Source organism: Streptomyces sp. NPDC059957 (assembly GCF_042730015.1).
Taxonomy (GTDB): Bacteria; Actinomycetota; Actinomycetes; order Streptomycetales; family Streptomycetaceae; genus Streptomyces.
The window spans coordinates 16,802-71,732 of record NZ_JBHWMB010000040.1 but is presented as its reverse complement, the minus strand read 5'-3'; the positions used below and the strand labels follow the sequence as shown (position 1 = coordinate 71,732).

The 54,931-nt window shown below is 71.9% G+C and carries 54 protein-coding genes and 1 pseudogene (1 of these 55 only partly in view); 27 read left to right on the top strand and 28 right to left on the bottom strand.

The genetic code is table 11. The annotated features are described in order from the left end of the window. A protein-coding gene (locus ACFWBW_RS25465; RefSeq protein ID WP_385376517.1) for a D-alanyl-D-alanine carboxypeptidase family protein crosses the window boundary here: on the bottom strand, positions 1 to 487 show its 5' portion. 443 nt of this gene lie to the left of the window's left edge; the window shows 487 of its 930 coding nt (coding positions 1-487); its start codon is at positions 485 to 487; its stop codon lies beyond the left edge, outside the window. A gap of 97 nt (positions 488 to 584) precedes the next feature. Next, positions 585 to 1,808, bottom strand: coding sequence for an acetyl-CoA acetyltransferase (locus ACFWBW_RS25460; protein ID WP_385376514.1), 1,224 nt, complete (start codon positions 1,806 to 1,808; stop codon positions 585 to 587). A gap of 162 nt (positions 1,809 to 1,970) precedes the next feature. Between ACFWBW_RS25460 and ACFWBW_RS25455 the strand changes: the two genes are divergently transcribed. Next, on the top strand, positions 1,971 to 3,212 hold the full coding sequence (locus ACFWBW_RS25455; RefSeq protein ID WP_385376511.1) for an acyl-CoA dehydrogenase family protein: 1,242 nt from the start codon (positions 1,971 to 1,973) through the stop codon (positions 3,210 to 3,212). After that, positions 3,212 to 3,685, top strand: a complete 474-nt coding sequence (locus ACFWBW_RS25450) for a nitroreductase family deazaflavin-dependent oxidoreductase (RefSeq protein ID WP_327253356.1) — start codon at positions 3,212 to 3,214, stop codon at positions 3,683 to 3,685. The genes ACFWBW_RS25455 and ACFWBW_RS25450 overlap by 1 nt, the downstream gene beginning before the upstream one ends. Before the next feature lie 102 nt (positions 3,686 to 3,787). On the opposite strand, the gene ACFWBW_RS25445 is transcribed toward ACFWBW_RS25450, so the two are convergent. After that, positions 3,788 to 4,435 carry a TetR family transcriptional regulator gene (locus tag ACFWBW_RS25445; protein ID WP_385376508.1) on the bottom strand — a complete coding sequence of 216 codons (648 nt, stop codon included), beginning with the start codon at positions 4,433 to 4,435 and terminating at the stop codon, positions 3,788 to 3,790. A 301-nt stretch (positions 4,436 to 4,736) separates the two neighbouring features. Between ACFWBW_RS25445 and ACFWBW_RS25440 the strand changes: the two genes are divergently transcribed. Beyond that, positions 4,737 to 5,537, top strand: coding sequence for a VOC family protein (locus ACFWBW_RS25440; protein ID WP_385376505.1), 801 nt, complete (start codon positions 4,737 to 4,739; stop codon positions 5,535 to 5,537). A gap of 62 nt (positions 5,538 to 5,599) precedes the next feature. On the opposite strand, the gene ACFWBW_RS25435 is transcribed toward ACFWBW_RS25440, so the two are convergent. Then, on the bottom strand, positions 5,600 to 7,258 hold the full coding sequence (locus tag ACFWBW_RS25435; RefSeq protein ID WP_385376503.1) for a hypothetical protein: 1,659 nt from the start codon (positions 7,256 to 7,258) through the stop codon (positions 5,600 to 5,602). Between the two features lie 321 nt (positions 7,259 to 7,579). On the opposite strand from ACFWBW_RS25435, the gene ACFWBW_RS25430 reads away from it, so the two are divergent. Beyond that, a complete protein-coding gene (locus tag ACFWBW_RS25430) occupies positions 7,580 to 10,042 on the top strand; it encodes a PQQ-binding-like beta-propeller repeat protein (protein ID WP_385376500.1) in 2,463 nt (820 codons plus the stop codon). 113 nt (positions 10,043 to 10,155) lie between these two features. Further along, a complete protein-coding gene (locus tag ACFWBW_RS25425; RefSeq protein ID WP_385376497.1) occupies positions 10,156 to 10,650 on the top strand; it encodes a peptidylprolyl isomerase in 495 nt (164 codons plus the stop codon). Positions 10,651 to 10,758: 108 nt separating this feature from the next. On the opposite strand, the gene ACFWBW_RS25420 is transcribed toward ACFWBW_RS25425, so the two are convergent. Next, a complete protein-coding gene (locus tag ACFWBW_RS25420; protein WP_385376494.1) occupies positions 10,759 to 11,313 on the bottom strand; it encodes a hypothetical protein in 555 nt (184 codons plus the stop codon). A gap of 148 nt (positions 11,314 to 11,461) precedes the next feature. On the opposite strand from ACFWBW_RS25420, the gene ACFWBW_RS25415 reads away from it, so the two are divergent. Then, entirely contained in the window at positions 11,462 to 12,079 is a 618-nt protein-coding gene (locus ACFWBW_RS25415; protein WP_385376492.1) for a hypothetical protein, read from the top strand. Positions 12,080 to 12,127: 48 nt separating this feature from the next. Here the strand turns inward: ACFWBW_RS25415 and ACFWBW_RS25410 are convergent, their stop codons facing one another. The 3 genes from ACFWBW_RS25410 to ACFWBW_RS25400 are packed head-to-tail and all read right to left on the bottom strand — an operon-like array spanning position 12,128 to position 14,593. Further along, entirely contained in the window at positions 12,128 to 12,925 is a 798-nt protein-coding gene (locus ACFWBW_RS25410; RefSeq protein ID WP_385376489.1) for an enoyl-CoA hydratase/isomerase family protein, read from the bottom strand. Next, the gene (locus ACFWBW_RS25405) at positions 12,922 to 13,425 is read right to left on the bottom strand and encodes a Zn-ribbon domain-containing OB-fold protein (protein WP_385376486.1); all 504 of its coding nucleotides are present in this window, start codon (positions 13,423 to 13,425) and stop codon (positions 12,922 to 12,924) included. The genes ACFWBW_RS25410 and ACFWBW_RS25405 overlap by 4 nt, the downstream gene beginning before the upstream one ends. Before the next feature lie 16 nt (positions 13,426 to 13,441). After that, positions 13,442 to 14,593 (bottom strand): lipid-transfer protein, encoded by a 1,152-nt coding sequence (locus tag ACFWBW_RS25400; protein WP_385376483.1) that lies wholly within the window; start codon positions 14,591 to 14,593, stop codon positions 13,442 to 13,444. A gap of 92 nt (positions 14,594 to 14,685) precedes the next feature. Between ACFWBW_RS25400 and ACFWBW_RS25395 the strand changes: the two genes are divergently transcribed. Next, positions 14,686 to 16,524 carry a FadD3 family acyl-CoA ligase gene (locus tag ACFWBW_RS25395; RefSeq protein ID WP_385376480.1) on the top strand — a complete coding sequence of 613 codons (1,839 nt, stop codon included), beginning with the start codon at positions 14,686 to 14,688 and terminating at the stop codon, positions 16,522 to 16,524. 28 nt (positions 16,525 to 16,552) lie between these two features. Here ACFWBW_RS25395 and ACFWBW_RS25390 read toward each other — a convergent pair whose 3' ends face one another. Continuing rightward, on the bottom strand, positions 16,553 to 16,984 hold the full coding sequence (locus ACFWBW_RS25390; protein WP_385376477.1) for a nucleoside deaminase: 432 nt from the start codon (positions 16,982 to 16,984) through the stop codon (positions 16,553 to 16,555). After that, positions 16,981 to 17,880, bottom strand: coding sequence for an LLM class flavin-dependent oxidoreductase (locus ACFWBW_RS25385; RefSeq protein WP_385376474.1), 900 nt, complete (start codon positions 17,878 to 17,880; stop codon positions 16,981 to 16,983). The genes ACFWBW_RS25390 and ACFWBW_RS25385 overlap by 4 nt, the downstream gene beginning before the upstream one ends. A gap of 94 nt (positions 17,881 to 17,974) precedes the next feature. Here ACFWBW_RS25385 and ACFWBW_RS25380 point away from each other — a divergent pair, with 94 nt between their 5' ends. Together ACFWBW_RS25380 and ACFWBW_RS25375 are read left to right on the top strand one after the other, a co-directional pair. After that, positions 17,975 to 18,430: an Lrp/AsnC family transcriptional regulator gene (locus tag ACFWBW_RS25380; protein ID WP_385376471.1), complete on the top strand. Its 456-nt coding sequence runs from the start codon at positions 17,975 to 17,977 to the stop codon at positions 18,428 to 18,430. 152 nt (positions 18,431 to 18,582) lie between these two features. Continuing rightward, a complete protein-coding gene (locus tag ACFWBW_RS25375; RefSeq protein WP_385376468.1) occupies positions 18,583 to 19,104 on the top strand; it encodes a hypothetical protein in 522 nt (173 codons plus the stop codon). 32 nt (positions 19,105 to 19,136) lie between these two features. Here ACFWBW_RS25375 and ACFWBW_RS25370 read toward each other — a convergent pair whose 3' ends face one another. Next, positions 19,137 to 20,015, bottom strand: a complete 879-nt coding sequence (locus ACFWBW_RS25370; protein ID WP_385376465.1) for a helix-turn-helix domain-containing protein — start codon at positions 20,013 to 20,015, stop codon at positions 19,137 to 19,139. Positions 20,016 to 20,433: 418 nt separating this feature from the next. Between ACFWBW_RS25370 and ACFWBW_RS25365 the strand changes: the two genes are divergently transcribed. Continuing rightward, complete coding sequence (locus tag ACFWBW_RS25365; RefSeq protein WP_385376462.1) at positions 20,434 to 20,865, top strand: GNAT family N-acetyltransferase; 432 nt, start codon at positions 20,434 to 20,436, stop codon at positions 20,863 to 20,865. A 15-nt stretch (positions 20,866 to 20,880) separates the two neighbouring features. Here ACFWBW_RS25365 and ACFWBW_RS25360 read toward each other — a convergent pair whose 3' ends face one another. The 3 genes from ACFWBW_RS25360 to ACFWBW_RS25350 form a co-directional block, all read right to left on the bottom strand. Continuing rightward, a complete protein-coding gene (locus tag ACFWBW_RS25360; protein WP_385376459.1) occupies positions 20,881 to 21,348 on the bottom strand; it encodes an NUDIX hydrolase in 468 nt (155 codons plus the stop codon). Further along, on the bottom strand, positions 21,335 to 22,096 hold the full coding sequence (locus ACFWBW_RS25355; protein ID WP_385376456.1) for an XRE family transcriptional regulator: 762 nt from the start codon (positions 22,094 to 22,096) through the stop codon (positions 21,335 to 21,337). Before ACFWBW_RS25355 ends, ACFWBW_RS25360 begins: the two co-directional genes overlap by 14 nt. Positions 22,097 to 22,836: 740 nt before the next feature. After that, a complete protein-coding gene (locus tag ACFWBW_RS25350; RefSeq protein WP_385376541.1) occupies positions 22,837 to 22,965 on the bottom strand; it encodes a hypothetical protein in 129 nt (42 codons plus the stop codon). Between ACFWBW_RS25350 and ACFWBW_RS25345 the strand changes: the two are divergent. Next, positions 22,964 to 23,092: pseudogene (locus tag ACFWBW_RS25345) on the top strand (hypothetical protein); the annotation flags it as partial. The gene ACFWBW_RS25350 and the pseudogene ACFWBW_RS25345 sit on opposite strands and share 2 nt — an antisense overlap. A 525-nt stretch (positions 23,093 to 23,617) precedes the next feature. Here the strand turns inward: ACFWBW_RS25345 and ACFWBW_RS25340 are convergent. Continuing rightward, entirely contained in the window at positions 23,618 to 24,346 is a 729-nt protein-coding gene (locus ACFWBW_RS25340; RefSeq protein ID WP_385376453.1) for a class I SAM-dependent methyltransferase, read from the bottom strand. Positions 24,347 to 24,439: 93 nt separating this feature from the next. Here ACFWBW_RS25340 and ACFWBW_RS25335 point away from each other — a divergent pair, with 93 nt between their 5' ends. Next, on the top strand, positions 24,440 to 24,880 hold the full coding sequence (locus ACFWBW_RS25335; RefSeq protein ID WP_385376538.1) for an IclR family transcriptional regulator C-terminal domain-containing protein: 441 nt from the start codon (positions 24,440 to 24,442) through the stop codon (positions 24,878 to 24,880). A gap of 243 nt (positions 24,881 to 25,123) precedes the next feature. Here the strand turns inward: ACFWBW_RS25335 and ACFWBW_RS25330 are convergent, their stop codons facing one another. Continuing rightward, a complete protein-coding gene (locus ACFWBW_RS25330; protein WP_385376450.1) occupies positions 25,124 to 25,321 on the bottom strand; it encodes a hypothetical protein in 198 nt (65 codons plus the stop codon). Positions 25,322 to 25,507: 186 nt separating this feature from the next. Beyond that, the gene (locus tag ACFWBW_RS25325; protein ID WP_385376447.1) at positions 25,508 to 28,687 is read right to left on the bottom strand and encodes a BTAD domain-containing putative transcriptional regulator; all 3,180 of its coding nucleotides are present in this window, start codon (positions 28,685 to 28,687) and stop codon (positions 25,508 to 25,510) included. 176 nt (positions 28,688 to 28,863) lie between these two features. Between ACFWBW_RS25325 and ACFWBW_RS25320 the strand changes: the two genes are divergently transcribed. The 3 genes from ACFWBW_RS25320 (at position 28,864) to ACFWBW_RS25310 (ending at position 30,892) form a co-directional block, all read left to right on the top strand. Continuing rightward, positions 28,864 to 30,084: an amidohydrolase family protein gene (locus tag ACFWBW_RS25320; protein ID WP_385376446.1), complete on the top strand. Its 1,221-nt coding sequence runs from the start codon at positions 28,864 to 28,866 to the stop codon at positions 30,082 to 30,084. 155 nt (positions 30,085 to 30,239) lie between these two features. Then, entirely contained in the window at positions 30,240 to 30,479 is a 240-nt protein-coding gene (locus ACFWBW_RS25315; protein ID WP_385376443.1) for a type II toxin-antitoxin system VapB family antitoxin, read from the top strand. Continuing rightward, positions 30,476 to 30,892, top strand: coding sequence for a PIN domain nuclease (locus ACFWBW_RS25310; protein WP_385376440.1), 417 nt, complete (start codon positions 30,476 to 30,478; stop codon positions 30,890 to 30,892). The genes ACFWBW_RS25315 and ACFWBW_RS25310 overlap by 4 nt, the downstream gene beginning before the upstream one ends. A 19-nt stretch (positions 30,893 to 30,911) precedes the next feature. Here the strand turns inward: ACFWBW_RS25310 and ACFWBW_RS25305 are convergent, their stop codons facing one another. Further along, positions 30,912 to 31,997 (bottom strand): alpha/beta fold hydrolase, encoded by a 1,086-nt coding sequence (locus ACFWBW_RS25305; protein WP_385376438.1) that lies wholly within the window; start codon positions 31,995 to 31,997, stop codon positions 30,912 to 30,914. A gap of 149 nt (positions 31,998 to 32,146) precedes the next feature. Between ACFWBW_RS25305 and ACFWBW_RS25300 the strand changes: the two genes are divergently transcribed. Further along, the gene (locus tag ACFWBW_RS25300; RefSeq protein ID WP_385376435.1) at positions 32,147 to 33,031 is read left to right on the top strand and encodes a trypsin-like serine peptidase; all 885 of its coding nucleotides are present in this window, start codon (positions 32,147 to 32,149) and stop codon (positions 33,029 to 33,031) included. Here the strand turns inward: ACFWBW_RS25300 and ACFWBW_RS25295 are convergent. Next, positions 33,020 to 33,460: an NUDIX hydrolase gene (locus tag ACFWBW_RS25295; protein ID WP_385376432.1), complete on the bottom strand. Its 441-nt coding sequence runs from the start codon at positions 33,458 to 33,460 to the stop codon at positions 33,020 to 33,022. The two genes, ACFWBW_RS25300 and ACFWBW_RS25295, sit on opposite strands and share 12 nt — an antisense overlap. 181 nt (positions 33,461 to 33,641) lie before the next feature. On the opposite strand from ACFWBW_RS25295, the gene ACFWBW_RS25290 reads away from it, so the two are divergent. Next, a complete protein-coding gene (locus ACFWBW_RS25290; protein WP_385376429.1) occupies positions 33,642 to 33,983 on the top strand; it encodes a hypothetical protein in 342 nt (113 codons plus the stop codon). Positions 33,984 to 34,012: 29 nt separating this feature from the next. On the opposite strand, the gene ACFWBW_RS25285 is transcribed toward ACFWBW_RS25290, so the two are convergent. From ACFWBW_RS25285 to ACFWBW_RS25250, 8 genes are all read right to left on the bottom strand, one after another. Continuing rightward, positions 34,013 to 34,543, bottom strand: coding sequence for a GNAT family N-acetyltransferase (locus ACFWBW_RS25285; protein WP_385376425.1), 531 nt, complete (start codon positions 34,541 to 34,543; stop codon positions 34,013 to 34,015). Between the two features lie 55 nt (positions 34,544 to 34,598). After that, positions 34,599 to 35,300, bottom strand: coding sequence for a DNA alkylation repair protein (locus tag ACFWBW_RS25280; protein ID WP_385376535.1), 702 nt, complete (start codon positions 35,298 to 35,300; stop codon positions 34,599 to 34,601). A gap of 26 nt (positions 35,301 to 35,326) precedes the next feature. Next, a complete protein-coding gene (locus tag ACFWBW_RS25275; protein WP_385376422.1) occupies positions 35,327 to 36,592 on the bottom strand; it encodes an MFS transporter in 1,266 nt (421 codons plus the stop codon). Further along, the gene (locus ACFWBW_RS25270; protein WP_385376419.1) at positions 36,589 to 37,131 is read right to left on the bottom strand and encodes an ArsR/SmtB family transcription factor; all 543 of its coding nucleotides are present in this window, start codon (positions 37,129 to 37,131) and stop codon (positions 36,589 to 36,591) included. Before ACFWBW_RS25270 ends, ACFWBW_RS25275 begins: the two co-directional genes overlap by 4 nt. Positions 37,132 to 37,264: 133 nt before the next feature. Continuing rightward, positions 37,265 to 38,545 (bottom strand): ABC transporter permease, encoded by a 1,281-nt coding sequence (locus ACFWBW_RS25265; protein WP_385376416.1) that lies wholly within the window; start codon positions 38,543 to 38,545, stop codon positions 37,265 to 37,267. After that, positions 38,545 to 39,315, bottom strand: a complete 771-nt coding sequence (locus ACFWBW_RS25260) for an ABC transporter ATP-binding protein (protein ID WP_385376413.1) — start codon at positions 39,313 to 39,315, stop codon at positions 38,545 to 38,547. The genes ACFWBW_RS25265 and ACFWBW_RS25260 overlap by 1 nt, the downstream gene beginning before the upstream one ends. After that, positions 39,312 to 40,526: a peptidoglycan-binding protein gene (locus ACFWBW_RS25255; protein WP_385376410.1), complete on the bottom strand. Its 1,215-nt coding sequence runs from the start codon at positions 40,524 to 40,526 to the stop codon at positions 39,312 to 39,314. Before ACFWBW_RS25255 ends, ACFWBW_RS25260 begins: the two co-directional genes overlap by 4 nt. Beyond that, complete coding sequence (locus ACFWBW_RS25250; protein ID WP_385376408.1) at positions 40,523 to 41,035, bottom strand: hypothetical protein; 513 nt, start codon at positions 41,033 to 41,035, stop codon at positions 40,523 to 40,525. Before ACFWBW_RS25250 ends, ACFWBW_RS25255 begins: the two co-directional genes overlap by 4 nt. Positions 41,036 to 41,125: 90 nt before the next feature. Here ACFWBW_RS25250 and ACFWBW_RS25245 point away from each other — a divergent pair, with 90 nt between their 5' ends. From ACFWBW_RS25245 to ACFWBW_RS25235, 3 genes are read left to right on the top strand one after another with little or no spacing between them, the layout of a single operon-like run. Next, a complete protein-coding gene (locus ACFWBW_RS25245) occupies positions 41,126 to 41,791 on the top strand; it encodes a response regulator transcription factor (protein ID WP_385376405.1) in 666 nt (221 codons plus the stop codon). After that, the gene (locus ACFWBW_RS25240; protein WP_385376402.1) at positions 41,788 to 43,050 is read left to right on the top strand and encodes a sensor histidine kinase; all 1,263 of its coding nucleotides are present in this window, start codon (positions 41,788 to 41,790) and stop codon (positions 43,048 to 43,050) included. Before ACFWBW_RS25245 ends, ACFWBW_RS25240 begins: the two co-directional genes overlap by 4 nt. A 42-nt stretch (positions 43,051 to 43,092) precedes the next feature. Further along, on the top strand, positions 43,093 to 43,983 hold the full coding sequence (locus tag ACFWBW_RS25235) for a hypothetical protein (protein WP_385376399.1): 891 nt from the start codon (positions 43,093 to 43,095) through the stop codon (positions 43,981 to 43,983). Here the strand turns inward: ACFWBW_RS25235 and ACFWBW_RS25230 are convergent. Continuing rightward, positions 43,955 to 44,614, bottom strand: coding sequence for a hypothetical protein (locus ACFWBW_RS25230; RefSeq protein WP_385376397.1), 660 nt, complete (start codon positions 44,612 to 44,614; stop codon positions 43,955 to 43,957). The genes ACFWBW_RS25235 and ACFWBW_RS25230 overlap by 29 nt on opposite strands. Positions 44,615 to 44,788: 174 nt before the next feature. Between ACFWBW_RS25230 and ACFWBW_RS25225 the strand changes: the two genes are divergently transcribed. The 7 genes from ACFWBW_RS25225 (at position 44,789) to ACFWBW_RS25195 (ending at position 54,793) form a co-directional block, all read left to right on the top strand. Beyond that, positions 44,789 to 46,036 carry an FG-GAP-like repeat-containing protein gene (locus ACFWBW_RS25225; RefSeq protein WP_385376394.1) on the top strand — a complete coding sequence of 416 codons (1,248 nt, stop codon included), beginning with the start codon at positions 44,789 to 44,791 and terminating at the stop codon, positions 46,034 to 46,036. A gap of 265 nt (positions 46,037 to 46,301) precedes the next feature. Then, the gene (locus ACFWBW_RS25220; RefSeq protein ID WP_385376391.1) at positions 46,302 to 47,249 is read left to right on the top strand and encodes an LLM class F420-dependent oxidoreductase; all 948 of its coding nucleotides are present in this window, start codon (positions 46,302 to 46,304) and stop codon (positions 47,247 to 47,249) included. Positions 47,250 to 47,273: 24 nt separating this feature from the next. Then, complete coding sequence (locus ACFWBW_RS25215; protein WP_385376389.1) at positions 47,274 to 48,068, top strand: SDR family NAD(P)-dependent oxidoreductase; 795 nt, start codon at positions 47,274 to 47,276, stop codon at positions 48,066 to 48,068. Between the two features lie 115 nt (positions 48,069 to 48,183). Continuing rightward, positions 48,184 to 49,305: an LLM class flavin-dependent oxidoreductase gene (locus ACFWBW_RS25210; protein ID WP_385376386.1), complete on the top strand. Its 1,122-nt coding sequence runs from the start codon at positions 48,184 to 48,186 to the stop codon at positions 49,303 to 49,305. Positions 49,306 to 49,709: 404 nt separating this feature from the next. After that, a complete protein-coding gene (locus ACFWBW_RS25205; RefSeq protein ID WP_385376383.1) occupies positions 49,710 to 51,449 on the top strand; it encodes an amidohydrolase family protein in 1,740 nt (579 codons plus the stop codon). A 92-nt stretch (positions 51,450 to 51,541) separates the two neighbouring features. Continuing rightward, on the top strand, positions 51,542 to 52,984 hold the full coding sequence (locus tag ACFWBW_RS25200; RefSeq protein WP_385376532.1) for an aldehyde dehydrogenase family protein: 1,443 nt from the start codon (positions 51,542 to 51,544) through the stop codon (positions 52,982 to 52,984). A 231-nt stretch (positions 52,985 to 53,215) separates the two neighbouring features. Beyond that, positions 53,216 to 54,793 carry an APC family permease gene (locus tag ACFWBW_RS25195; RefSeq protein ID WP_385376380.1) on the top strand — a complete coding sequence of 526 codons (1,578 nt, stop codon included), beginning with the start codon at positions 53,216 to 53,218 and terminating at the stop codon, positions 54,791 to 54,793. Positions 54,794 to 54,931: the final 138 nt, after the last annotated feature.

The window sequence follows — 54,931 nt, the reverse complement described above, 5'->3', positions numbered from 1 at the left end:
TCTTCGCCTTGGCGTTCATCTTCGCGATGAAGTCCTTGGTGCGGGCCGCCCTGGTCGTGCCCGAGCCGAAGGTGTCGGCGAGCGCGTAGGCGGCGTCGCAGCCCGAGGGCAGCATCATCGCGTACAGCAGCCGGCGGACGGTCGGGGTGGCGCCGGCCTTCAGGTGGGCCGAGCTCCCTCCCTCGTCCCTGACGTAGTCCAGGTACGCCTGCTGGACGGTGACCCGCTTGTCGAGGTTGAGGCCGGGCGTGGTGAGGACGACGTAGGCCGTCATGATCTTCGTGGTGCTGGCGACCTCGCGCTTGGTGTCGCCCAGCTTGCTGGAGAGCGTGGCGCCCGTGGTGCCGTCCATCAGGAAGGCCGAGGCGGCCAGGGTCGGCGGCCCGGATGGTGCGGCCTGGGCCGGTGCGCCGACCGCGATGAGCGCGCCGGTCGCGACGGTGACGGCGAGAGCGGCGCGAGAACGCCGCAGCAGGTTCGATATCAAGTCAGTTCCCCGTGATGGCTGGATTTCCCCGTAAGGGCCGTGGACACCGAGGTGTCCGGCCCCTCCGGGAGCCTACGCAGCCGCACCGACAAGATGATCAGTCCCGTCCGAGAATGAGTGTGCCCGACGAGCAGAACCAGCCGCCCGTGCCCGAGGCGACGGCCACCTGTGGGAGGGTTCCGCCGCGTTTGCGCACCTGGCCCTCGCCCGCCTCGCCGCGGAGTTGGCGTACCGCCTCGACGAGCAGGAACAGGCCGCGCATGCCGGGATGGCAGGCGGAGAGTCCGCCGCCGTCCGTATTGACCGGGAATTCGCCGTCCCGCAGGAGGCGGCCTTTCTCCACGAATGCGCCGCCCTCGCCCTTCGCGCAGAAGCCGAGGTCCTCCAGAGTGACCAGGGTCATATAGGTGAAGGCGTCGTAGATCTCGGCCAGGTCCACATCCGCCGGGGTGAGCCCGGCGCGGGCGAAGGCCTGGCGGCCCGAGACGGCCGCGGGGGAGACGGTGAAGTCCTCCCACTCCGACATCGTGGTGTGCGAGACGGCGGTGCCGGAGCCGAGGATCCACACGGGCTCCTTGGCCGTGTCCGGTACGTAGTCCTCCGCGGCCAGCAGGATGGCGCAGCCGCCGTCCGAGCGGATGCAGCAGTTCAGCTTCGTGAAGGGGTCCGCGATCATCCCGGAGGACAGGACGTCGTCGACCGTGATGGGGTCGCGGAACATCGCGTCCGGGTTGGTGGCGGCGTTCGCCCGTGCCTGCACGGCCACTTCGGCGAGCTGCTCCAGCGTCGTGCCGTACTCGTGCATGTGGCGGCGCGCGGCCATCGCGTACTTGGAGACCAGCGTGTGCCCGTACGGGACCTCGAACTGCAGGGGGCCGCGGGCGCCGAAGGAGAGGTTCGAGGTGCGGCGGCGGGCCTTGATGTCGGCGCGCGCGGTGGAGCCGTAGACGAGGAGGACGGCGTTGGCGTGGCCGGCGGCGATGGCGTCGGCGGCGTGGGCGGCCATGACCTCCCAGGTGGAGCCGCCGACCGAGGTGGAGTCGACCCAGGTGGGGCGCAGGCCCAGGTACTCGGCGACCTCCACGGGCGCCAGGATGCCGAGTCCGGCCGAGGCGAAGCCGTCGATCACCGAGCGGTCCAGGCCGGAGTCGGCCAGGGCCCGGCGGGCGGCCTGCGCGTGCAGGGCGTACGGGGTGGGGCCGTCCACCCGGCCGCAGTCCGAGAGGGCGACGCCGACGACGGCGACCCGGCGGGGCCGGGCCTGAGGGCCGGTGGTGGCCGTGGCGGCGGAGGCGGAGAGGGGTCCAGGCGTGGCAGGCATGGAGCCGACGGTACAACTGACGTACCGTCAGATGCTAGAGGTGCCCCCTTCGGACCCCCGCCTTCGAATCCCCTTCACCCTCTTCGGGAGGTCCGCCCCCTGTGCTTATGGCGCCGCTCGCCCTAACATGACGGCCCGTCAGATACGGGGAGGAGCCCGACGATGGATGCCGCCTTCACCGCGGAGCAGGACGAGATGCGACGTACCCTGCGCGAGATCCTGGGCAAACGCTGCGGCCCGGACGAGGTCAAGGCCGCCGTCCGCACCGCCGCCGGACACGACCGCGAGCTGTGGCAGCAGCTCGCCCGGCAGCTCGGACTGCCGGGCATCGCCGTGGCCGAGGAGTACGGAGGCGTCGGCTGCGCCCCCGCCGACCTGGCCCTGGCCTGCGAGGAGACCGGGCGGGTGCTGCTGCCCTCGCCACTGCTGGCCACCGCCGTGCTCGCCGTGCCGCTGATCACCGCTCTGGGGACCGACGCCCAGCGCTCCACCCTGCTCCCGCCGCTCGCGGCGGGCGGGCTCACCGCCGCGCTCGCCGTACCCGGCCCCGCCCTGGCCACCGCCCTCGCGCTGACCGGGGACAACGCCCCCGGCGACTGGGCCGGCGGCGGCCGGGCCGGCGGGGTGCAGGCCCGCGCCGTGGACGGCGGCTGGCGGCTGTACGGGGAGGTCGCCCAGGTGCTCGACGGGCACAGCGCCTCGCTGCTGCTGGTCGCCGCGCACACGGGAGGCTTCGCCCGCAGCCGCACCCTGCTGTTCCTCGTACGGGAGGACGCGCCCGGCCTCGTACGGGCGCGGCAGACCACCCTGGACGAGACCCGCCCGCAGGGGCGGGTCCAACTCCGCGATGTCGAAGCGGAGTTGCTGGGCGGCGGCGAGGACGTCGACGTGGCCGGAGCCCTCGCCGCCACCGGACGCGGCGCCGCCGCCGTCCTGGCCGCCGAGGCGGTCGGCGCGGCCGGGCAGGCGCTCGCCCGCACCGTGGAGTACGTACAGCAGCGCGAGCAGTTCGGCCGGGCCATCGGCTCGTTCCAGGCGGTCAAGCACCGCCTCGCCGACCTCTACGTACAGGTCCAGGCGGCCCGCTCGGCCGCCTACTACGCCGCCTGGGACCCGCAGCAGGGCGGACTCGCCCTGGCCCAGGCACTGGAAGCGCTGCGGATCACCGCCGGCGAGGCCATCCAGCTGCACGGCGGCATCGGCTTCACCTGGGAGCACGACGCGCACCTCTACTTCAAGCGGGCGGCCGCCGACGAACTGCTCTTCGGCCCCGTCCACCGGCTGCGCGCCCACGCCGCGGAAGCCGCCGGGCTGTTCGCCCCCGCGGCCCCCGCTCCTGCCGCCGCCCCCGTGCACGCACCAGCCCCTGCCCCCGCCCCACGGAACGAGAAGGTGGCCGTCTGATGGCGCCCGGAGTCAAGCTGATGCAGAAGGTCTCCTCGACCATGCTGTTCGCCAAGATCGCACCGCACTTCATCCCCGCCATGGACAAGGCGGTGCACAAGCTGACCCGCGGCAAGGTCATCCTCAGCGCCCAGATGCTCCCCGGCGTGATCCTCACCGCCAAGGGAGCCAAAACCGGCGAACCGCGCACCACCCCGCTCGCGTGCATGCCGGAGCAGGACGGGGCGAGCTGGATCCTGATCGGCTCGAACTTCGGCCGCCCCGGACACCCGGCATGGACCGGGAACCTGCTCAAGAACCCTGACGCCGACGTGAGTTGGAAGGGTCAGGACATCGCCGTACGCGCCCGCCTGCTGGCGGGTGAGGAACGCGCGGCGGCGTGGCAGGCGGTGCTGAAGTTCTGGCCGCCGTACGCGGCGTACCAGGCGCGCATCGAGCGCGAGATCCGGTTGTTCCGCCTGGAGCGTCGCTGATCACGGCAGAAGTCCCGCAAGGGGGTTGAGGCCCTGTAAGGGGTGAAGGCGGCGGCGCGAGCGGCCGCCGAAGGCGCGGCGGACCCGGTGGGGGTCCGCCGCTTACTTCGTGGGCTTCTTGCCCGTGATGCCCAGGTGGACCAGGAGCGCCAGGTTCGGCTTCAGTTCCGCCTGCTTGACGCCCCAGGTGGTGAAGCCCTTCTGGTGCGAGGCGACCGCGGCCAGCATGGCGACCAGCGAACCGGCCATCGCCGCCGGGCTGATGTCCTTGTCGACCTTGCCCTTGGCCTGCAGCTCCTTCATCGACTCCGTGAGGGAGTTGGTGACGGAGTTGAGGATCTTCATGCGGATCTTGTAGAACCGCTTGTCGCCCTCGGCCGCGCCGAGGTCGACGACCCGCAGGATCGCGTCGTTGCGCCGCCAGAACTCCAGGAAGCCGTCGACGAGTTCCTCCGCCGCCGCCCATCCCGCCTTGCCGACCCACGCGCGCCCCTCGACCAGCGAGGTCAGCTGCGCGCCCTCGTTGGCCATGCGCTCCGCGATCTCCAGGACGGCGCCTTCGACGTCCGGGAAGTACTGGTAGAAGGTCGCGGGGGAGGTACCGGCCTTGCGGGCGACGTCGATCACTTTGACGTCGCGGTACGGCGAGGAGCTGAGCATCTCGCTGAGGCAGTCGAGCAGCTTCTGCCTCGTCGCCTGACCGCGCCGGCCGGCAACGCGGCCGTCGACGGTGCGTACTTGTCCTGTCATGCCGTCAGCTTACCGAGGGGTGATCGGCGCGCGATTCGGCCGCCTGCAAATGGGGTTACGGGACGCCTGGCCTGGGCGTAAGCCCGTCCCGACCCGTCGCCGCGACCGATTCCGGCCGGGCGGGCGCCCCGGGCGCGCCGTCCGGGTTCGGACCCTATCCCCCGAATAGTCTTATCAACAGGCTGTGGACAAGTTTTCGGGCACATCATGATCCGGAGGACATGGCTGGGCGAGCGAGGCAGAACGTGCGCGGAGGGTGCACACCCTCGCACACCCCCGCACAACGGAAGGAACCGGGCTCATGGCCGCATTCGCGGAAGGCTCACCCTGCTGGGTCGACGCCTCCCTGCCGGACGTGGAAGCCGGCAAGCGCTTCTACGGTGAGCTCTTCGGGTGGACCTTCGCCGACAGCGCGGGAGCCGAGTACGGCCACTACACCCAGGCCTACAGCCGCGGCCGCAACGTCGCCGCCCTCGCCCCCAAGCCCGACGGCCGCATGCCGACCGTCTGGGGGATCTACCTCTACACCACCGACGCGTACGCCTGCGCGCAGCGCATCCGCGCCGCCGGCGGCCAGATGGTGATGGACCCGATGCCGGTCGGCCCCTACGGGACCGCCGCGATGGCCGCCGACCCCGGCGGGGCGGTCTTCGGGCTGTGGCAGCCCGGCACCCACCACGGCTTCGACGCCCAGAACGAGCCCTACACGTACTGCTGGTCCGAGGTGTACACCCGGGCCCGCGACGCCGTGGACGTCTTCTACGCCAAGGTCTTCGGCTACGTCCCGGAGGACCAGAACGACGACGAGTCGGGCATCGAGTACCGCGTCTGGTCGCCGCCGGGCACCGCGGCCGGTTCGGAGACCGCCGTCCTGGGGCGCAGCCTCATCACCGACGCCTTCCCGGAGATCATGCCCGCGCACTACCTCGCGTACTTCGCCGTCCCGGACTGCGACCAGTCCGTGGCGATGGTGCAGCGCCTCGGCGGCCGGGTCACCGCCGACCCCTTCGACACCCCGTACGGGCGCATCGCGGTGGTCGCCGACAATCAGGGCGCGGTCTTCGGGCTCCTCTCGGAGCCGCGGACGAGGACGGGCGGCTAGCCGGTCCCGTCCTCGTACGGTCCCGCCCTCATGCGGGCCCGCCCTCGTACGGGCCCCTACGACTAAGGGTTCACGTCGAGGTGCTCCCGGCGGCTCCTCACGTTGAAGTGCAGGCCGTCGGCGTCGCTGTAGCGGGCGATCCAGGTGCCGGTCGCGTCGGCGGTGAACTCGTGGGCGAAGGTGCCGTCCGCGGCGGTCTTCGCATAGCCCCGGTAGACGTAGTCGCGGCTGCCGTCGGGCTGGAAGTAGAACAGCACCAGCTGCCCGCCGAAGGGCTTCGCCGGGCTCTCGTGGTTGAGCGTGCCCGCGAGGGAGAAGGTCTGCCCCTTGCGCACCGTCCCCGGCGCCGCGCGGAACGACTCGAAGTCCGTGTCGGTCCGGGTCAGCCGGACCGGCTCGGTGACGGAGCCCTGCATGCGCGGCGCGGCGGCGTACCGGAGCCGCCAGTAGCCGTCCGCCTCGCCCGGCAGGGTCTCGTCGAACCGGGCGGAGCCGAAGTCCACGGTGAACTCCCCGCGCGTCTTCCAGTCCGTCCTGCCGTCGGCCGAGTACTGCACCTCGACATCGGTGACGGTCCGGGTGAGGGGCCGGTGGGCGAGGGCGCCGGTGAACGTCACGCGCTTGGCGGAGTCGATGGTGGCCTTGACGTCCGTGAAGTAGCCGGCCTCGACGACCTCGGCCTCCGTGTCGGCGACCGCGTACTTCAGCCACGGGGACCTGCCTCCCGCCCACGTGGTCTTCACCGGGCGGTCGTGGACCATCCGCAGCTGCCGCTCGAACCGCCCGTCCGCCGTCGTCCTGGGCTCGCCGGTGAGGTCCGCGAGCATCGGCGTGCCCTCGGGGACGGGCTTCTGCGTCCCGTCCCCGGCGCTCCGGACGGCCCGGCCCGTGATCTTGACGATCGAACCGTAGCGGGTCTTGATCTTCCGGGATTCGGGGTCGAGGAGGATCTCGGCCTTCTGGCGGACCGCGCGCGCGGTTTCGCCGCGCCCCCCGGGGCTCATGTCCGGGGTCTCCAGGACGTCGACGTGCACCTCGGTGTGGTTCTCCGTACCCCGGAAGGCGAACGGAGCGGACAGGTGGCCCTGCGCGTCCGTGGTCGCCTCCTGCGAGGTGCGCTCACCGGAGATGCGGACCTTGGTGTTCCGCAGCGGGGCGCTCGCCCCGGTCCGCGGGTCGAAGGTGGTCACGTCCGCCGACACGGTGGTCGTCAGACGGTCGAGGGACACTCCGCCCGCCACGTCGACCCGGGTGACCACCGCGCGCAGCCGGTAGTCGAAGTCCCCGCAGACGACGGGCTCGGCCGCGGAGCCGACTTCGAGCGTGTAGATCCCGAGGGCGGCCGGCTTGAGCGGCTCCGAGACCAGCTGGAAGCCGAGGAGGATGCCCTCCGGGTCGGTCACCTTGCGGAACGCGGTGACCGAGGCGACGCGCAGGCCCGTCTTCCTGTCCCGCAGATGGACGACGAGGCCGTCGGGCACGCCCGTCCCGTCCGACGCGCTCTGGACGACGAGGGACCCGTCCTGCCGGGCGGACATCTCCGGCGGACAGGGAGCGGACGAGGCCTGTGCCGGTACGGCCTGCGCCGGACCCGAGGCGTACGGGGCCTGCGCGGTTCCCCGTACGACGGCGGCCTGCGCCGCCCCCGGTATGGCCTGCGCCGCCTCCGCGACAACCAGGCCCCCCAGCACGGTTGTGGTGACGACGACGGCTGAAGTCAAACGGTGACGCACGGATCCCCCCGGACAGTGACGAGCTGAACGGGGGCTAGACCCACGACACCCCCCATGGGTTGTACGGCGTCCACGAAGCCGCGTGCACGGCCACCCGCCGTGCCGGGGCCGGACCGGGCGCGGGCCTGACAGAATCGGGGGTGCGCGACCCGGGCGGCCCCCGGGGGTGAGACGCTGCACGGGGCAGGGACCCGCGGCGGCTCGCGCGCATCCGGTGGCGTGACGGCGATGACGGCGACGCCACCGGCGATGGCTGGAAGAGCGGGGCCCGCGAGGGATCCCGTACGGGGATGGGTGTGGAGGCGAGTGGTGGAGCAGCTGACGCAGCACGACCCGAGACGGATCGGCCCCTTCGAGGTGCTGGGACGGCTCGGCGCCGGCGGCATGGGGCTGGTCTATCTCGCGCGGTCGGCGTCCGGACGCCGGGTGGCGATCAAGACGGTGCGCACCGAGCTCGCCGAGGACCAGCTGTTCCGCGTCCGCTTCACCCGTGAGGTGGAGGCGGCCCGTGCCGTGTCCGGCTTCTACACCGCGGCCGTCGTCGACGCCGATCCGCGCGCGGCCGTGCCGTGGCTGGCCACCGCGTACGTACCGGCGCCCTCGCTGGAGGAGATCGTCCACGAGTGCGGGCCCATGCCCGCGCAGGCCGTACGGTGGCTCGCCGCCGGCATCGCCGAGGCGCTCCAGTCCATCCACGGCGCGGGCCTGGTCCACCGCGACCTGAAGCCCTCCAACGTGCTCGTCGTCGAGGACGGCCCGCGCGTGATCGACTTCGGCATCGCCAGCGGGGTCTCCAACACCCGCCTGACCATGACGAACGTGGCCGTCGGCACCCCCGCGTACATGTCGCCGGAGCAGGCCAAGGACTCGCGCAGCGTCAAGGGCGCCAGCGACGTGTTCTCGCTCGGCTCCACGCTGGTCTTCGCCGCCACCGGGCACCCGCCGTACCACGGGGCGAACCCGGTGGAGACGGTCTTCATGCTGCTGCGCGAGGGCCCCAACCTGGAGGGGCTCCCCGACGAGCTCCGCCCGCTGATCGACTCCTGCATGCAGATGGACGCCACGCAGCGGCCGACCCCGGCCGACCTGCAGGCGCAGCTCGCCCCGCACCTCTTCGAGGGCGGCGACGAGAGCGGTACCGCCTCGGCGTGGCTGCCCGAGCGGGCCGTCGCGATGATCGAGGCCCGGCGGGCCGGCCACCGCAACGCCGCTGCCGCCGCGGCGGCGGCCGCCGTGCCGAAGCCGGCGCTTCCCCGGGCCGGCGTCTCCGCGCCCATCGAGAGCGTCGGGCCCGGTCCCGCGTCCGGCCGCGCGTCCGGCCACGGGTCCGGTCCCGCGTCCGGTCCGGCCACGCACCGCCGCCAGCGCGGCGGCGCCGACCCCTGGACCGACCCGCGGACCGGCCAGGCCGTCCCGCAGCGGCCCGAGCGCCCTCCGATGGCGCCTTCCGGCGAGCCCGTGCGGCTCGGCGGCTCCCCGGTGCCGATCGGGCCGGGCCCGCAGGCCTCCGCCTCGGCGCCGGCCGCCCACGCCGCCGCCGCGGACTCGGCGACCGGCTGGATCCGGCCGCCCGCCGGTACCCCGGTGGCGGGCCCCGCGCCCTCGGTCCTCGTACCGAACCCCGGCCCGGCCCCGGACAGCGGCCGCTGGCGGCCCTGGCGGTTCCGGATGTCGAACGAGGTCTGGGGCACCCCGACCGTCGCCGGCGAACTGCTCTACGTGACCTCCTTCGAGGTGCACGCCCTGGACGTGGCCAGCGGCCGCCGCCAGTTCAAGACCCGTGACGTCGCCTGGTCCATGGCCGTCTCCGACGGGCGCATCCACGCCTCCGACGGCCCCTCCCTCTACGCCTTGGACGCCACCGACGGCTCCGAGCGCTGGCGGCTGTCCGCCGATGCCTGGGTGTACGCCCTGCGCGCGGACCGGGGCACCGTCGTCACCGCCACGCGCGGAGGCGGCGTACAGGCCTGGGAGTCGTCCAGCGGGCACAAGCTGTGGGAGCTGACCGGCGCGCAGAGCGAGTTCGAGACCGCCGAGGCGGCCCCCGTGCTGCACGACGGCACGGTCTACGTGTGGCAGGACGCCCGGCTGCGGGCCCTGGACGCCCGCTCCGGCCGCGAGTCCTGGTCGTACCCGGTCGGCGACGCCGCCGCCTGCGGGAACGTGCCCGTACGGGTCACGCCCGCCCCCGACGGCAACGTCTACGTCGCCGCCGGCACCCGGGTGATCTCCGTCGACCGGGCTTCGGGCCGGGTCCGCTGGCACTTCGAGGCCCCCGCCGTGTTCCTCGCGCCCCCGGCCTTCGCCCCCGGCGCGGCCGTCACGGGCGGCGGGGTCTACCTCGCGGACTACCTGGGCACCGTCTACGCCCTGGACGCGGCCACCGGCAAGGACCGCTGGCGCATCGCCACCGAGCCCCGGCAGTCCGCCGACCCGGTCCTGGTCGCCGCGGGCAACGTCCACCTGGGCGCGGGCAGCGCCGTGTACACGCTCGACGCGGTCACCGGCACCCCGAAGTGGCGCTTCGCGGCGGGCGGCGAGATCACCGGTTCCCCGGCGGTCGCGGACGGCCGGGTCCACTTCGGATCGGCCGACCACTGCCTCTACACCCTCGACGCGGCGGGCGGCCAGCTCCGCTGGAAGCTGGCCACCGGCGGGGAGATCACCGGAGCCCCGGTGGCCGAGGCGGGCGTGGTCTACGCGTGCAGCAAGGACCGCTGCGTCTACGCGCTGGACGCCGCCAAGGGCACGGGGACCCGTACGGGCGGCTGACCCCGCTCAGCCCCGGCTCGGCCGCCCGCCTGAGCTGGGGCTGAGCCGTTCGGGGGCCGGGTCGCGGCCCCCTCGGGGGCGCGCACCGCACCGGGAGTGACAGGATGGACCCCATGAGCAACGTATTCTTCGACATCAACATCGACGGCAAGCCCGCCGGTCGCATCGTCTTCAGCCTCTTCGACGAGGTCGTCCCGAAGACCGCCCAGAACTTCCGCGAGCTGTGCACGGGCCAGAACGGCTTCGGCTACGCCGGCTCCGGCTTCCACCGCGTCATCCCGCAGTTCATGCTGCAGGGCGGTGACTTCACCAACCACAACGGCACGGGCGGCAAGAGCATCTACGGCGAGAAGTTCGCCGACGAGAACTTCACCCTCAAGCACGACCGTCCGTACCTCCTGTCGATGGCGAACGCCGGCCGCAACACCAACGGCTCGCAGTTCTTCGTCACCACCGTCGTCACCTCCTGGCTCGACGGCAAGCACGTCGTCTTCGGCGAGGTCGTCGAGGGCAAGGAGATCGTCGACGCGATCGAGAAGCTCGGCTCCCCCTCGGGCTCCACCAAGGGCAAGATCGAGATCGCGGCGTCCGGCGTCGTCGAGGCCTGATCCCCACCCCGCCCGCAACGGCTGGTCGGCCCCGCCCCCTCAGGGGGACGGGGCCGCCGTCATGTCAGGGCGGGTCCACGAGCGGTCTACGAGCGGCCTACGAGCGGCCTACGAGTGGTCGTGCGGCGGGGTCGGCCAGGCCGCCGGGGCCGGGGGATGGGCCGGGTACTCGACCGGCGCCGGGGTCTGGTCCGAGTCGGGCACCGGGTCCGGCTCCGGGTCCGGAGCGCGCCGGTCGCGGCGGCGGGGGCGGCCGCTCATCACGGCCGCCGCGAGGATGAGCAGCGCGCCCCCGCCGAAGGCGTTGGCGAGGCCCTCGCCGAGCCCCGTGCCGTCGCCGCCGACGGAGAGGCTGCCCGCGGCCTGGCCCTGGCGGACCATCCAGAGCACGGCGAAGCCGAGGACGACGACCCCGGAGAAGGCCATGAGCAGCCGGGAGCGCAGCACGATCGCGACCAGCGCGAGCAGGGCGGCGAAGAGGAACGGCAGCAGGATCGAGCCCAGCAGGGCGGCCTTGTCGTCCGTGATCCCGGCGGAGCTGAAGAGCTCCTCGATGCGGTAGTCGCGTCCGTGACGGCCGTCGTACCAGGCACGGAAGGGGCTCCAGACGGCGGCCGTCGCTCCGATCAGACCCAAGATCGAGCCGAGTACGTTGCGGATCATGCCCGGCCCTCCGGGGGAGTGGGTCTGGATCTCGATCCCGACGCTACGCCCGCCCTCCGGTCCCCGCACGCGGAGGCGGGGCGGAAACGCTCATGTCATGCCCCTGATAACGTGCCGCCCGTTGTGCGACGGGGATGAGGGAGCGGTCATGGTGGTCACAGGGCGTCGGGTCAGGGTCACGGCGGTACTGGTGGGCGTGGTGCTCGCGCTGACGGGGTTCTCGTCGTCGGGCGGCAGCAGCGGCAAGAGCAAGAGCAGTGGGGGCGGGGGCGGGTGCTCCAGCTCCAAGAGCAAGTCGAAGTCGAAGTCGAAGAGCTACGGAAGCTCCGGCAGCTCCGGCAGCGGGTCCGGCAGCGGGTCCGGCAGCGGCTCGACGGCTTCGGCCACGCCCACCGCGACCGTGCCGCCCGCCCACGCCGAGGTCGTCACCTGCGCCGGCCCGGGCCGGCCGAAGGCCACGCTCAAGGTCACCTCCGACGCGGTCAACGGGTACACCTTCCGCGTCCCGCTGGTCTTCGAGGGCGCGTCCGGCCGGGTCGACTCCGGCTCCGTGGACCTCGCGCTCAAGGCGGGCGAGAGCCGGACGGTCGACCTGCCGATGACGAGCGCGGCCAAGGCGGGCGAGGTCACGCGCTGCACGGTGGGCACGATCCAGACCCTTTCGAGCGCGTCGCCCACCCCGACGTCGACCTCCACCTCCGGCACCGGCACGGGTGGCAAGACTCCGAGCAAGCCGAAGCCCAGGTCCACGAAGAAGACCCGCTAGGGCCTGTCGTCGGCGGGGACCCGGGAAGGGGCCCCCGCCTCGCCCTGCTCAGCGGATCCGGGGCTCCGGTCCCGCCCCCCGCCGGCCGGCGAACAGTTCCGCCTGCCGCTCGGGCGGCAGGTTCCCCAGGGCCACCAGCCCCGGAGCCTGCGCCAGTGCCTGCTGGAGGGTGGCCTGCTTCGCCGCCCACAGGGACCGTACGGTGCCCTGCACGGCCTCCGTCGGGAAACCGGCCAGCGTCTCGGCCGCCCGCAGGGCCGCCGGGAGCAGCGCCTCGGGCTCCGCCAGCTCCGACACCAGGCCGATCTCGTACGCCCGCCGTGCGGAGAGCCGTTCCGCCGTGCCCATCAGGGACATCCGGGCGGCCTCGCCGAAGGGCATGCGCTGCGCCATGTAGATCGCCTCGTAGGCGCTGACCATCCCGTAGCTGGTGTGCGGGTCGAAGTAGGTCGCGGACGCGGAGGAGACGATGAACTCCGACTCGCCCAGCAGGTAGAACGCCCCGCCGCAGGCCATGCCGTTGACGGCGGCGACCACCGGCTTCCACAGGTCGTTCGCCTTCGGCCCGATGGCGACGAGCGGGTCGTCCACCGAGTACGGCGAGGAGGGCTGCGGCACCTCCACGCCCCGGTCGATGCCCGTGCAGAAGGCCGCCTGCCCGGCGCCCGTCAGCACGATCGCCCGTACGTCGTCCTCGTAGCGGAACTCCCGCCAGACCCGGGCCAGTTCGGCTGCCGTCGCCAGGTCGATCGCGTTGTGCTTGCGCTCCCGGTCCAGGGTGACGACCGCGACCCCGGTGGACTTGTCCCGCTCCACCCGCAGTCCCGGTGCCCGGTCGGCCGTCACGACTTCTCCAGCATCCAGCGGGGCACCGCCATGCCGCCCGTCTCGGTGAACACGACCTGGACGCGTGCGCCGATGCGCAGCCGCGCCGGGTCCATCGAGTCCAGCGGGGCGTCGGCGGCGGTGACGAGGTTCCCGACGAGGCGGATCTGCGGGGCGTCGGCCAGCTCCACGAGGATCACGTTGTACGGGGCCTGCGCGGCGTACGCGGGCAGCAGCGGCGGGTGCGGCCGTACGTACGACCAGATCCGGCCCCGGCCGCTCATCAGGCGCCATTCGGAGTCGAAGGACCGGCAGTGCGGGCAGCAGGGGCGGGGCGGGAAGCGCAGTTTCCCGCAGGCGGGCGCCGCGCAGGCCTGGACGCGGAGTTCGCCCTGGGCGGCGTACTCCCAGAAGGGGGCGCCGTCCCCGTCGGGGACGGGGAGGAGGAGCTCGTCCGCAGGTGTCCCGGGATCCGAGGACGCCGCGGATGCCGCCGGCGTCGCGGGCGTGGTGGTGGTCATGATCTTCGTCAGCTCCTCAGGCTCGCAGCAGGATGGCGGACGTCGGGACACCCTCGCCCGCGGTCACCAGGCAGGTCGCGGCGTCGGGCACCTGGGCGGTGGAGACGCCGCGGAGCTGCTTGACGCCCTCGTTGATCAGGTTGAAGCCGTGGACGTAGGCCTCGCTGAGGCCGCCGCCGCCGGTGTTGATGGGGAGCCGGCCGCCGATCTCCAGGGCGCCCCCCTCGGTGAAGGAGGCGCCTTCGCCGCGTCCGCAGAAGCCGTAGCCCTCGAGGGAGAGCGGGATCAGCGGGGTGAAGGCGTCGTAGATCTGGGCGACGTCCACGTCCTGGGGGCCGAAGTCGGCCTGCTTCCACAGGTGTCGGGCGGCGGTCCAGGCGGGGCCGGACAGCGGGTCGTCGTTCCAGTAGTTGACCATGCCGTGGTGCTGGGAGGGCAGGCCCTGGGCGACGGAGTGGACGTAGACGGGCTTCTGCCGGCAGTCGCGGGCGCGTTCGGCGCTGACGATGACGCAGGCCAGGGCGCCGTCGGTCTCCAGACAGTTGTCGAAGAGGCAGAGCGGGTCGCTGATCATGCGGGCGGTCATGTACATCTCGCGGGTCAGCGGGCGCTCGTACATCATCGCGGCCGGGTTCTCGTTGGCCCGGTTGCGGCAGGCCATCGCGACGTTGAAGAGGTGGTCGCGGGTGGCGCCGTACTCGTGCATGTAGCGGCGGGCCAGCATGCCGATCTCGTCGGCCGGGCGCAGCAGGCCGAAGGGGCGCGTCCACTGGCCGGGGGTGGGGAGCTGGACGGCCGTGTTCTTCCACGGCCGCGGCCCCGAGCCGCGCTTGCGCGAACGCCAGGCCACGCCGACGCTCGCCTGGCCGGTGGCGACGGCGGCGGCCAGGTGGCCGACGGTGGCGCAGGAACCGCCGCCGCCGTAGCCGATCTTGGAGAAGAAGGTGACGTCGCCGGCGCCGATGGCTTTGGCGACCTCCACCTCGTCGGTTTCCTCCATCGTGTAGGAGGAGAAGGCGTCCACCTCGGACGGGTCTATGCCCGCGTCGTCGAGTGCCGTGAGAATGGCCCGGCAGGCCAGTTCCTTTTCGGACTGCGGCAGTTGTTTGGCAAAGGCGGTCTGCCCGATGCCGACTATCGCCGTAGCGTCCTTGAGCGTTGCCGCCATCGCCACCTCCGGGGTGCACCAGTACTGACAGCCGCGAAGGCTACAGCTAATCTGACGGATAGTCAGCTACTGGGATCGCGGGAGGGCGGACGATGGACGAGGACGAGGGCGCACGCGGGGTCGCGGACATGACGGGGGCGCCTCCGGCGCCGGGAGCGGGACCGCGGGCCGGTACCGCTGCAGCGGGCGCCGATTCCGGGTCCGATTCCGGGTCCGATTCCGGGTCCGATTCCGGGTCCGAGCCCGAGCCCGGGTCCGGGCCGGCGACCCCAGCCGCCCAGGCCGTCCCGGAGGGCCGGGTCCACCCCGCCGGCCCCGGCCAGGAGCACCGCGGGGACCTCGCCTGGACCAGCATCGGCGGGCTCGTCCGGGACGCCGCCGCGCGCTACGCCGACCGTGAGGCCGTGGTCGACGGGCGGGTGCGGATCGACTACGCGCAGCTCGGCGAGCGCGTCGAGCGGGCCGCGGCCGCCTGCATGGCCGCCGGCGTGGAACCGGGCGACCGGGTCGCCGTCTGGGCGCCCAACACCCTCGAGTGGATCGTCTCCGCCCTCGGCGCCGTCTCCGCCGGAGCCGTCCTCGTCCCCCTCAACACCCGTTTCAAGGGCTCCGAAGCCGCCTACGTCCTCCAGCGCAGCCGCGCCCGGCTCCTCTTCGTCACCGGCACCTTCCTCGGCACCTCCTACGTCGCCTCCCTGCGCCGCGCCGCCGCCGACGGCGAGGGCTCCGGGCCGCTGCCCGGCCTGCCCCACCTGGAGCAGGTCGTCGTCCTGTCCGACGACGCCCCCGACTCCTTCCGCACCTGGAAGGAGTTCCTGACCGGCGGCGACTCCGTGTCCGCCGAGGCCGTCCGCGCCCGTACGGACGCGATCCCCGCGAGCGCCCCCTCGGACATCATCTTCACCTCGGGCACCACCGGCAGCCCCAAGGGCGCCGTCATCTCCCACGCCCAGTCCCTGCGCTGCTACGAGGTCTGGAGCGAGCTCGCCGGACTGCGCGAGGGCGACCGCTACCTGATCGTGAACCCCTTCTTCCACACCTTCGGCTACAAGGCCGGGGTCATCGCCTGCCTGATGCGCGGGGCCACGATGGTCCCCCAGCCCGTCTTCAACGTGGACACCGTCCTCGCCAACATCGCCGCCGAGCAGATCTCCGTACTCCCGGGCCCGCCCACCCTCCACCAGTCCCTCCTCGACCACCCCCAGCGCGACCACCACGACCTGTCCGCCCTGCGCCTGGTCGTCACCGGCGCGGCCGTGGTCCCGCTCCAGCTCGTGGAGCGGCTCCGCGGCGAGCTGCACATCGGCACCGTCCTCACCGCGTACGGGCTCTCCGAGGCGAGCGGCATCGTCACCATGTGCCGCCGCGGCGACCCGGCGGAGATCATCGCGTCGACCTCGGGCCGGGCCATCCCCGGCACGGAGGTCCGGATCGTGGACCAGGAGGGCGCACCCCAGCCCACGGGCCGGGCCGGGGAGGTGTGGGTACGCGGTCACAACGTCATGCGCGGCTACTTCGAGGACCCGACCGAGACCGCCGAGGCCATCACCCCCGAGGGCTGGCTGCGCACCGGGGACGTCGGCGTGCTCGACGCCGCCGGGAACCTGCGCATCACCGACCGGATCAAGGACATGTTCATCGTCGGCGGCTTCAACGCCTACCCCGCCGAGATCGAGCAACTCCTCGGCCTGCACCCCGACATCGCCGACATCGCCGTGGTCGGGATCCCCGACGCGCGCCTGGGCGAGGTCGGCAAGGCGTACGCGGTCCGCCGCCCCGGCGCGGTCCTCACCTCCGACGACCTGATTGCCTGGTCACGCCGGGAGATGGCCAACTACAAGGTGCCGCGCGAGGTGGAGTTCGTCTCCGAACTCCCGCGCAACGCAAGCGGAAAGGTCCTCAAGCGCGAGCTCCGCACCCGCACCCGCTGACGACGACCGGCCCCAGGACGGGGGCAGGTCAGCGGTAGTACCCCTCCACCACGGCCCGTACCTCGTCGAGCAGTGCGGGCCCGTCCTGCGGTACGTCCGGCCGGCCGCTCGCCGGCCGGATGTCCTGCAGCTGCGCGCCGGACAGGGCGAACACCACCCGCCCCAGCCCCGCCAGCCGGATGACCGGCTCGCACATCCCGCACGGCTCGCAGCTGGTGTACAGGGTGGTCCGGGCCGCGGTGGCCGCGTCCAGTTCCCGGGCGGCCCACCGCGCGAGCTTCAACTCCGGGTGCGCGGTGATGTCCCGCCCGGTGACGGTCGTGTTGTACTCCTCGGCCAGCACCGTCCCGTCCGGCCCCGCGAGCAGCGACCCGAAGGGCGGGTCACCGCCGTCCCGGGCCTTCCCGGCGAGCGCGATGGCCCGCCGCAGAAGGGCGTGGTCCCCGGTCGTGACGCTCATGTCGACTCCGTTCCGATGTTCTCGCCGGTCATGTCGCCGTCTCCGTCTTCCCTCGCGGGAAGTCCGAGCCGTGCGGCCACCGTGGCCAGTGCCTCCCACCCCGGCTGGGGCCGGCAGGTCTCGCGGGGGTCGCCGCCGTAGTGGTCGAGTACGACGGACTCGGCTCCCAGCAGCCGCAGTTGCTCCAGATCCTCCATGATCTGGTCGATCGTGCCCTCCCCGGCGAGCCGCCCCGGTCCGCCGACCGGCTCCGCGGTGGGCTTGAGGGCGATACGGGGGGCCAGCGCGGGCACGGGCAGGCCCTGTTGGTCCGCGTACTCCTCCAGCCTGACCGCGGCCTCGCGCAGCCAGGGCAGTGCGGGGCGCAGCGGATGCCATGCGTCCCCGAGCCGCACGGCCCGCCGCAGCCCCGCGTCGCTGTTGCCGCCGACCCAGACGGGGATCCGTACGTCCCCGTAGTCGGCGGTGTCCGCCCACGCGGCCCGTACGGCTCGCAAGTGCTCGTCGGTGAGCCGCCCGCGGCGCTCGAAGGGGATCCCGAGGGCGGCGAACTCCTGCCGCGCCCACCCCACCCCCACGCCGAGGACGAACCGCCCGCCGCTCAGCTGGTCCAGGTTGGCCGCCATGCGGGCGGTGAGCAGCGGGTGCCGGTAGGGGGCGATGAGGACGGTCGTACCGAGCCGGATCCCGGTCGTCTGGCCGGCGAGCCAGGACAGGGTGGTGAAGGGTTCGTAGAAGGGGGCGGGATAGCGTGCGGCGACGTCGGGGGTGATGGCGATGTGGTCCGAGAGCATCAGCAGGTCGAAGCCCAGGCCTTCGACGGTCCGGGCTGCGTCCCGCAGGCCTCCGGGGTCGGTGCCGGGGCCGAAATTGAGGACGTTCACTCCGATCTTCACACCGTCGAGCCTAGCCAGCGGACCAGGCCCGGCTGAAGGGATTCCTCCCTGTTCAGAGCCGGTTCGCCCGTGGATCCCCCGGTAATCTCGCCGGATGACCGAGAATCTCGACGCGACGGACTGGGCGATCCTCGGCGAGCTCCAGCGGGACGGCCGGATCGCCTTCACGGAGCTGGCGCGCCGGGTCAACCTGAGCCCGTCGGCGACGACGGAACGGGTACGCCGGCTGGAAGCGGCCGAGGTGATCACCGGCTACCGCGCGGAGGTCGATCTGGAGCGCACCGGCTACATGGCGCTGGCCGTGGTCCGCCTGAAGTACCCGGGTAACCGCCACGAGCCCCTGCACCGACTGCTCGCGGAACGCCCGGAGATCCTGGAGTGCCTGCGCACCACGGGGGACGACTGCTACGTCCTGAAGGTGGCGGCGACCTCGATGGCCCAGCTGGAGCAGATAGTCGACGCCTTGGCCCAGTTCGGCAGCACCACCACCAACCTCGTCCTCAGCCGTCCCCTCCCGTACCGCGGCCCGGGGGCGGCTGCCCGCGGGTGAGGCGGCTGCCTGCGGGTACGGCGGCTGCGCGGGCTGGTCCGATCGGTCGGATCTGCCGGTGGGTCGCGCCGGGATGCCAGGGGCGGCGGCAGTGCCGAGGTTATGAATGCGTGGTCTGACCATCCATGAGCATCAACCTCAGGAGTCACACAATGCGCCCCATCAGAGCAGCCTGCCTCGGCACGGCCACTGCGCTGGTCGCCCTTCTCGCCTGCACCTCTGCCACGTCCGCCGTCGCGTCGGACACCGATTCCGACCGCGACAAGGGCAAACACCAGGTCATCACACTCATCGGCAAGCTCACGCAGCAGACGAACTTCCCCGTCAACCCCGGCGGCCCCGCCGCCCAGGGCGACCGGACCGTCGTCCGCTCGGACCTCTATGACCAGGACGGCCAAAAGGTCGGCGAAACCGGCGGCTTCTGCACCCTCACCCGGGCAGCGGTGCCGGGAGACAGTGGCGGAGCGGAGGAGTGCATCGTGACCTACACCCTCCCGGGCGGCCAGCTCACCGTGCAGGGGATGTACTTCGGCATCCTCAACCCGGGCCCTCGCCCCTCGTTCGACAACGCGATCACCGGCGGCACCGGGAAGTACGCCCGGGCTCGTGGCTCGGTCCACGCCGACACGATCGCACCGGGCGAGAGGCGCTTCACGATCGACCTCTACCTCTGACCGACTCAGGGCTGCAACTCAAGGGCTGCAACTCAAGGGCTGCAGCCCTTGCAGGTCCCGGGCGTCGGACTGCGAAATGCCCGCTCGCACTTCGTGCAGTTCACGAAGGGATCCGGCGGTACGAAGGCCGGCGCGCGGGGCAGCGGCACGAGCGGCGGCGGCACCTGTTCGGCGAGCCGATGGGCGATGAACCCGGCCGGATTGCGCAGTCTCTTCGGCAGCTTCGCCGTCAGCGCGGCCACCAGGGCCTGCACCCCGGCCCCGCGCTCCAGCCAGACCTCGACCCCACCCGCGAGGTACCGGACGTCCCGCTCCCCGAGCAGGAGCCGCGGATCGACCCGCCGCAACTCCGCGAGCACCTCACGGGCGAGCCGACGCCGTCCGGGGTCGTCGGGGTCCCGGGGCGCGGGCAGCCGAATGGCCACCGCGGGCGTGACCTGCGGCTCGAGACCGGGCTGCGGCTCCGGCTCCGGTACGGGTTCCGGCGGTGCCGGGACCGGCGACGGCGCGACCGGCGACGGCGCGACCGGCGACGGCGCGACCGGCGACGGCGCGACCGGCGACGGCGCGACCGGCGACGGCGCGACCGGAGCACTGGCGGGAGGGGCCGGCGGCTCCTCCCGCAAGGGCGGCACCGCGACCGAGGGGGCCTCAGGGGCGCGCTCGGCACGGCAACGCGCCACGGTGGCGGCCCGCGGATGGTTGTAGGACACCGTACGGGTGACGATCCGCCCACCCGGCAGGCTCTCCAGGGACCGGTCCAGGTACCCGAACAGCACCAGTTCCCGGAGCCCCTTGGCGATCGCGGTCTCCCCGATCGAGAGCCGCTTCTTCAGGTCCTTGATGCCGATGGGAGTCCCGGAGGGCATCGACTGGATGAAGACCCCCAACATCCGAGCGAGGAACGACATCTCGGGATGCTGAATGAGGTCGTTGCTCACGACGGTGAACCGCCCGGTGAGCCTGACGTTGGCGTGCCGAACGCCGTATGCCGCGCGCGAGGGCGCGGTAAAGTGCACCGAAGCCATGGGGAAGCGCTACTTCCTCGTTGGTCAGGCCCTCGATCGGGATTCGCAGTCCCGGCGGGGGCCGTCTCATGTCCAAGTGATGTCGGGGCGAGCATATGCCAGACAACCACCGCGAAATCCTCCCCAGTTGGCCGATTCACCCGTGTGGGTGAGAGCCCGCCGAGCGGGAGGCTGGAGGGGTCTGGAGAGAGGTCTTTCTCCAGGTACTTCTCCAAAAGAAGCGTCGAGCCCCACCGGGACGCGACCGGCCGCGACCCGGTACATTCCCGTCACAGCACTCACGTTCGAAACAGGTGGGACCGTGGCGGTCATTGCGGAAGAGGTCGTATTCGACCCCCGGGAGATGTTCGAGCTCTACGACTCGGTCGACTGGGCCGGCTACACCAGCGACGTCGACAGGCTGTGCCGTGGTCTGGCGAACTCGCACCTGGTCATCACCGCCAGAGACGAGTCGGGCACCCTCCTCGGGCTGGCCAGAACGATCTCCGACGACGAAAGCGTCTGCTACGTACAGGACTTGCTCGTCAATCCCGCGTTCCACCGACAGGGCATCGGCCGGAAACTGCTCGAGCACCTGAAGCAGCGGTACGCGCACTGCCGCTTCTTCCTGTTGTCGACCGACCACGAGTCGACACCCGAAGGACAGCGCAACCACGCCTTCTACCGGTCGCTCGGCTTCCTCTCCTACGAGGAGAAGCAGATGTCGGCCTTCGGCCTGCCAAGGGTGCGCTGACCCGCCTGGCCGGAGTCAGCGAACGACGGGGCCGCGCCCGGCCCTCCAGTCGTCGATGCGTTTACGAATGCTCGGCACCATCGGAAGCCCATCCACGTCTTCCGGCGCGAACCACGCCACTTCGGTCGACTCGTCCGACACGCGCAGAGTGCCGCCAGTAGGCCGGGCGAGGAGGCAGATCGAGAACTCCTGCCGTACTTCGCCGTCGTCGTACGAGAAGACGTGGCCGGGGTTGGTGTACGTCCCGACGATGCCGGTGATCTCGACCGTCACGCCCGTCTCCTCGAACGTCTCCCGGACGGCACAGTCCCCGAGGGACTCGCCCACCTCCATCTTCCCGCCGGGAAGCGCCCACATCCCGTTGTCGGTGCGGCGCTGCAGGAGGACCCGTCCGGCATCATCCACGACCACGGCCGACGCGGCAGGGACGAGACTGTTCGCCTTGGGAGCCTGCGGGTCGTCCTCGTAGTCACGCCTGGACATCGTGTCCCACCTCCCGAATATTGCGTCCTCGACTCCACAGCTCCTCGACGTGAGCGGAGAACCGGTCGAACATGCCGTCCGTCTGGCGGCGCCGCAGATGCATCATCGGCGAGTCGTGCCCAACTCTGCGAGCCAGAATCGGCGTCACGATCATCTCGTCGTCGAATCGGAAGACGGACAGGTTGACGTGTCCCGTCTCGAAGCGCCCTTCGATGCCGTCCTCGTCCTGAAACTTCGCCAGTTCGTTCAACGTCACGGCAATCCGCGTAGACAGTGTGAGCGGTACGTCCTCCTCGGCTTCCCGGGCCGTAGTGACCGGACTGTTCGGGTCCCCGATCAAGAACCGCACCCGGCAGCCGGCCTCCGCCTTGCGGCGCAAAGCGCCGGCGAGGTTGGCTTGCTCCAGCCACAGGAAGTAGTTGGTGTACCCGGCGAAGACCAGCTCGTGCTGTGCCTTGGTCACCAAGCTGCGCCACAGACCCGCTGGTGCGGCGGAGCGGTAGGGGAAGACTTGGACTATTTCCTTGTCCGGGCCGCTTGTGAGTGCAGACCGAATGGCGTTTGGCCACAAGGCTGTTTCCTCCTCGCCTAATGCCTCGCAGGCAGCCCATCGATGGCGGGCGTGAGGGATTCGGTTGGGGTCGGTGATCCATCGGCCAACCGTCTTGGCGTCCACCCCGCAGGCTTCCGCGAGCTGCGTTTCGGTCAGCTTGGCATTCGCCATCGCACGGCGCAGAGCGTGATTCACAGTTCGCCTCCACGGGACGCCCGGGACGGTACGAACCGTAGCTGCGAACCGTCCCAAACGTCCCCGAAACGGGGTGGCAACGCCCTGACGAGCGACGGAGCATCCGTACATGTCTGGTGGCGAACCGTGGAACCGGAACCGTCAGCAGAGAGCAACCCCCACCGTGCCGAGAGGACGATCAGTTATGAGCAGGGGCTCGAGCAGTGAGGTGCCGCGCGTATTGATGACGGTGCGGGTCTCGCGGGACGCAGGGCGAACCTGGGAGCAGGAACGCGTGGTGCGTGAGGGCGACCCTGTGGGCATCCTGTCCGACCCGGGGCGATACCCGCCCTGCGGATGCGGCCGATGCCTGGGGCGCCAGACGGTGCCGGCCCGATCGCTGCGACCATCTTCGTGAAGGGCTTGCGTTGTGTCTGCCGTCATCAGCTGTCACGGCAGAACGAAGCGGCGGCATTGCCCCTCATCCCGGCAGGTCGTCGGCTGGAGCGCACTGTTCGGTGCATGCTCGTCGACCACGAATCCGGTGACCACTTCGCCCTGGTGGACTCGGTGAGATCGAACGGTATGGCCGCGCTCTGGGTGAGTTGGACGTGGGGCGGCGGCGACGGCCGATTGGTTGAGCTCCCGGACTGCTCCGAGCCGAGCCCTGATGGAGAGGGCGACGCGTGCATGCTGTTCGTTCGCCACGCGGGTGAGCACACCTGCATGGAGGCCGAGGGGTCGAACGGGGTCGTCGGAGGTCAGCCCGTGAAGGGATCCGGGCCGAAGCGGCCCCAGGTGACGAAGGCGGCCAGGAGGGCGTAGGCCAGGTCTACCGCCATGTACGCGGGCTCGTGGCGGCGGTAGCGGACGAGGGTCGCGCCCAGCATGAGGAGGACCAGGCCGAGTGCGGCCAGATGGCCTTCCTCGTCCTGCTGGGGGGCCCTGTCCCCGGTGGAGCGCGCGGTGTTCATGCTGCGCGCGGTGTTCGGGTGCGAGTACCCGGAGGCGGCTCGGGCCACCGGCAAGTCCGAGGCGAACTGCCGGCAGATCTTCGCCCGCGCCAGGAAGCGCATCGCCGCCGGAGGGCGGACGGCCGACGCCGCGCCGCCCCCGGCCCGGCGGGCGGAGGGCGAGGAGCTGGCCCGTACGTTCTTCGAGGCCGCGGCGGGCGGGGAGGTGGGCGCCCTGCTCGACGTGCTCGCGCCCGACGTCGTCTATCACGGGGACGGCGGCGGGAAGGCGCGGGCGGTCGCGCGGGCGGTGACCGATCCGCACCGCGTCGGACGGCTGCTCATCGGCGGACTCCGCCGGCTCCGCTCGCTCGGCGCCTCTTGGCGGCCGGCCGTGATCAGCGGCCGGCCGGGCGCCCTGATCGTCGACGCCGAGGGGCGCGTGGCGAGCGTGGTCGAGCTCGGCATCGTCGATGGCGTGGTGCGGGCGGTCCGCACCGTGTCCAACCCCGACGAGCTCGGCCACCTCGGCCCCGTCTGCGACATCGGACGCCTGCCGGAGAAGTGGCCCGGTGGGCGGGCCGGGGAGTCAGGCCTCCCGGCGGGCCAGTACGAGCCGCCAGTTCGGCGTCCCGTCCGGCCTGCGGCCGAAGTGGTCCAGGGGGAGCGTCTCCACCGTGAAGCCGGCCGCGCGCAGGTCGGTGCGTACGCCGCCCAGCGGGAAGGTGCGGTAGTACATGACGAACGGCGGGCGCCAGACGGCGTTGCGCACGCGCATCGCCGCGTCGAAGCCGGACAGCGCCCACCACGCGGGGCGGCTCGGCGGGATCGGGGCGCCGATCGGGAAGGCGAAGACGCCGCCGGGGCGCAGGGCCTCGTAGACCCCGGAGAAGACCGCGGGGCGCTCGGCCGGGAGGAAGTGGCCGAAGGCGCCGAAGCTGACCGCCAGGTCGTACGAGTCCCCGAGCGCGGCGGGCAGCGCCCGCGCGTCGCCCCGCAGGAGGTCCACCCGCTCCTCGGGGTGGGCGAGCGCGGCCTCGGCGAGCATGCCCGAGCTCAGGTCCACGCCGGTCACCCGCCCCCGGCACAGCCGTCGCAGCATGCCCAGGCCGGCGCCGGTGCCGCAGCACACGTCGAGTCCGGCACCGAAGGGGCCCTCGTGGCGGGCGAGCGTCTCCTCGACCGCGTCGAGCATCCGGTCGGGGGTGCGGAAGGGAGTCTGGTCGAACTTCGGGGCCAGCAGGTCGTAGCCCCGCTCGATGGAGGACAGGGCCTGTACGGCCAGTTCGCGGAGGGTCGGGCCCTGGGAAGTGAACACACGGACAGCCTAGAGAGCCGGGGTGCGGGCGGCCGGCATTTCAGGTCCTTCGGCCCCGGGCAAATCGGGCATCCCGTGACGTAGGGTGAACCGATACGCTTTGCCAATCCTTGGGGATTTCGTGGTCAATGCCATACGAAGCGAGGTGCCGGGCCAGGGCGCGCCACAAGACGGCGGCGGCCGGAGCTCCGCGACCGGCAGCAGTGGAGCCATTGGCGGCCGCGGGAGCTCCGGCACCAACAGCAGCGCCCTGGAGAAGACCCTGCGGATCACGGAGGCGCTGACCGCCGGGAGGGCCTCGCGGCCGAGCTGCGGACGGTCCGGGAGCGCGGCTACGCCGTCGACGACGGGGAGCACGAGCCCTCGGTCCGCTGCCTGGGAGCGCCGGTCTTCGACCGGACGGGCGCGCCGGTGGGCGGGGTCGGCCTGACCGCCGCCGCCTTCGTGACCACGCGGGCGGAGCTGGAGCGGTTCTCGCCGGCGCTGCTGGAGGCGGCGCGGGGCGTGCAGCGGCTGCTCCAGCTCGGCGGCTGAGCAAGCGCTCCGGCCGGCCCGGGCCCCGGCCCGTGCGCGCCCGTACCCCCCGTACCCGCCCCTACGCGCACGTACGGCGGCCGCGGTGGTCCCCCTCCTGGCCACCGCGGCCGCCGTCCCCCCGTGCACCCCGCTGGTCCCCCGTGGCCAGCGGTCCCCCGTGGCACGTAGTGCGGTACGGCCCGGATCCCCCGATTCCCCCGTGTTCCCGGGCCGTACGGGTCTGTGAGGTCTACACCCCACCTACAGGCCGCCACCGGCCGCGTGGTTGTCCATCGTCACGATGTCCTCGCCCGCGGCGTGGTTGTCGAGCGGCTTGACCGGCTTGATCGGCTCGCCCGCGGCGTGGTTGTCCATCGGCGTGATGTCGACATCCGAAGGATTGGTGTCGAGCGGCGTGATGTCGCCGTCGGTCGGCAGGATGTTCTCGTTCGTCGTCATCGGATCTCCTGATGGGTGGGTGGGTCCCGTTCGGCGATTCCCCCGCGGACCGCCGAACGGGTCGTCCTCCAGCCGACCCGGGTGCCCCCCGACACGTCGAGTCGATGAACACCATCCTGGTGGATGGCGATAAACGAACGATGAACGCCTCGTTCAGCGTCTCGCCCAGCGCCGCGGGGCTGCGCCTCAGGCGGCGATCTCCGCCGCCAACAGCGCCCGGACCTCGGCCAGTTCCGGCGACCCCAGCTGCTTGAACACCACCTCGGCGTCCCGCCAGCACACCCGCGCCCGGTCCCGCTGCCCCAACTGGCGCAGCGCCCTGCCGAGCACGGTCAGCACCCTGGCGCGGTTCCACTCGCCGCCGATCCCCCGCAGGGCGATCGCCTGTTCGGCGTGCGAGGCGGCCAGCGTGGGCCGGCGCGCCGCCATGTGGACCATGGCGAGCCGGAAGTGGGTCACGCCCTCCCACAAGGGCTGCCGGTTCTCGTGGAACAGGGTGAGCGCGTCGCTCAGCTGGGACTGCGCCTCGGAGAGCCGCTCGGCCTTGGTCAGGGCGATGCCCAGCGCGTAGCGGCCGTTGGCCAGGCGCAGGGTGAGGCCCATCCGGTCGTAGATGGCGATGCCCTGCTGTGCGAGATCTATGGCGCTGGCGAGCCGGCCCTGCTCCACGTGGATGCGGGAGAGGTTGCACAGGGCGCTGGCTTCGCCGACGTGGTTGGCGTCGGCTCGGAAGTTCGCGATGGCCTCCAGCAGGTACTGCTCGCCGTCGTCGTAGCGGCCCTCGTAGATGGCGATGATGCCCCGGTCGTTGGGCGCCCAGCAGCTGGGCAGCAGGTCCCCGGCGGTGCGGGCGAGCACCATGGCCCGGCTGGCCTCGGCATCGGCCTCGGCGAACCGGCCCGCGACCAGGTGGGTGTTGGTGAGGGTGGTGCGGGCGCGCCCCTCGGCGTACGGGTCCTTCGCCGCCTCCGCCGCGTCGCGCAGCGCGGTCGCCGCCGACTCGTACTGCTTGGAGTTGGCGCCCGACTCGGCGAGGTCCTTGGCCGCCCACAGCAGGTCCACGGCCCGGCGCAGCAGGTCCTCGCGCCCGGTCGTGCGTACGGAGGCCTGCCGTACGCACGCCAGCAGCGGGTCGGCCTCGGCGTACAGCCAGTCCTGTGCGGAATGCGGCTCGGTGAAGACCAGGCCGGGGTAGCGGGTGGCCGACAGGTGGGCCACGAGCCGGTCGCCGGGGCGCTCCAGGCCGTACACCCCGGCGGCCGTGGCCAGGTAGAAGTCCAGCACCCGGTCGAGGGCGGCGTCGCGCGCGCTCGGCGGCTGCTCGTCGCGCTCGGCGCAGGCACGCGCGTAGAGGCGTACGAGGTCGTGGAAGCGGTAGCGGCCGGGCGCGGCCGATTCCAGGAGGGAGCAGTCCACTAAGGCTTCGAGCAGGTCCTCGGTGTCGTGCTCCGGCAGGTCGAGTACGGCCGCTGCCGCCGTGAGGGAGATGTCCGGCCCGTCGGGCAGCCCCAGCAGGCGGAACGCCCGCTGCTGCGCGGGCTCCAACTGCCCGTAGCCCAGCTCGAAGGTGGCCTTGACGGCGAGGTCGCCGGCCTGGAGCTCGTCCAGGCGGCGGCGCTCGTCGGCGAGCTTCGCGGCGAGCACGGAGACGGTCCAGGTGCGGCGGGCGGCGAGCCGGGAGGCGGCGATGCGGATGGCCAGCGGCAGGAACCCGCAGGCGCCGACCACGTCGAGGGCGGCCTGGCGCTCGGCGCCGACGCGCTCGGCCCCCACGATCCGGGTGAACAGCTGGAGCGCCTCGTCGGGGCTCATCACGTCGAGGTCGACGAGGTGCGCGCCGGCCAGGCCGGCCATCCGGACCCGGCTGGTGACCAGGGCGGCGCAGCCCGCGGTGCCCGGCAGCAGCGGGCGGACCTGGGCGGCGTCGCGGGCGTTGTCGAGGAGGACCAGGACGCGGCGGCCGTCGAGGGTGGAGCGGTAGAGCGCGGCCCGTTCGGCGGGGGAGTCGGGGATGGAGGAGTCGGGGGTGCCCAGCGCGCGCAGGAAGGAGCCGAGGACGGCTTCGGGCTCGGCGGGGCGGGCCTCGGTGCCCTGGAGGTCGACGTAGAGCTGCCCGTCGGGGAAGTGCGGGCGGGCGGCGTGCGCGACGTGCACGGCGAGGGTGGTCTTGCCGACGCCGCCGATGCCGGCGAGGGCGGAGACCGCCATCACCTGGCCCTCGGCGCCCGTGAGGATCTCGCCGAGGTCCCGGACGAAGCTGGCCCGGCCGGTGAAGTCGGAGACGGTGGCGGGCAATTGGGCGGGCCTCACGTGTACGGGCGCGGCGGCCGGGGCCGGGTCTTCGGCGCGGGCCAGTTCGGAGTCGGCCCGCAGGATGCGCTGTTGGAGCTCGGCGAGTTCGGGGCGCGGGTCGACGCCGAGTTCGTCGGCGAGGAGCCGGCGGGTGTCGGCGTACACGGCGAGGGCCTCGGCCTGGCGGCCGCTGCGGTACAGGGCGAGCATCAGCAGCTCGCGCAGCCGCTCCCGCAGCGGGTGGGCGGCGGTGAGCGCGGTGAGTTCGGAGACGGCCTCGGCGTGGTGGCCGAGCTCCAGGTCCAGGTCGAGGCGGGTCTCCAGCAGCTGGAGGCGCCACTCGGCGAGCCGGGTGCGCTCGGTGTCGGCGTGCGGCCCGGGTACGCCGGCCAGCGGTTCGCCGTCCCATACGTCCAGGGCGCGGGCCAGCAGCGTACGGGCGAGGGCGCGGTCGCCCTTGCCGGCGGGGGCGGCCTTGCCGGTGTTGGCGCCGGTGCCGGTGCCGGTGCCGGTGCCGCGGCCGGTGCGGTCGCGATCGCTGTCGCCCTGCGGCTTCCCGGCGCGCGCGGCCTCGGCGTCGGCGGCGAGGGCCCGGGCGATGCCCAGGTCGAGGGACTCGGGGTGGGGCAGGCGGATCGCGTAGCCGCCGGACTCGCTGACGAGGAGCCCGGGTTCGAGGATCTTGCGCAGGCGGGAGGCGTACGTACGGATGGTCGCGAGGGCCTGCTGCGGCGGGTCCTCGCCCCAGATGGCGTCGATGAGCTCGGGTGCGGTCGCGGTGCGGCCCTCGCGGAGCAGGAGCACGGCGAGCAGCGCCCGCTGCTGCGGGGTCCCGGAGCTCAGCGCCTCGCCGCCGCGCCAGGCCCGGATGGGCCCGAGCACGGCGAACCGGTTGCCGCCGGCGGCGGCAGCGGCGGAGACGGGGGGTTGCGGCGGGGTACCGGCGGTGGTGGCTTCGGTCCCGGGTTCCGCGGCGGGCGCTGCTTCGACTCCGGGTCCCGCGGCGGAACCGATGGCGGTGTCACCGGAGTCGGGGTGGTTCCGCTGGTGCGGGATGGCCGGTGTGCCGTCCATCTGGTCTCCCCCCTGCCTTCCATAGGTGTAAGGGCCAGTCTGCCCTGTGTTGCGCGTACACGTCAGTCCGTAACGGACCCAGTCCTTACGGATCCGGGCCCCGGCGGGGTGTGGATCCGCGATCCTGCCCCGCCGAACTAGCTGACGGTTCGTCAGATTGGCGCTAACGTGAGGACATGGAGACCTTCCCGAAGATCATCTCGGTGGACGACCACACGGTTGAGCCCCCCAACGTCTGGCGGGACCGGCTCCCGTCCAAGTACCACGACGTCGGCCCCCGCGTCGTCCGCGCCCCCCTGAAGGAAATGACCTTCCTCGGAGGCAAGTTCGCCCCCGTGATGGGGGCCAAGGGCGACGACGGCCCGATAGGCGACTGGTGGGTGTACGAGGACCTGCACCGACCCCTCACCCGCCTCGACACGGCCGTCGGCTACGACCGCGACGAGATCAAGCTCGAAGTCATCACGTACGAGCAGATGCGCCCGGGCTCCTTCTCGGTTCCCGACCGGCTCGCCGACATGGACGTCAACCACGTCCAGTCCGCCCTCTGCTTCCCGACCTTCCCGCGCTTCTGCGGCCAGACCTTCACCGAGGCCAAGGACCGCGAGCTCGGCCTGCTCGGCGTGCGCGCGTACAACGACTGGATGGTGGAGGAGTGGTGCGGCCCAGAAGCGCACGGCCGCCTCATCCCGCTCACCCTGGTCCCGCTCTGGGATGCCCGCCTCGCCGCCGCCGAGGTCCGCCGCAACGCGGCCCGCGGGGTCCGCGCGGTCGCCTTCTCCGAGATCCCGCCCCATCTCGGGCTCCCGTCCATCCACACGGACGACTGGGACCCCTTCCTGGAGGCGTGCAACGAGACCGGCACGGTCATCGCCATGCACATCGGCTCCTCCTCGCGCATGCCCTCCACCTCGGCGGACGCCCCGCCGGCCGTCGGCTCCACCATCACCTTCGCCAACTGCTGCTTCTCGATGGTGGACTGGCTGATGAGCGGCAAGTTCGAGCGCTTCCCGAACCTCAAGATCATGTACGCGGAGGGCCAGATCGGCTGGATCCCGTACATCCTGGAGCGCGCGAACGTGGTCTGGGAGGAGAACCGCGGCTGGGGCGGCGTCGCCGACAAGGTGCTGCGCCCGCCGTCGGAGCTCTTCGCGGAGCACGTCTTCGGCTGCTTCTTCGACGACGCCTTCGGCCTGAAGAACCTCGACTCCATCGGCGTCGCCAACGTCCTCTACGAGACGGACTACCCCCACTCCGACTCCACGTGGCCCAAATCCCGCGAGGTCGGCGAGTCCCAGATGGGTCACCTGGCCCCGGACGTGGTGGACCGCATCGTCCGCGGCAACGCGATCGACCTCCTCGGCCTGACGCCGGAAGGGCTCTGGCCGGGGGCGTAGCGGCGCGGCGCGAGCGCGAGCGCGCCAGTGGACAGCCCCGGCCGGGATCGCTCCGGCCGGGGCTGCTTGTCTGCAGGAACGATATCTCTTGACGTCGATCTTGATATCGTTTAAGTGGACAGGGGTCGATCGGCCCCTCGCTGAGGAGGTTCACGATGACCAGAACCGTGATCGACGTGGATGACGCCCTGCTGGCGGAGGCCGCCGAGCTCTTCGGTACGAAGACGAAGGTGGCGACGGTGAACGCGGCCCTTCAGGACGTGGTCAACCGGCGCAAGCGGGAAGATTTCCTGAACTGGATCGCCGAGGGCGGGCTGCCCGACCTGACGGGCCCGGTCGAGCCGGACACGGAGGATTTCGCGGAGGCGGAGCACGTTCAGGACAGGGCGGCATGACCGAGCGCTTCCTGATCGACAAGTCTGCTCTGGCGCGCTACCCCAAGCCGGCCGTGCACAAGGTCGTCTTTCCGCTCCATGTGGCGGGAGTCCTTGCCGTGTGCGGCGCCGTGGAGCTGGAGGTGATGTACAGCGCCCGCTCGAAGGCCGATGCGGAGCGGGTCCGCAAGGGCATGGGCGCCTTCGACTGGCTCCCCACTCCCGACGAGATGTGGGACCGGGCCTTGGAAGTGCAGAGGCTGCTCATCGAGGCGGGCAACTGGAAGGCACTCTCACTCCCCGGCCTGATCATCGCGGCGACCGCCGAACGGCACGGAGCCACCGTCCTGCACTACGACGGCGACTACGACATGATCGCCAAGGTCACCGGCCAGCCGATGCGGTGGGTCGTCCCGCCCGGCACGGCCGACTGAGGGAGCGCGGCCGGCTCCTTCATGCGTCGCAGGGGCGTTCGGCGGTGACCGCCGGGCGGACGTGGGTGAGGAGAAGCTCCAGGAAGCGGTCCGGGCGGCGATACGCAGCGAAGTGACTGCAGCCCTCGATGAGGGCGAACCGCTTCACCGGAGCCTCGACCTCGCCGAAGAAGGCCTTGGCCGCGGCCGTCGGGGTGAGTACGTCGTGCTCGCCCTGGAAGACGAAGAACGGGATCTCGAAGCGCGTGCCGTCGGCCCGGTCGTCGAGCCCCGCCGTCCCCTCGGTGATCCGCTCCGAGAAGGACTGCCCTCGGAGGAAGTCCCGCAGGTCGCGCAGCGAGTGCAGCGGCGACAGCCACATCGAACCCAGAACCACCTTCTTGAGCGTGGTCAGCGTCAGCGGATCGCTCTGCGCGCTGATCTTGGCGTACTCCGCCTGCTGCTGCGGAGTCCACGCGCGCGGGTCGGCCCCGATCGCCTCGACCTGCGCGAGCCGTTTCGCCTTCCCGGCGGCGCGCAGCCGCTCCCGTAGGGCGTCGTGGGCGGAGGTGTCCCGGCCGCCGGTGTGGATGTTCTGGTCGGTGCCCACGTACGCGGAGTAGAGCTCGGGGTGGTTGCGGGCCAGCCGCAGCCCGAAGACGCTGCCGTAGGAGTTGGCCAGGAGCACCACCCGTTCGGCTCCCAGTAGGTCCCGGGCGTACCGGGTGACCTCCAGGGCGTCCTCGTAGAGCTGCTCGAAGGTGGCCTCGCCCTGGCCCTGCGGGCCGCCGCGGCCGAAGGTCTTGCCGGCGCCGCGCATGTCCCAGCGGACGATCGTGAAGTGGCGCTCCCAACTGCGGGTGCGCGCGGTGTAGATGGAGTTGGCGGCGCCGGGACCGCCGTGGATCTCGACGAGGACCGGATGGGCCCGGTCCTCGCCGCGGACCGAGATCCACTGGTCGATGCCGCCGATGCGGACGAAGCCCTGCTCGTCGATGCCGTGCTCGGACCCGATCCGCAGGGCCTTGGCGGCCTGCGCGCGGCGCAGGGCGCGGTGGGTGAGGAGGGCGGCCGCGGGGGCGGCGAGTGCGGTGGCGGCGGTGACGGCGGCAAGGGTGGCGGTCATTCTGCGTCCTCCGTAAACTGTATCTGTTGGATACAGAGGAGTGTGAGGGGTGTCCGGGGTGGTGTCAACAGCCGGGGCGGGGGCCCCGTTGCCGGGGTTGCCGCGGGCAGGGCATGCTTCCCCGGAGTGAGTGGGGAGGGTTGTCTGTGATGGACAAGCGGGCCGTGGTGACCGCGGTGTTGTGCGCGGTGGCGGCGCTGGGCGCGTCCGCGGCCATGACGAAGGTGGTCCCGGCCGATGACGGCAAGGCGGTCGCGCGCGCGAACGCGGCCCCTCCGGCGACCTCCTCCACGACCCGCCCGTCGCCGTCGCAGTCGTCGTCGCAGTCACCGGAACCGGCTCGGCCGTCCGGTGTTCCGTCCGGTGCGCCGACCCCCGGACCGGCGGTGTCGTCCCCCGCGCCGGGCGGGCCCGCGAGCTTCACCGGGGCGCTGTTCGAGGGCGATGTGACCGGCAAGCACTTCTGTACGGCGACCGTCGTGCACAGCCCCGGGCGGAACCTGATCGTCACCGCCGGCCACTGCCTGCTCGCCGGCCGGGTCGGCGGGGCCGGAGCCTCCTTCGCACCCGCTTACACGGACGGGCGGGCCCCGTACGGCACCTGGAAGATCGCGGAGGTCTTCGAGGACCCGCGCTGGGCGAACGGTACGAACGACGACTACGACCTCGCCTTCGTCCGTCTCGCCCCCGACGCCTCGGGCCGCAACGTCGAGGACGTCACCGGCGCCGCCGTCCTGGACACCACGGGCCGCACGGACGAGCAGGTCACGGTGACGGGCTACCCGTCGGACCGCAAGGTCCCTCGCACCTGTCTGTCCCGCGCGGTGCGGCTGAGCGCCACGGAGCAGCGCTTCGACTGCGCGGACTTCCCCGGCGGCACGAGCGGCAGCGCGTGGATCGCCGGCGACGGAAAGATCATCGGCGTCCTGACCGGCGGGGACACGGACGACGTCTCGACGAGCACGATCCTGACCGACTACGCGGCGCAGCTGTACGCGCGGGCGACGGCCACGGGCGGGCGGTCAGGCGAGTAGCCCCAAGTGCACCGGCTCGGCGGGGACTTCGTCGAGCAGTTCGGCGAGGCGCGGGGGCCACAGCGGTTCGCCGAGGGTGGCGAGGTTCCGCGGAGACAGCCAGCGCCAGTGGGCCTCGGGGTACTCCGGTACCGGATCGCGGTGCGGTCCGGTGGTCACGTAGATGTGCTCGTGCTGGCGTACGGGGATGCCCTGGTGGGTGAAGTCGTGCTCCCAGGTGCAGAGCAGCCGTTCCGGCTCCAGGTCCGTCCAGCCCGTCTCCTCGCGCAACTCCCGCCGCACGCACTCCTCGGGCGTCTCGCCGGGGTCGATGCCACCGCCGGGCGGCAGCCAGTGGATGCCGACTTCCACGTTGTTCTCGCGGAACAGGAACACGGATCCGGCTGGGTTGAGGACGACGATTCTTGCGGCCTGCCGTGGAGTTCGCATCAGACCAGCGTACGACGGGGGGTGCGCGGGGCGGGAGAGGTTTGAAGGGGGGTGGTGGGGGTGGGCCGGCCCCGCGGATCAGGGCCGCCGGGACGCCGGAGGCCCGTCCCAGGCGGGAGAACGTTTCTGGGTGAAGGCCCGGCCGCCCTCCGTGGCGGCGGTGGTGGCGAACCCTCGAGCCGTGGGGTGCGGTCCCGACACCACGGCGGAGAGACTGGCCCGCTTCGGGCCAGAAGCCGCCGACGCCGTGCCCGTCCTCTGGCGCTACTGGCGGCACACCCCGCACTCGTACGAGCGCGCCGACTACCTGAAGGCGCTCGGCGCGATCGACCCCTCCGGTGTGGACGACGCGTACACCGAGTCGCTCTGGGACTGCGAGGAGCGGGCACGGCTCCTGGCCATCGGCTCGGCACCCCGCCACCCGCAGGCCCTGCACCGGATCGCCGTGCTCCGCGACGACCCGATGGAAATGTCAGAGGTACGGGCCGCCGCCGCCGAGCGGTTGGCCCGTGAGGAGTTCTAGGGGTGGGGTGGGGTGAGGTGGCACCACGGCTACCGGTTCGCCGGGCGTTCGAAGACGAGGTTGATGCCCTCGGTTTCGTTTCCGCGTTCGGCGACTTGAGTGAAGCCGAAGCCCGCGAGGGTGGCCAGGGAAGCGGTGTTGTCGGAACGGATCGTCGCCCGGACGGTCCTGACGTCGGGTTCTTCGGCGGCCCTGGCCAGCAGGGCGGTCAGCAGGGCGCGGGCGTAGCCCTGGCGGCGGTAGGCGGACACGACGCTGTAGCCGACCTCGACCACGCCTGCTTCGTCCGGCGGGCCGTGGAAGCCGGCGTCGCCGATGACGGTCCCGTCCGGCTCCGACACTGCGGCCCGGGTGGTCCAGGGCGCGGCGGAGGGGTCCCGGGTGAGCTGGTCGGCGCGGTAGGCGAAGATCCAGCGGGCGCGGTCGGACACGAAGTATTCGTCGAGGTCCACCCCGGCCTCGGCGCTGCCACCTGCGAGGTCGCCGTCGGCGAGGGTCCGTAGGGCCTTCGCGTTGAGCTTGACGAAGCGGACGCGCTTGGGGAGAAGTTCAGTGCTCATCGCGGAGATGCTCACCCAGCGGGTGAGGGCTGTCCACCGCTTTACGGCCCGCCGGTCACGCCGACGCCGCGGCGTCCTTCCGGCGCACCAGCTCGGTGATCCACGCGGGCGCGTACGGAGAGGTGCAGCCAGGGGGTGTCGGGTAGTCCTTCAGGACCTCCAGGCGCTCGCCGATGGCGAGTGCGCGGGCGCGGTACTCGGCGTGCTCGATGCCGATCTGGGCCAGGCAGTGGTTCATCGCCCACTGCAGGCGGTCAGGGGCGTCCTTCATCTGCGCCTCGATGACGTCGAGCAGTGCCGCGAGGTCCAGACCGTCGGGCTTCTTCGCCACCCGATCGGTGGTCAGCGCCCACCCGGCGCTCGCGACCACGGGATCGGGATCCGCAAACCACGCGAGGCGCAGCTCTTCCGCGTGCGGGCTCTTCTTCACCACGTAGTTCACGAGCCAGTCGTGGACCTTGGGCCTGCGCGCTTCGCGCAGCATGGCGTCCAGCTCGTCCCGCCCGAAGGCCTTCGGACGGCAGATCAGGAGCGCCAGGAGCCTGGCGGCCGTGTCACCGGTCTCCCAGAGCCGGCCGGCCAGTTCGTGCTGTGTCTTCAACCGCTTGGCGATCGCGCGCAGCTTGCCGAGGTTCACACCGTGGTCGTCGCCGTGCTTCTCGTTCACCGCACGCGCCTTCGGGTCCTCCAGCGCGGCCAGCTCGGCCATCACCGTCTCGGTCGTCACCGTCTCAGTCGTCACCGTCTCGGCCACCATGGACTCCTTGCCCTCGCGCACGGGATTCAGCGTACGAGGGGATCTGTCGCAGCCGCCTTCGCGGCGTCGCGCAATGCCGCCTCGACCCGGCGGTTGCCGGTCATGTTCGCCGTGATGGCGGTCATGGCGAGGAGGAGGCCGGCGGCGGCGTAGAGCGGGGTGCGGATGTCGTAGGCGGTGGCCAGCCAGCCGCCGAGGAAGGCGCCGAGCGGGGCGGCGCACATGGCGAGCATGCGGGAGGTGGAGGCGACCCGGCCCATCAGGTGGGCGGGGACGATCGCCTGCCGGAGGGAGGGCGCGAGCACCATCGTGGCGCCCATGCCCGCTCCGCAGACGGCGAGCGCGAGGCCGGCGACGTACGGGTTCGGGGCGAGGGCGAGGCCCAGGATGGCGAGTCCCTCGACTGCGGCCGTGCAGGTCAGTGCGGTGCCGGTGCCGAGGCGTCGGCCGAGGAAGGAGGCGATGCCCGCGCCGAGCAGGCCGCCGGTGGCCTCCGCCGTGAGGAGCAGGCCGAAGCCGAAGGTGTCGATGCCGAGACGGTCGTGGGCGAAGAGGGCGAGTACGGTCTCCACGGCGAGGAAGGTGACGTTTCCGACCGCCGGGCGCAGTGCGAGCCCGAGCAGCAGCCGGTCCTTGAAGACGTACGAGGCTCCGGCCCGTGCCTGCCGCAGCAGCGACTCGCGCGCCTCAGGCCGTACGGGCCGGGGCGTGGCGGGCAGCGATCGTACGAGCAGTGCGGACAGGGCGAACGACATCGCGTCGGCGAGCAGCGGAACCGCCCGTCCGAGCGCGAGCAGGGCGCTGCCCGCGGGCGGCCCCGCGAAGCCGGAGGCGGCGGTCTGGGTGCCGCGCAGGCGGGAGTTGGCGCGCTCCAGGAGCGCGGGATCGCGGCCGAGCAGATCCGGCAGGTAGGCCGTGGCGGCGGTGTCGAAGAAGAGCCCGCCGAGGCCGAGCAGGAAGGCGACGGCCGCGAGCAGCGGAATGCTCAGCAGGTCGAGCGCGGCCGCTGCCACCGGTACCGCGAGCAGCACCGCGCGTCCGGCGTCCGCGACCCACATGGTGCGCCGACGGTCCCAGCGGTCCACCAGGGCGCCGCCGAGCACCCCGAAGAGCAGCCACGGCAGGGTCCCGGCGGCCGTGACGACGGCGAGCGCCATCGGATCCCGCGTCAGCGTGAGCGCGATCAGCGGCAGCGCGGCGTGCATCACGCCGTCCCCGAGGGAGGACACGCTCTGCGCGGTCCACAGCCGTCCGAAGCCGGCGGGGAACTTCTGTATGTCCGAGGTGGTCACTTGGCGTCCCCCTCGGCGGTCTGGTCGCGCCGGGCCGGGTGGAACAGTGCGAAGACGAGCGACGCGTCCGGCAGGGAGGGATCGGACAGCTCCCGGTACTCGTCCGCCAGCGCCTCCAGGCGCGCCCCCAGCTCCGCGAACTGTTCGTCGGTGAGGCGCAGATGCGCCATCCGTACGTGGCGTTCGCCCGCTGCCGGCGCTGCCTCCAGGTCCGCCACCGCGTGCCGCATGAGCAGGTCCGGCCCGCCCTCGCCCGGATCCGGCAGCTCGATCGACCGCGCGGCCATCGCGTAGTACCGCTCGGTGACTCCCCGGACCTTCCGCGTGCGCACCACCTTGACCAGGCCTGCCCGTTCGAGCAGCCGTACGTGGTAGCTGGAGCTCCCCTTCGCGAGGCCCACGCGCTCGGCGATCTGCGTGATCGTCGCGGGCTCGAAGCGGAGCACGGCCATGATCCGGTGGCGCGTGAGGTTGGAGACGGCGCGCAGCTGTTCGTCCGTGGTGACGTGGAAGGTCTCGGGGAGATCATCGGTAGGCATGTGCCCAATGGTCAACACTTCTTGACCATTGGGCAAGGGGTTTTCCGTATGAAGATCCGGAAGCCCGGCCTCCCCTCCTCCGCCCGCCCGCCCGCCCGCCCGCCCGGCCCGCCCGGCCCTACCCCGCCCTGCCCTACCCCGCCTGGAGCGCCAGCGTCGGCGAGAGCCTTGCCGCGCGGACCGCCGGGTAGAGGCCTGCCACCGTGCCGATGGCCAGAGTTGAGGCGAAGCCGCCCGTGACGGCCCAGAGGGGGACCACCCAGGGGAGGTCGCCGGCCCGGGCGTACACGGCCGTGGCCGCGCCGCCCGGCACGATGCCCGCCAGGCCGCCCAGGCCCGACAGGAGCAGGGACTCCGTGACGAACTGGATGCGGATCTGGCCCTTGGTGGCGCCCAGGGAGCGGCGCAGGCCGATCTCGTGGCGGCGTTCCAGCACCGAGATGATCATGGTGTTGGCCACCCCGACCCCGCCCACCAGCAGGGCGATGCCGCCCAGGCCGAGGAGGAGGGTGCTGAAGGCGCCCTCGGTGGCTGCCTTCGCCTGGAGGGCCGCCGACGGGTCCGTGACCGCGACCGTGCTCGGGCTCTCCGGGTTGGCCGCCTTGGCCATGAGGCCCCGGACCTGCTGGACTCGGTCGTCGGCGGAGCGCTCGTAGACGGACGTGGGGTGGCCGTCGAAGCCCAGGAGGCTCTGGGCGGCGTCCCAGCCGATGAGTGCCGAGCGCTCGATCTCCGGGGCGAGGGGGATCGGGTCGAGGATGCCGATGACGGTGAAGTACTGCCCGGCGATGAAGACCTGCCCGCCCGGCGCCGTCATGCCCAGGCGCTCGGCGGTGACGTGTCCGAGGACCACGGACGGGTAGCGGCCCGTCGCGTCGTTGAGCCAGCTCCCGCTCTGCATCCGGGCCCGGAGCGTCTTCAGGAGCTCGTCCTTCGCCGCCTTGAGCGCGATGCCGCTGGTCTCCTCCTTCGGGATGTTCTCGCTGCGGCGGACGGACTCCGCCACGTCGCCCGTCGTGCCCACCGATTCGACTCCGTCGATCCGGGCGATCATGCCGGGGGCGTCCTTCGGCAGCTTGGTGTCCTGTCCCGAGAACATCGACGGGGCGGGTGTCGCGACCATCATGTTCGTGCCGAGCTTGTCGAGTTCCTGGAGCAGCTTGGCCTGGCTCGACGAGGAGATGCCGACGACCGCGATCATCGTCGCGATGCCGATCGCGATCCCGAGCGCGGACAGGAACACGCGCATGGGCCGCGAGCGCAGCCCCGCCGATCCCACGTGGAACACGTCCCGGGGGCCGAGGCGCGGCGGAGACAGCCTGCGGGCCTTCTGCTCGGCGCGGCGGGCCTTCCGCTCGGCACCGCGCGCCTTCTTCTCGGCCGCCCGGGGCTTCGTACGGGTACCGGAACCCATTACGCGCCCACCCCCAGCGTGTCCGTGTCGGCGCCCGTGTCAGCGCCCGCAGTCGTGTTCGTGTTCGTGCTCGGGTTCGCGTTCGCGTTCCACACGTCCGCCACGATCTCGCCGTCGCGGATGCGGACCTGCCGGGGCAGGCTCGCCGCGATCTCGTTGTCGTGGGTGATCACGGCGATGGTGGCCCCGTCCTGGTTGAGCTCGTGCAGCAGTTCCATCACCGACTCGCCGGACGCCGTGTCCAGGGCGCCCGTCGGCTCGTCGGCGAGCAGCAGGTCCGGTTCGCCCGCCACCGCGCGGGCGATGGCCACGCGCTGCTTCTGTCCGCCGGACAGTTCGTGCGGCCGGTGGTCCATGCGGTCGCCGAGCCCGACGCGCTCCAGGGCGCGTTCCGCCCGCCGTCCGCGTTCGGCGCGGGACAGGCCGGAGTAGAGGAGTCCCTCGGCGACGTTGGCGCGGGCGCTGATGCCGGGGACGAGGTGGAAGGACTGGAACACGAAGCCGACGTGGCGGGAGCGCAGGGCCGAGAGGGAGCGGTCGGAGAGGCTCGCGATGTCGTACCCGGCGATGGCGACGCGGCCGGCGGTTGGCCGGTCGAGGGTTCCGACGATGTGCAGGAGCGTGGATTTGCCGGAACCCGACGGTCCTACGATGGCGAGGAGCTCGCCGTTCAGGACGGTGAGGTCGACTCCGCGCAGGGCCGCGACCCCGCCGGGGTACTCCTTGGTGACTCCGGTCAGTTCGACGACCGCGTGGGCGTGTTTGTTCATGACTCGGGAACTCCTACGAGCATGCCCTCCTTGAGGGCGTCCCCCTTCACCTCCACCCGGCCCTGGCCGAACATGCCGAGCTCGACCTTGACCTCGCGGACCTTGCCGTCCTCGACGACCTGGACTCCGAAGCCGCCTTCGGCGAGGGCGAGGAGCGAGTTGACCGGTACGGAGAGCACCCCCTTGCGGACCTCGCCCGTCAGGCCCACCGAGACCGGGGACTGGTCGGGGCCCGTGGCCTCGGCGGGGTTGTCGAGGGCGATCTCGACGTCGACCTTCGGCTTCTTGTCACCGCCTCCGCCACCGCCCCCGCCGCCCGAGGACGGGTCCTCGCCGTTGGCGGTGGCGCCGATCGAGCTGATCTTGCCCTTGCCGGTGCCCCCGCCGGGCAGGCTCACGGTCACCGGGTCGCCGGTCTTGACCTTGCCCGCCTTGGTCACGTCGAGCTGCAGGCGGACCATCCGCTCGGTACCGGTCAGGGTCATGACGGGCTTGCCGGCGGCCGCCTCGTCGCCGATCGCCATGTCGTTCTTCTGGATCCGCTGGGGCCCGGAGGCGAAGGCGATGTCGCTCTTGCCGACCTCGCCCCTCTCCTTCACCTTGTGGGACTTCTGCCAGCGCTTGACGGCGGTCGCCGTCCCGGCGGTGAAGGTGCCGTCCGTGGCGTCCAGGCCGGTGCCGAAGCCGAGGGCCTGCAGGTTCTGCTTGAGCTGTTTGACGTCCTCGCCCTTGTCCCCGGACTTCAGGGACCGGTACATGGGCGTGGCGCCGTACATCAGGCGCACCGGCTTGCCGTTGACCTCGTAGAGCTTGCCGTCACGCTCTACGGAGGAGCCGGCGGGCGCCACCCAGGTCAGGGTCGCGGACCCGGAGCCGGAGCCGGACCCGGAGCCCGCCCCCGCCCCGCCGGCGCCGGGGGCTCCGCCCGTCCCGCCCGCTCCGCCCGCCGCGTCCGCGCCCACCGCGTTGAGCTTGCGCTCCTTCGCGAAGCCGAGCGTCCCGTCGGCCTTGAACCCGGCGCTCAGGTCGCTGCGCGTGACCGGGGACGTGGCTCCCGGCAGCCCGTTCGCGCGGTCCTGCTTTGAGCCGCCGCCGCCGCTGCCGCCGCTGCCGCCGTCCGTCCCGGCCTGGGCGACGACCGCGTACCCGCCGCCCGTGACGGCGAGCACGACGGCCAGCGAGCCCAGGAGCCACCTCCTGCCCTTGCTCACTTGTCCTCGCTGCACTTGTTCAGCTGGGCCATGAAGGCGTCCTTGTCGGCGCCCTCGGGCAGGGATATCCCGCTCCGCGCGTTCCCGTTGAACTCCGGGTCCGGCATGTCGAAGCCGTTGTCCCGCATGCACTTGGCCTGCTTCAGGGCCTTGTCCTTCTCCGCCTGCGAGATCTCGCCACCGGAGCCGGGGCCCTTCATCCCGCACTTCTCCATGGCCTTCTTCAGGACCTCCTGGTCCGCGCCCGCGCCCAGCGTCATACCGCGCGGGTCCTCGCCGGGCTTCGGGTCGGGGGCGTCGACGCCGTTGTCGCGCAGGCACTTGCGCATCTTGAGGGCGTTGTCGGCGTCCGCGCCGCCACCGCTGCCGCCCGTGCCGCTCGAGTTCGAGGAGTCGTTCTTCTCGTCCTTCTTTCCGCCGGAGCCGCCGGCGCCGCCCGTGCACGCGGTGACGAAGAGGGTGAGGCCGGTGAGGAGCGCGGCCGTGGTCATGGTCGTGGATCGCTTCATGGGCCCGAGCCTGCGCGAACAGCGGGTTTCGCTTCTCTAACGGCTCGTGCTTACAACGGCGAAATGCCGCTCTCCGGTAGAGAGGACGCCATGCGAGTTCTGGTGGTGGAGGACGAGGAGTTCCTGCGGGAGATGATCGCCGAGGGGCTGCGCGGCGACGCGCTGGCCGTCGACGAGGCGAGCGACGGGCTGGAGGCCCTGAGCCGCCTGCGCCTGGGCGCGTACGACGTCCTGATCCTCGACCGCGACCTGCCCGGCCTGCACGGCGACGAGGTCTGCCGCCAGGTGGTGCGCGAGCGGCTGCTGACCCGCGTCCTGATGCTGACGGCCTCCGGCACCGTACGCGACCGGGTGGAGGGCCTCGGCCTCGGCGCCGACGACTACCTCACGAAGCCCTTCGCCTACGACGAGCTGCTCGCCCGCGTCCTGGCGCTCGGCCGGCGCGCCCAGCCGGCCCTGCCGCCGGTGCTGGAGCGGGCGGGGGTGGCCGTGGACGTCGCGCGGCGCACCGCTACCCGCGAGGGGCGCAGGCTGGCGCTCTCCCGCAAGGAGTTCGCCGTGCTGGAGTCGCTGCTGCGCGCCGAGGGCGCGGTCCTGAGCAGCGACGACCTGATCGAGCAGGTGTGGGAGGAGGACACCTCGTACAGCACCAACGCGGTACGTGTGACCCTGAGCAAGCTGCGCGCCAAGCTGGGGGAGCCGCCGCTGATCGAGACGGTCCCGGGCGCCGGATACCGGATCGGTGATCCACGATGAGAGCAGTGCTCCACTCCGAGCGCGCCCGTCTCACCGTCCTCTACGGCTCCCTGCTGCTCCTCGCGGGCGGCGGCCTCATCGCACTGATCAACATCCTGCTCCGCAACGGCCTCTACAGCCGCATCAGCGGCGCCGTCACCACCACCACGACCATCGTCCCGGCCATCAAGGGCACCCCGCCGGCCTCGATCCCGGGCCAGCGCCTGCCGGTCCCCGCCGAGAAGCTCGACTCCGGCGCCACCCCCGGCCCCGAACAGCTCGAACAGTGGCGGGCCACCCGCAACCTGACCACGGCCGTCGAGCAGGCCACCCTCCACGAGCTCCTGGTCGTCTCCCTCCTGGCCCTGGCCGTCTTCGCCGTCCTGTCGATCTGGCTGGCCTGGTGGATGGCCGGCCGCGTCCTGCGCCCCGTCGGCGTGATCACCGAGACGGCCCGGCGGCTGTCCGGCGCCAACCTCCACGAGCGGATCGGCCTCCAGGCCCCGCCCGGCGAACTCAAACGGCTGGCGGACACCTTCGACGGGATGCTCGACCGGATGGAGGACCTGGTCGGGGCGCAGCGCCGGTTCGCCGCGAACGCCGCCCACGAGCTGCGCACCCCGCTCGCCGTGCAGCGGGCGGCCGCCGAGATCGGGCTGGCGGGGGAGCCGCCGCCGGAGAAGGTGGCCCGGATCCGCTCCAAGCTCATCGAGGTCGCGGACTCCAGCCGGCACCTCGTCGAGTCGCTGCTCCTGCTCGCCGTCTCGGAGGAGGGTCTGGAGGCGACGGAGCCGGTGGACCTGGCGCGGCTCGCGGAGGCGGAGCTGGCGGGCATCGAGGGGACGGCCCCTCAGGACCTGCTGGTCGTACGGGATCTCGGGCCGCTGACCGTCGCGGGCGACCGGACCCTGCTGGGCCACCTCGTACGGAACCTGCTGGCCAATGCCGTACGTCACAACCGCGCGGGCGGCCGCCTGGAGGTGGCGACCTCCCGGGAGGGGGTGCTGACGGTCTCCAACACCGGTCCGGTGATAGAGCCGGCGGACGTGCCGCGACTGCTGGAGCCGTTCCGGCGGCGGGCGGAGCGGCAGCACACGGCGGGCGAGGGCGCCGGGTTGGGGCTCTCGATCGTCGCGTCGATCGCGCGGGCGCACGGCGCGGAACTGACGGCTCGGGCCAATCCGGCGCCGGGTGGCGGGCTGACGGTCCGGGTCTGGTTCCCGGCCGAGTCGCCGGCGCCACCGGCGGCGCGACCCGCCGAGGAAACGCCGGGAGCTTGACCGGTCAACAAAAATGAAGATCGGCTGTGTACGGTCGGGTCAATGAGCAAGCACGCCCGAGCCGGCTCCCGCGCGTCCCGTCCGTCCCGCACACCCGGGGCGTCCCGCCCGACCCGGCGCTTCCGCGCCGGTGGTGCGCGGCGCGCCGGCGGTGCCCCGCGCGGTTCCCGGGCTGCCCTCGGCTCGCGCCCGCTCGCCTTCGCGGCCGCGCTCGGACTGCTCGGCTTCGGCGTGGGCTGGGCGTACCTCGCGCAGGACCCGCCGGCCAACGCCGCGGCCCTGGCCGCCTCCGACGCCCGGCCTCCGGCCGAGGAGCGGGCCGCGCGGGCCGCCGAGCGCGACCCCTTCCAGGGCCTGCCCGAGGTCAGCGAGCAGACCCGGGCGAAGATCCCCGCGGACGCCCGCCAACTGATCCTGGTCACCGGCAAGGCCAAGGACTCCTCGGAGTCCACCGCGGCCCTCTACACCCGCCCGGAGACCGGCGCCGACTGGCTGAAGAGCCACAGCTGGCCCGCGCGCAACGGAGCCAAGGGCTGGTCCACGGAGCGTACGTACGGGGACCTCACCTCCCCCGAGGGCGTGTTCGCGCTGACCGACGCGGGCGGGCTGCTGACGAAGCCGCCGGGCACGAAGTTCCCGTACGACCAGGACGCCTCCTTCGTGGCGACGGGCCGCGGGGTCAACGGGGAGTCGCTGCTGGGCTCCTTCGACTACGTCGTCGCCATCGACTTCAACCGCAAGACGGGGGTGAGTCCCCTCGACCCGACGAAGCCGGACGGCGAGGACAAGGGCGGCAACATCTGGCTCCACGTGGACCACGACGGCCCCTCCCAGGGCTGCGTGGGCATCCCGAAGGCCGCGATGAAGCAGGTCCTGCAGACCCTCGACCCGGCGGCGAAGCCGGTCATCGTGATGGGGCCGCAGGGCTTCTGAGGTCCGCCGCCACGCCGGACCGCCCGCCCGCCGGGTTCCGGGCCAGCAGCGCGATGTAGGCGAGGTCGAAGACCGCGCACATCAGCCCCAGGCCGAGGATGAACGGGGCGTCCTCGATGACGCCGAAGAGGAAGGTCGGCGCGAGCGTGCCGATCCATTTGGCGACCGCGATGACCAGGGACTGTCCGAGCGGGCCGCGCCGGCTCGCGTAGAGGGCGATGAACAGCCCGGACATCAGCAGGTTCTGCAGGAACGCCGAGTACCGGCTCGCGTCGTGCGCGCCGAAGTGGGCGAGGAAGAGCCACTGCACGGCGAAGGCGCTCGCGAAGAGGAGCACCGTCCAGACGGCGAACAGCGGCCGGGTCACGAAGCCGGGCAGCTCGGCCCGCCCGTAGCGCAGGTACGTGTACACGATGACGATGTCGGCGAGGGCCCACACCACGTTGACGACGCCCTGGGCCGAGAGGCCGGTACGGATGTCGTTGACGGCGTAGGTGGACTCCCACGCGAAGTTCAGCGCGAGCGCGGCGACCGGCATCGCGTACGTCCGGTCCCGCAGCCCCACCCGGATCGCCTCGGCGTACACGAGGGTCCACGCCATCCCGCTGACCAGTGTCAGAAACAGTTCCACGCGCGGCACCCTAGCGGTCGGCCTTGCACCTGCACAGCCTTTTGCGAGGCCCGCCGGTCCCGGTGCAAAGGGCCGGGTCTATGCTCCAGGCACTCGTTTCCGCGTTCCGGAGGGGGGCCGCCTCCGGTGGGACCTGTGCGAACGCGGATGTTTCGTACGGATCCGGGGGATTCTGTGAGCCTTTCCGTTCCGCGGGCCGTCCGCGGTGCGCTCGTCGCCGCCACGGTGCTCGCCACCACCGCCGGCCTGCTCGCCGCCGCCTCGTCCGCCGAGGCGGCGAGCGGGTACGACCGCTGCGCCCAGGGGCAGGTCTGCGTGTTCAGCGGGTCGGCCGGCACGGGCTCGATGATGGTCCTCACGAAGAGCCTGCCCAGCCTCGGCGACTGGGACGACCGCATCAGCTCGATCGCCAACTACAGCACGTACACGGTGTGCTTGAGCGCCGGGCCGGACTACGAAGACTACGGCAGGTCGTACCCCGACGAAGAGGTGTCCTTGGCCGAGCGCGACCGCCCGGATCTGGACAACAACATCAGCTCGATCGAGCTCTTTCACGGGCAGCAGGACGATTGCGGTCTGGCCTACTACCCCTCGACATGGCACGACCAGTCGCCGCGGCTGCGTCCCTACTCCACGGCCGCCGAGAAGGCCTTCGGCGACCTCAACGGTGACGACCGTGCCGACCTGCTCGCCCGCAACCGCTACAGCGAGGTCTGGTACTGGGCCCCCGCACATGAGTGGAACGCGACCGAACCGTTCGAACGCATTCGCACCGGCTGGACTGGGATGAGCCAGATGCTGCGCCACGGCGACTACAACGGAGACGGAAGCGAGGACGTGTTCGCCCGGGACAAGAGCGGCGTCCTGTGGTTCTACCCCGGCACCGGCTTCGGCACCAGCAAGCGCCTCGGTACGCGTGTCCAGCTCCCCGGCACGTGGAACGCAATGCGTGACATGGCTGCGGCCGGAGACCTGAACGGTGACGGCAGGCGGGATCTGCTCGCGGTCGACGCGGCCGGTGTGCTGTGGGCGTACCCGGGCAACGGGAAGGGTTCGTTCGGGACGCGCAAGAACCTCGGTGGCGGCTGGGGCGTGATGAACGAGCTGGTCGGTGCCGGTGACATGAACTCCGATCACCGCTCCGACCTCGTGGCGCGGGACACGACCGGCCGGCTGTGGCTCTATCCGGGCAACGGCCGCGGCGGCTTCGGCGACCGGCGCCTGATCGGCACCGGGGGCTGGAACGGCTTCAAGGAGCTGACAGGGGTCGGCGACTACAACGGCGACGGTCACCCCGACATCCTGGCGCACGCGCACCAGGACAACTCCGTACGCATGTACCCCGGGACAGGTGCATCGGACGGCCACCTCGGCCGCCCGGTGGCCGTCATCCAGACCTCGGACGCGCACCTCGTGTTCTGAGCCCGCGGCACCGGCCACCCACCCGGGGGGCCGCGTCCCCCGACCATCGAGACCCCGCGCCTCCGGGCGCGGGGTCTCGTGCGTGTCGGGGCCCGGTCCGCGGCCGGCCCGGCGCGCACGATCGCCCACTCGGCTCCGGCGGTCATCGGACGCCGCCGGGTCGTCGTCTTCGCGTCAACCCCTTGCCTGACGGACCGTCAGCTACGACGATGGCCCCCGCACCGGTATGACGAATCGGCAGTCGAGGACGAGGCGGGTACGGCTCATGGCGCGCGTGTTTCCGGAAGGTCGGCTGGTCTACGGGATGCAGCTCCCGATCCAGTCGCAGAGCACCATCTACGCCGAGCCCTGGGAGGCCACGGCCGGCGCGGCCGACCTCGCCGCGGTGGCCAGGGCCGCCGACCGGGCCGGCTTCGGCTACGTCGCCACCTGCGACCACGTGGCCATCCCGCGGCACATGGCCGGCCCCATGAGCACCATCTGGTACGACCCCGTGGCCACCCTCTCCTTCCTGGCCGGGATCACCGAGAACGTGCGGCTGCTGAGCCACGTCGCGATCCTCGGCCTGCGCCACCCGCTGCTCAGCGCCAAGCAGTACGCCACCGTCGACCACCTCTCCGGCGGCCGGCTGATCCTCGGCGTCGGCGCCGGGCACGTGAAGGAGGAGTTCGAGGTGCTCGGCGTGGACTTCGCGCGCCGCGGGGCCGTCCTCGACGAGACCCTCGACGCGCTGCGCGCCGCCCTCGGCCCCGAGGAGTACCCGGAGTTCGAGGGCGAGCTGTTCTCCTTCAAGGACCTCGGGCAGCTGCCCCGCCCCGTCCAGTCGCGGATCCCCGTCTGGGTGGGCGGCTCCTCGCCCGCCGCCGTCCGCCGGGCCGCCGTGCGCGGCGACGGCTGGCTCCCGCAGGGCGACCCGCTCGACAAGCTCCCGGCGCAGATCGCCCGGATCAAGGAGCTCCGCGCCGAGGCCGGGGTCACCGGACCCGTGGAGTTCGGCGCGATCACCGCGCCGCTGTACGTCGGCGAGCCCGGCTGGGACACCGGCCGGCGGACCCTCACCGGCAAGGCGGAGGCGCTCGCCGAGTCGCTGCGCGCGTACAAGGCGATCGGCATCGACCAGATCCAGGTCCGCTTCCGCAATCGCGACCGGGCCGAACTCATCGATCAGATCACGGCTTTCGGGTCCGAAGTGGGCCCCCTCCTCAACGACTAGCGACTAGCGACTAGGGGTGAACGCATGGGCAAGGCAGGCAAGCTGGACGGACGCGTCGTCATCATCACGGGTGCCGCGCGCGGCCAGGGCGAGCAGGAGGCCCGGCTCTTCGCCTCCGAGGGAGCCAAGGTGCTCCTGGGCGACGTACTGGACGAGCAGGGCGCGGCGGTCGCCAAGGAGATCGGCGAGGACCGCGCCCGGTACGTACGGATGGACGTGAGCCGGGAGGAGGACTGGGCGGCCGCCATCGCGGCGGCCAAGGAGGCCTTCGGCGAGGTCAACGGCCTGGTCAACAACGCGGGCATCCTGCGCTTCAACGAGCTGACCGCGACCCCGCTGGAGGAGTTCCAGCAGGTGGTGCAGGTCAACCAGGTCGGAGCCTTCCTCGGCATCAAGTCGGTGGCCCCGGAGATCGAGGCGGCCGGAGGCGGCACGATCGTCAACACCTCCTCGTACACCGGCCTGACGGGCATGGCGTACGTGGGCACGTACGCGGCGACCAAGGCGGCGATCCTCGGTCTGACCCGGGTGGCCGCGCTGGAGCTGGCCGCGAAGAACATCCGGGTCAACGCGATGTGCCCGGGGGCCGTGGACACCCCCATGGCCACCCCCGGGCACGTGAACCCGGCGGACCTGCCGCAGGAGGCCAAGGACGCCATGGCGGAGCTCTACAAGCGCGTGGTGCCGATGGGCCGGGTGGGGCAGCCGGAGGAGATAGCCAAGCTGGCGCTGTTCCTGACCAGCGAGGACTCCTCGTACATCACCGGCCAGCCGTTCGTGATCGACGGCGGCTGGATGGCGGGCGTCAGCATCGCCTAGCTCCTGGCGACAGGATCTGATGGAGCGTCAGGTATTGACGCTCCCGCCCTCGCGATGGAACAGTCGTGACATCGAATCTGACGCAACGTCAGAAACAGAAGGACGGTGAATCCCCTTGGAATTCGGGCTCTTTGTGCAGGGATACGTGCCTGAGGCACGGTCCAAGGTCGACCCCGAGGCAGAGCACAAGGCGCTGATCGAGGAGACCGAGTACGTCATCCAGGCGGACAAGTCCGGGTTCAAGTACGCCTGGGCCTCCGAGCACCACTTCCTGGAGGAGTACTCGCACCTGTCGGCGAACGAGGTGTTCCTCGGGTACCTCGCTCACGCCACCGAGCGCATCCACCTCGGCTCCGGCATCTTCAACCCGCTCGCCCCGGTCAACCACCCGGTCAAGGTGGCCGAGAAGGTCACCATGCTCGACCACCTCTCCAAGGGGCGCTTCGAGTTCGGCACCGGCCGCGGCGCCGGCAGCCACGAGATCCTCGGCTTCCTCCCCGGCATCGAGAGCATGGACGGGACCAAGGAGATCTGGGAGGAGACCATCGCCGAGTTCCCCAAGATGTTCCTCCAGGAGGAGTACGAGGGGTTCCAGGGCAAGCACTGGTCGCTCCCGCCGCGCAAGATCTTCCCCAAGCCGTACGGCAAGGGCCACCCGGCCATGTGGTACGCCGCCGGCTCCCCGGCCTCGTACGCCATGGCGGCCAAGAAGGGCCTCGGAGTCCTCGGCTTCAGCGTCCAGAAGGTCTCCGACATGGCCTGGGTGCTGGACCAGTACAAGACCGCGATCCAGGAGGCGAAGGCCATCGGCGCCTTCGTCAACGACAACGTCATGGTCACCTCGACCGCGATCTGCGCCGAGACCCACGACAAGGCCGTCGAGATCGCCGTCAACGCCAACATGAACCGCTTCCAGTCGCTGGTCTTCCGCTACCACGACACCTTCCCGCGCCCCGAGATGATCCCCGAGTGGCCCGAGATCCTCCCCGAGTACAACGCGGAGATCATCGAGCTGCTGATCGCCGAGGAGCTGCTCATCTGCGGCGACCCGTCCGAGGTCCGCGCGCAGTGCAAGCGCTGGGAGGAGGCCGGCGCCGACCAGCTCTCCTTCGGTCTGCCGACCGGCGTCTCGCCCGAGGACACGATGACCACCATCAAGCTCATCGGCGAGCACGTCATCCCGCACATCGACACCGACCCGGTGCACCGCACCACGCGCTTCCGCCAGGCCGTCTGACCCGGCGGGGGAACGGGGGCGGCGTCTTCCCGGACCGCCGCCCCGCACCGGCCCCGGCCGGAGTTGTGCCGTGGCTGCGGCCGGCCCGGCAGGCTCCGGCCGGGGTCCTGACGTGCGGGCGCGGCGCCGCTCCCGGGGACCAGCCCCCGGACCCCCGCTCCTCAAGCGCCGGAGGGGCTGGATTTGGCTGAGGTCGGCCTCCTCCTGCACCTCGCTCGTGGGCGCGGCCCCATGTGCCTCCGGCGGCGCCTCAAACGCCGGCGGGCCTGGATTTCGGCCGACGTCAGCCCGCATATGACCGCCGGCGGTCTGGAAGATCCAGCCCCTCCGGCGTTTGAGGAGCGGGGTCTGGGGCGGAGCCCCAGGAGACGGCGCGGAACGCGAATACCGGCAGAGAGGACGTCATGCTCGACCACCTGATCAAAGGCGCCACCGTCGTGGACGGGACCGGCGCCCCGGCCCGCGTGGCCGACGTAGGGATACGCAACGGCCGCATCGCCGTCATAGCCCCGCCGGGAACCGTCACCGAACCAGCGGCGAGCAGCGAGGACGCGACCGGCCTCGTCCTGACCCCCGGGTTCATCGACCCCCACACGCACTACGACGCCCAGCTCTTCTGGGACCCGTACGCGACCCCCTCCATGAACCACGGAGTGACCACCGTCGCGGGCGGCAACTGCGGATTCACCCTGGCCCCCCTCAACCCCGCCCGCCCCGAGGACGCCGACTACACCCGCCGCATGATGAGCAAGGTCGAGGGCATGGCGCTCAAGGCCCTCGAGGAGGGCGTCGACTGGACCTGGTCCACCTTCGGCGAGTACCTCGACGCGCTCGACGGCCGCATCGCCGTCAACGCCGGCTTCATGGTCGGCCACTGCGCGCTGCGCCGGCACGTCATGGGTGAGGACGCCGTCGGCGGCCAGCCCACCGAAGAGCAGATGCAGGCGATGCTCGACCTGTTCCACGACGCCATGAACGCCGGCGCCTGGGGCCTGTCGACCACCCAGTCATCCACCCACTCCGACGGCTCCGGCGCCCCCGTCGCCTCCCGGCACGCCAAGCCCGAGGAGCTCCTCGCGCTCTCCCGCGCGGTCTCCGAGCACGAGGGCACCCAGCTCGAAGCGATCGTCGCGGGCTGCCTCGACCAGTTCGCCGACGAGGAGATCGACCTCTTCGTCGAGATGAGCGCCGCCGCCGGACGGCCCCTGAACTGGAACGTGCTCACCATCGACGCCTCCGTCCCCGAGCGCGTGCCGCGCCAGCTGATCCCCAGCGAGCGTGCCCGCAAGGCCGGTGGCCGCATCGTCGCGCTGACGATGCCGATCCTGACCCCCATGAACATGTCGCTGGGCACCTTCTGCGCCCTCAACCTCATCCCCGGCTGGGGCGAGATCCTGGGCCTGCCCGTCCCCGAGCGCATCGCGAAGCTCCGCGACGCCGACGTGCGCGCCGAGATGCTGGTCCGCGCGGCCAGCAAGGAGGCCGGGGTCTTCCGGCGCCTGGCCAACTTCGGGCGCTACGTCATCGGCGACACCTACAGCGAGGCCAACGAGGGGCTGTCGGGCCGCGTCGTCAACGACATCGCGGCCGAGCGCGGCCAGGACGCCTTCCAGTGCCTGGTGGAGATCTGCGCCAACGACGACCTGCGTACGGTGCTCTGGCCCATGCCGACCGACAACGACCCGGCGAGCTGGGCGCTGCGCGCCGAGACCTGGCAGCACGAGGACGTCATGCTCGGCGGCTCCGACGCCGGAGCCCACCTGGACCGCATGTGCGGAGCCCCGTACACGACCCGGTTCCTCGGGGACTGCCTGCGCGGCCGCAAGCTGGTGCCGCTGGAGCAGGCGGTACGGATGCTCACCGACGACCCGGCCCGGCTGTTCGGGCTGCGCGAGCGCGGCCGGATCACCGAGGGCTTCCACGCGGACCTGGTGCTCTTCGACCCGGAGCGGATCGAGGCGGGACCCGCGACGCTCGTGCACGACCTGCCCGGGGACAGCCCGCGGCTGGACGCGCGGGCGATCGGCATGGTGTCCGTACGCGTCAACGGCGTGGAGACCATCCGCGACGACGAGGTGACGGGGGCGATCCCGGGGATCGTGCTCCGTTCGGGCCGGGACACGAGGACGGTGAGCACCAGGTGAGCAGCGCTACGGACAGGCCGCAGAAGGACAACCCGCAGAAGGACAACCCGCAGAAGGACACCCCGCAGAAGGACACCCCGCAGAAGCTCTACATCGGCGGCGAGTGGGTCGAGCCGGCCGGCGGGTACTACGAGGTGGTCAACCCGGCCGACGAATCCGTCGTCGGGCTGGCCCCCGAGGCCTCGCGCGGCCAGGTCGAGGACGCGGCGCGCGCCGCGGCCGCGGCCTTCGAGGGCTGGTCCCGGACGAGGCCGGAGGAGCGGGCCGCGATCCTGGACCGGGCCGCGGACATCATCCAGCGCGAGTACGAGCCCTGGGCGGCGCTCGCCCAGGCCGAGACGGGCGCCCCCACCGGGATCGCGCGCGGCATGCAGGTCGGGGTGGGCGTGGCCCGCTTCCGCCGGTACGCGAAGGGCGCGCTGGAGCCGGTCGAGCGCGGGCTGCCGCCGCAGGTCACCGAGGCCGGCCCGATGGGCGCGGCCAGCATCCTCGGTGCGCTGGAGGTGCGCCAGCCGGTCGGGGTGGTCACCTGCATCACCTCGTACAACAACCCGTGGGCCAACCCGGCGGGCAAGGTGGCCCCGGCGCTGGCCATGGGCAACACGGTGGTGGTCAAGCCGGCCCCGCAGGATCCCCTGTCGGTGTTCCGGATGGCCGAGGCCCTGCACGAGGCCGGGGTTCCGGCGGGCGTGGTGAACGTGGTCTCCGGCACCTCGGTGGAGGTCGGCGAGGCGGCCGTGGACTCCCCGGACGTGGACATGGTGTCCTTCACCGGTTCCACGGGCGTCGGGCAGCGCATCGCCGAGGTCTGCGGCCGCACGATGAAGCGGCAGCTGATGGAGCTGGGCGGCAAGGGCGCGGCGATCGTCCTCGCGGACGCCGATCTGGACGCGGCGGTGATGGGGATCGGCACCACCTTCTCCTTCTACTCCGGGCAGATCTGCACGGCTCCGACCCGGGTGATCGTCCACCGGTCGGTGTACGAGCAGCTGGTGGAGAAGCTGCAGGGCTATCTGGCCTTCATGAAGGTCGGCGACCCGTCGGTGCGCGGCACCGTGGTGGGCCCGGTCATCTCGGCGGCGCACCGGGACCGCGTGGAGTCGTACGTGGAGCTGGGCAGGAAGGAGGGCGCCCGGATCGCCTTCGGCGGCGAGCGCCCGGTGGTCGGTACGGAGGGAAAGGGGTTCTACGTGGCCCCGACCCTCCTCGTCGACTGCACGAACGACATGCGCGTGGTCCGGGAGGAGATCTTCGGGCCGGTCGTGGTCGTGGTCCCCTTCGACGGGGACGACGACGAGGCGGTGGCGCTGGCCAACGACAGCGACTTCGGCCTGATCAGCTACGTGTGGTCCGCGGACGCGTCCCGCGCATTCCGCGTGGCGCGGCGGCTGCGGGCGGGCGGGGTCGGGGTCAACACCATCGGGCGGAACATGGAGGCGCCGTTCGGCGGCTTCAAGCGCTCGGGGGTCGGCCGGGACGTGGGCTCGTACGCACTGCACGCCTACAGCGAGATGCAGTCGATCGTATGGGCGTGACCAAAAGTTGACCTGGAAAGTTTGAAACCGGTCAAAACGGACAGTGCTGCGGTTTCCGCATAGCGAAATTAAAGGTCCAGGCCTGCCGAAACGATGATCGGCGGGCCTGTGAACCTTGTATTACATCCTCGTGAAGACTCTCGCCCTCGAGATTCCAAGGACTTTGGACGTGCGGTGGACCGGACTTGAGTCCTCCAGATGTGGAAAACGCAGCGTCTAACGTCCTGACCTATGACACAGCTGGACGCCCGGCCCCCGGCCGGAGACACGGTAGGCGGAGCCACCCCCCAGGGTGGCTCCGATGGTGATGTGCGCGGCAAGGGCCTCGGCAAGGGATCCGTCGGCCTCGTGGGAAGCGCCGTCATCGGCATCTCCACCGTCGCCCCCGTCTACTGCCTCACCTCGACCCTCGGCTCCACCGCCGGAGAGGTCGGCGTGCAGATGCCGGCGATCTTCCTGGCCGGCTTCCTGCCGATGCTGCTGGTCGCCTTCGCGTACCGCGAGCTCAACAAGGCCATGCCGGACTGCGGCACCTCCTTCACCTGGACCGTGAAGGCCTTCGGCCCGCGGATCGGCTGGATGTGCGGCTGGGGCCTGGTGATCGCCACGATCATCGTGCTCTCCAACCTGGCCGGCGTCGCCACCTCCTACTTCTGGCTGCTGGCCGGCGAGATCACGGGCAACGCGTCGATCGCCGCCCTGGACGACAACAAGCTCGTCCACATCGCCACCTGCCTCACCCTGATCGCCGTCGCGACCGCCATCAGCTACCGCGGCATGACCGCCACCAAGGGCGTGCAGTACGCGCTGGTCGGTCTCCAGCTCGCCGTCCTCGCCATCTTCGTGGCGATGGCCTTCCAGAAGGCCTCCGCGGGGACCTTCGACACCGGCCTGGAATTCTCCTGGCAGTGGATGAACCCCTTCGCGGTCGAGTCCATGGCGGCCTTCACCGCCGGACTCTCGCTCTCGATCTTCATGTACTGGGGCTGGGACGCCTGCCTGGCCACCAACGAGGAGACCACCGGCTCCGCCAAGACCCCCGGCCGCGCCTCGCTCATCGCGATGGTCGTCCTGGTCGGCTCGTACCTGGCCACCGGCATCGCCGCCCAGATGGCCGTCGGCTCCGGCACCGAAGGCCTCGGCCTCGGCAACCCGGAGACCTCCGACAACGTCTTCGCCGCCCTCGCCGGCCCGGTCATGGGTCCCTGGGTGCTCGGCGTCCTGCTCTTCGTCGCCGTCCTGGCCTCCGCGACGGCCTCCCTGCAGACCACCTTCATCCCGGTGGCCCGCACGGTCCTGGCCATGTCCACGTACGAGGCGCTGCCGCCCTCCTACGCCAAGGTCCACCCGAAGTTCAAGACCCCCGGCCGCGCCACGATCATGGCGGGTGTCGCCACCGGCGTCTTCTACACCGTGATGACCCTGATCAGCGAGAACGTCCTCACCGACACGATCTTCGCGCTCGGCCTGATGATCTGCTTCTACTACTCGCTGACGGCCTTCGCCTGCGCCTGGTACTTCCGCGGCGAACTGCGCCGCTCCACCCGCGACCTGTTCTTCAAGGGCGTCTTCCCGGTCATGGGCGGCCTGCTCCTGGCGGCCGTCTTCTTCAAGACCCTGATCGACATGTGGAATCCGTCGTACGGCTCCGGCTCCACGGTCCTCGGCGTCGGCAGCGTCTTCATCATCGGCGTCGGCCTGCTGGCCCTCGGCCTGGTGGTCATGTTCGTCACCGAACGCCGCAGCCCCGCCTTCTTCCGCGGCGAGGTCCTGACGAAGTCCACCCCGTCCCTGGTGGTCCAGGACTGACCCCGGGGGCCCCGCGCCCCCGCACCCCCGCTGTGTCATGCACGCCCGCGGGGCCCGGGCGAGCCTCCCATGCGGGGGGGGGGGGGGTGGTGGGCGGGGGGGGACCGCACTCCCAAGGGGGGGGGGGGGGGGGAGTAG

Bases quoted from the DNA above. Each gene is read 5' to 3' on its own strand.
- ACFWBW_RS25460 (WP_385376514.1), bottom strand. From the start codon at position 1,808: ATGCCTGCCACGCCTGGACCCCTCTCCGCCTCCGCCGCCACGGCCACC.
- ACFWBW_RS25455 (WP_385376511.1), top strand. From the start codon at position 1,971: ATGGATGCCGCCTTCACCGCGGAGCAGGACGAGATGCGACGTACCCTG.
- ACFWBW_RS25450 (WP_327253356.1), top strand. From the start codon at position 3,212: ATGGCGCCCGGAGTCAAGCTGATGCAGAAGGTCTCCTCGACCATGCTG.
- ACFWBW_RS25445 (WP_385376508.1), bottom strand. From the start codon at position 4,435: ATGACAGGACAAGTACGCACCGTCGACGGCCGCGTTGCCGGCCGGCGC.
- ACFWBW_RS25440 (WP_385376505.1), top strand. From the start codon at position 4,737: ATGGCCGCATTCGCGGAAGGCTCACCCTGCTGGGTCGACGCCTCCCTG.
- ACFWBW_RS25425 (WP_385376497.1), top strand. From the start codon at position 10,156: ATGAGCAACGTATTCTTCGACATCAACATCGACGGCAAGCCCGCCGGT.
- ACFWBW_RS25420 (WP_385376494.1), bottom strand. From the start codon at position 11,313: ATGATCCGCAACGTACTCGGCTCGATCTTGGGTCTGATCGGAGCGACG.
- ACFWBW_RS25415 (WP_385376492.1), top strand. From the start codon at position 11,462: ATGGTGGTCACAGGGCGTCGGGTCAGGGTCACGGCGGTACTGGTGGGC.
- ACFWBW_RS25405 (WP_385376486.1), bottom strand. From the start codon at position 13,425: ATGACCACCACCACGCCCGCGACGCCGGCGGCATCCGCGGCGTCCTCG.
- ACFWBW_RS25400 (WP_385376483.1), bottom strand. From the start codon at position 14,593: ATGGCGGCAACGCTCAAGGACGCTACGGCGATAGTCGGCATCGGGCAG.
- ACFWBW_RS25395 (WP_385376480.1), top strand. From the start codon at position 14,686: ATGGACGAGGACGAGGGCGCACGCGGGGTCGCGGACATGACGGGGGCG.
- ACFWBW_RS25390 (WP_385376477.1), bottom strand. From the start codon at position 16,984: ATGAGCGTCACGACCGGGGACCACGCCCTTCTGCGGCGGGCCATCGCG.
- ACFWBW_RS25380 (WP_385376471.1), top strand. From the start codon at position 17,975: ATGACCGAGAATCTCGACGCGACGGACTGGGCGATCCTCGGCGAGCTC.
- ACFWBW_RS25375 (WP_385376468.1), top strand. From the start codon at position 18,583: ATGCGCCCCATCAGAGCAGCCTGCCTCGGCACGGCCACTGCGCTGGTC.
- ACFWBW_RS25370 (WP_385376465.1), bottom strand. From the start codon at position 20,015: ATGTCGTTCCTCGCTCGGATGTTGGGGGTCTTCATCCAGTCGATGCCC.
- ACFWBW_RS25360 (WP_385376459.1), bottom strand. From the start codon at position 21,348: ATGTCCAGGCGTGACTACGAGGACGACCCGCAGGCTCCCAAGGCGAAC.
- ACFWBW_RS25350 (WP_385376541.1), bottom strand. From the start codon at position 22,965: ATGCTGGGCGCGACCCTCGTCCGCTACCGCCGCCACGAGCCCGCGTAC.
- ACFWBW_RS25330 (WP_385376450.1), bottom strand. From the start codon at position 25,321: ATGACGACGAACGAGAACATCCTGCCGACCGACGGCGACATCACGCCG.
- ACFWBW_RS25325 (WP_385376447.1), bottom strand. From the start codon at position 28,687: ATGGACGGCACACCGGCCATCCCGCACCAGCGGAACCACCCCGACTCC.
- ACFWBW_RS25320 (WP_385376446.1), top strand. From the start codon at position 28,864: ATGGAGACCTTCCCGAAGATCATCTCGGTGGACGACCACACGGTTGAG.
- ACFWBW_RS25315 (WP_385376443.1), top strand. From the start codon at position 30,240: ATGACCAGAACCGTGATCGACGTGGATGACGCCCTGCTGGCGGAGGCC.
- ACFWBW_RS25310 (WP_385376440.1), top strand. From the start codon at position 30,476: ATGACCGAGCGCTTCCTGATCGACAAGTCTGCTCTGGCGCGCTACCCC.
- ACFWBW_RS25305 (WP_385376438.1), bottom strand. From the start codon at position 31,997: ATGACCGCCACCCTTGCCGCCGTCACCGCCGCCACCGCACTCGCCGCC.
- ACFWBW_RS25300 (WP_385376435.1), top strand. From the start codon at position 32,147: ATGGACAAGCGGGCCGTGGTGACCGCGGTGTTGTGCGCGGTGGCGGCG.
- ACFWBW_RS25295 (WP_385376432.1), bottom strand. From the start codon at position 33,460: ATGCGAACTCCACGGCAGGCCGCAAGAATCGTCGTCCTCAACCCAGCC.
- ACFWBW_RS25285 (WP_385376425.1), bottom strand. From the start codon at position 34,543: ATGAGCACTGAACTTCTCCCCAAGCGCGTCCGCTTCGTCAAGCTCAAC.
- ACFWBW_RS25280 (WP_385376535.1), bottom strand. From the start codon at position 35,300: ATGGTGGCCGAGACGGTGACGACTGAGACGGTGACGACCGAGACGGTG.
- ACFWBW_RS25270 (WP_385376419.1), bottom strand. From the start codon at position 37,131: ATGCCTACCGATGATCTCCCCGAGACCTTCCACGTCACCACGGACGAA.
- ACFWBW_RS25265 (WP_385376416.1), bottom strand. From the start codon at position 38,545: ATGGGTTCCGGTACCCGTACGAAGCCCCGGGCGGCCGAGAAGAAGGCG.
- ACFWBW_RS25260 (WP_385376413.1), bottom strand. From the start codon at position 39,315: ATGAACAAACACGCCCACGCGGTCGTCGAACTGACCGGAGTCACCAAG.
- ACFWBW_RS25250 (WP_385376408.1), bottom strand. From the start codon at position 41,035: ATGAAGCGATCCACGACCATGACCACGGCCGCGCTCCTCACCGGCCTC.
- ACFWBW_RS25245 (WP_385376405.1), top strand. From the start codon at position 41,126: ATGCGAGTTCTGGTGGTGGAGGACGAGGAGTTCCTGCGGGAGATGATC.
- ACFWBW_RS25240 (WP_385376402.1), top strand. From the start codon at position 41,788: ATGAGAGCAGTGCTCCACTCCGAGCGCGCCCGTCTCACCGTCCTCTAC.
- ACFWBW_RS25235 (WP_385376399.1), top strand. From the start codon at position 43,093: ATGAGCAAGCACGCCCGAGCCGGCTCCCGCGCGTCCCGTCCGTCCCGC.
- ACFWBW_RS25220 (WP_385376391.1), top strand. From the start codon at position 46,302: ATGGCGCGCGTGTTTCCGGAAGGTCGGCTGGTCTACGGGATGCAGCTC.
- ACFWBW_RS25215 (WP_385376389.1), top strand. From the start codon at position 47,274: ATGGGCAAGGCAGGCAAGCTGGACGGACGCGTCGTCATCATCACGGGT.
- ACFWBW_RS25205 (WP_385376383.1), top strand. From the start codon at position 49,710: ATGCTCGACCACCTGATCAAAGGCGCCACCGTCGTGGACGGGACCGGC.
- ACFWBW_RS25195 (WP_385376380.1), top strand. From the start codon at position 53,216: ATGACACAGCTGGACGCCCGGCCCCCGGCCGGAGACACGGTAGGCGGA.